Source organism: Paenibacillus sp. TAF43_2 (assembly GCF_052113545.1).
GTDB lineage: Bacteria > Bacillota > Bacilli > Paenibacillales > Paenibacillaceae > Pristimantibacillus.
On record NZ_JBFRDK010000002.1, the window covers coordinates 57,672 to 115,342 of the forward strand.

51 protein-coding genes (2 of these 51 cut by a window edge) are annotated in these 57,671 nt (G+C 47.3%); 33 read left to right on the forward strand and 18 right to left on the reverse strand.

Annotated elements, in window-relative coordinates:
• From AB4Z17_RS00940 to AB4Z17_RS00955, 4 genes are all read left to right on the forward strand, one after another.
• A protein-coding gene (locus AB4Z17_RS00940; RefSeq protein ID WP_441957637.1) for a response regulator crosses the window boundary here: on the forward strand, positions 1-3,437 show its 3' portion. It extends 412 nt beyond the left edge of the window; the window shows 3,437 of its 3,849 coding nt (coding positions 413-3,849); its start codon lies off the left edge, out of view; its stop codon occupies positions 3,435-3,437.
• Positions 3,438-3,539: 102 nt separating this feature from the next.
• On the forward strand, positions 3,540-4,268 hold the full coding sequence (locus tag AB4Z17_RS00945; protein ID WP_076268413.1) for a response regulator transcription factor: 729 nt from the start codon (positions 3,540-3,542) through the stop codon (positions 4,266-4,268).
• A 230-nt stretch (positions 4,269-4,498) separates the two neighbouring features.
• Positions 4,499-5,812, forward strand: coding sequence for a putative bifunctional diguanylate cyclase/phosphodiesterase (locus AB4Z17_RS00950; protein ID WP_441957566.1), 1,314 nt, complete (start codon positions 4,499-4,501; stop codon positions 5,810-5,812).
• A gap of 1 nt (position 5,813) precedes the next feature.
• The gene (locus AB4Z17_RS00955) at positions 5,814-7,613 is read left to right on the forward strand and encodes a methyl-accepting chemotaxis protein (RefSeq protein WP_441957568.1); all 1,800 of its coding nucleotides are present in this window, start codon (positions 5,814-5,816) and stop codon (positions 7,611-7,613) included.
• Between the two features lie 128 nt (positions 7,614-7,741).
• Here the strand turns inward: AB4Z17_RS00955 and AB4Z17_RS00960 are convergent, their stop codons facing one another.
• The 4 genes from AB4Z17_RS00960 to AB4Z17_RS00975 form a co-directional block, all read right to left on the reverse strand.
• A complete protein-coding gene (locus AB4Z17_RS00960; protein ID WP_076268411.1) occupies positions 7,742-7,960 on the reverse strand; it encodes a hypothetical protein in 219 nt (72 codons plus the stop codon).
• Positions 7,961-8,149: 189 nt separating this feature from the next.
• On the reverse strand, positions 8,150-8,830 hold the full coding sequence (locus tag AB4Z17_RS00965; protein WP_441957570.1) for a TraX family protein: 681 nt from the start codon (positions 8,828-8,830) through the stop codon (positions 8,150-8,152).
• A 114-nt stretch (positions 8,831-8,944) separates the two neighbouring features.
• Entirely contained in the window at positions 8,945-9,841 is an 897-nt protein-coding gene (locus AB4Z17_RS00970) for a manganese catalase family protein (protein WP_076268410.1), read from the reverse strand.
• A gap of 126 nt (positions 9,842-9,967) precedes the next feature.
• Positions 9,968-10,624, reverse strand: a complete 657-nt coding sequence (locus AB4Z17_RS00975; RefSeq protein ID WP_441957572.1) for a hypothetical protein — start codon at positions 10,622-10,624, stop codon at positions 9,968-9,970.
• 164 nt (positions 10,625-10,788) lie between these two features.
• Between AB4Z17_RS00975 and AB4Z17_RS00980 the strand changes: the two genes are divergently transcribed.
• Positions 10,789-11,202, forward strand: a complete 414-nt coding sequence (locus AB4Z17_RS00980; protein ID WP_441910514.1) for a hypothetical protein — start codon at positions 10,789-10,791, stop codon at positions 11,200-11,202.
• Positions 11,203-11,388: 186 nt separating this feature from the next.
• Positions 11,389-11,727, forward strand: a complete 339-nt coding sequence (locus tag AB4Z17_RS00985; protein WP_441957574.1) for a hypothetical protein — start codon at positions 11,389-11,391, stop codon at positions 11,725-11,727.
• A gap of 126 nt (positions 11,728-11,853) precedes the next feature.
• Here the strand turns inward: AB4Z17_RS00985 and AB4Z17_RS00990 are convergent, their stop codons facing one another.
• Positions 11,854-12,489 (reverse strand): NUDIX hydrolase, encoded by a 636-nt coding sequence (locus AB4Z17_RS00990; RefSeq protein WP_441957576.1) that lies wholly within the window; start codon positions 12,487-12,489, stop codon positions 11,854-11,856.
• Positions 12,482-12,964 (reverse strand): large-conductance mechanosensitive channel protein MscL, encoded by a 483-nt coding sequence (gene mscL, locus AB4Z17_RS00995; RefSeq protein ID WP_339206503.1) that lies wholly within the window; start codon positions 12,962-12,964, stop codon positions 12,482-12,484. The genes AB4Z17_RS00990 and mscL overlap by 8 nt, the downstream gene beginning before the upstream one ends.
• Positions 12,965-13,330: 366 nt before the next feature.
• On the opposite strand from mscL, the gene AB4Z17_RS01000 reads away from it, so the two are divergent.
• The 4 genes from AB4Z17_RS01000 (at position 13,331) to AB4Z17_RS01015 (ending at position 18,293) form a co-directional block, all read left to right on the forward strand.
• Complete coding sequence (locus tag AB4Z17_RS01000; RefSeq protein ID WP_441957578.1) at positions 13,331-15,046, forward strand: ATP-binding protein; 1,716 nt, start codon at positions 13,331-13,333, stop codon at positions 15,044-15,046.
• 139 nt (positions 15,047-15,185) lie between these two features.
• A complete protein-coding gene (locus tag AB4Z17_RS01005; protein ID WP_441957580.1) occupies positions 15,186-15,953 on the forward strand; it encodes a sporulation protein in 768 nt (255 codons plus the stop codon).
• A 148-nt stretch (positions 15,954-16,101) separates the two neighbouring features.
• Entirely contained in the window at positions 16,102-17,229 is a 1,128-nt protein-coding gene (locus tag AB4Z17_RS01010) for a DNA alkylation repair protein (RefSeq protein ID WP_441957582.1), read from the forward strand.
• Positions 17,226-18,293 (forward strand): FUSC family protein, encoded by a 1,068-nt coding sequence (locus tag AB4Z17_RS01015; protein WP_441908227.1) that lies wholly within the window; start codon positions 17,226-17,228, stop codon positions 18,291-18,293. Before AB4Z17_RS01010 ends, AB4Z17_RS01015 begins: the two co-directional genes overlap by 4 nt.
• Before the next feature lie 111 nt (positions 18,294-18,404).
• Here the strand turns inward: AB4Z17_RS01015 and AB4Z17_RS01020 are convergent, their stop codons facing one another.
• From AB4Z17_RS01020 to AB4Z17_RS01045, 6 genes are all read right to left on the reverse strand, one after another.
• Positions 18,405-18,704 carry a transposase gene (locus AB4Z17_RS01020; protein ID WP_339206509.1) on the reverse strand — a complete coding sequence of 100 codons (300 nt, stop codon included), beginning with the start codon at positions 18,702-18,704 and terminating at the stop codon, positions 18,405-18,407.
• Positions 18,705-18,729: 25 nt separating this feature from the next.
• On the reverse strand, positions 18,730-18,873 hold the full coding sequence (locus AB4Z17_RS01025; RefSeq protein WP_179089810.1) for a hypothetical protein: 144 nt from the start codon (positions 18,871-18,873) through the stop codon (positions 18,730-18,732).
• A gap of 122 nt (positions 18,874-18,995) precedes the next feature.
• Positions 18,996-19,376 carry a zinc ribbon domain-containing protein gene (locus AB4Z17_RS01030; RefSeq protein ID WP_441908226.1) on the reverse strand — a complete coding sequence of 127 codons (381 nt, stop codon included), beginning with the start codon at positions 19,374-19,376 and terminating at the stop codon, positions 18,996-18,998.
• A gap of 11 nt (positions 19,377-19,387) precedes the next feature.
• On the reverse strand, positions 19,388-19,996 hold the full coding sequence (locus tag AB4Z17_RS01035; protein ID WP_441957584.1) for a TVP38/TMEM64 family protein: 609 nt from the start codon (positions 19,994-19,996) through the stop codon (positions 19,388-19,390).
• A gap of 15 nt (positions 19,997-20,011) precedes the next feature.
• Entirely contained in the window at positions 20,012-21,205 is a 1,194-nt protein-coding gene (locus AB4Z17_RS01040) for an MFS transporter (protein ID WP_441908225.1), read from the reverse strand.
• 18 nt (positions 21,206-21,223) lie between these two features.
• Complete coding sequence (locus AB4Z17_RS01045; protein ID WP_441908224.1) at positions 21,224-22,384, reverse strand: MGDG synthase family glycosyltransferase; 1,161 nt, start codon at positions 22,382-22,384, stop codon at positions 21,224-21,226.
• Between the two features lie 133 nt (positions 22,385-22,517).
• Here AB4Z17_RS01045 and AB4Z17_RS01050 point away from each other — a divergent pair, with 133 nt between their 5' ends.
• Entirely contained in the window at positions 22,518-23,495 is a 978-nt protein-coding gene (locus tag AB4Z17_RS01050; RefSeq protein WP_441908223.1) for an aldo/keto reductase, read from the forward strand.
• A 59-nt stretch (positions 23,496-23,554) separates the two neighbouring features.
• On the opposite strand, the gene ilvA is transcribed toward AB4Z17_RS01050, so the two are convergent.
• Entirely contained in the window at positions 23,555-24,823 is a 1,269-nt protein-coding gene (gene ilvA / locus AB4Z17_RS01055; RefSeq protein ID WP_441908222.1) for a threonine ammonia-lyase IlvA, read from the reverse strand.
• Positions 24,824-24,945: 122 nt separating this feature from the next.
• On the opposite strand from ilvA, the gene AB4Z17_RS01060 reads away from it, so the two are divergent.
• Positions 24,946-25,536: a hypothetical protein gene (locus AB4Z17_RS01060; RefSeq protein ID WP_441957586.1), complete on the forward strand. Its 591-nt coding sequence runs from the start codon at positions 24,946-24,948 to the stop codon at positions 25,534-25,536.
• A 77-nt stretch (positions 25,537-25,613) separates the two neighbouring features.
• Here the strand turns inward: AB4Z17_RS01060 and AB4Z17_RS01065 are convergent, their stop codons facing one another.
• On the reverse strand, positions 25,614-26,867 hold the full coding sequence (locus tag AB4Z17_RS01065; protein WP_441957588.1) for an exosporium glycoprotein BclB-related protein: 1,254 nt from the start codon (positions 26,865-26,867) through the stop codon (positions 25,614-25,616).
• A gap of 374 nt (positions 26,868-27,241) precedes the next feature.
• Here AB4Z17_RS01065 and AB4Z17_RS01070 point away from each other — a divergent pair, with 374 nt between their 5' ends.
• From AB4Z17_RS01070 to AB4Z17_RS01090, 5 genes are all read left to right on the forward strand, one after another.
• On the forward strand, positions 27,242-28,042 hold the full coding sequence (locus tag AB4Z17_RS01070) for a hypothetical protein (protein ID WP_441957590.1): 801 nt from the start codon (positions 27,242-27,244) through the stop codon (positions 28,040-28,042).
• A gap of 30 nt (positions 28,043-28,072) precedes the next feature.
• Positions 28,073-28,525 (forward strand): flavodoxin, encoded by a 453-nt coding sequence (locus tag AB4Z17_RS01075; protein ID WP_441877895.1) that lies wholly within the window; start codon positions 28,073-28,075, stop codon positions 28,523-28,525.
• Between the two features lie 25 nt (positions 28,526-28,550).
• A complete protein-coding gene (locus AB4Z17_RS01080; RefSeq protein ID WP_441957591.1) occupies positions 28,551-29,264 on the forward strand; it encodes a hypothetical protein in 714 nt (237 codons plus the stop codon).
• Between the two features lie 515 nt (positions 29,265-29,779).
• Positions 29,780-30,592 carry a helix-turn-helix domain-containing protein gene (locus AB4Z17_RS01085; protein ID WP_441957592.1) on the forward strand — a complete coding sequence of 271 codons (813 nt, stop codon included), beginning with the start codon at positions 29,780-29,782 and terminating at the stop codon, positions 30,590-30,592.
• 140 nt (positions 30,593-30,732) lie between these two features.
• The gene (locus AB4Z17_RS01090; RefSeq protein WP_441908217.1) at positions 30,733-31,404 is read left to right on the forward strand and encodes an SOS response-associated peptidase; all 672 of its coding nucleotides are present in this window, start codon (positions 30,733-30,735) and stop codon (positions 31,402-31,404) included.
• 264 nt (positions 31,405-31,668) lie between these two features.
• Here AB4Z17_RS01090 and AB4Z17_RS01095 read toward each other — a convergent pair whose 3' ends face one another.
• The 3 genes from AB4Z17_RS01095 to AB4Z17_RS01105 all read right to left on the reverse strand — a co-directional run bounded on the left by AB4Z17_RS01095 (position 31,669) and on the right by AB4Z17_RS01105 (position 34,835).
• Positions 31,669-32,661: an electron transfer flavoprotein subunit alpha/FixB family protein gene (locus tag AB4Z17_RS01095; protein WP_441908216.1), complete on the reverse strand. Its 993-nt coding sequence runs from the start codon at positions 32,659-32,661 to the stop codon at positions 31,669-31,671.
• An 809-nt stretch (positions 32,662-33,470) separates the two neighbouring features.
• On the reverse strand, positions 33,471-33,668 hold the full coding sequence (locus AB4Z17_RS01100) for a hypothetical protein (RefSeq protein WP_441957593.1): 198 nt from the start codon (positions 33,666-33,668) through the stop codon (positions 33,471-33,473).
• Between the two features lie 102 nt (positions 33,669-33,770).
• Positions 33,771-34,835, reverse strand: coding sequence for an electron transfer flavoprotein subunit beta/FixA family protein (locus tag AB4Z17_RS01105; RefSeq protein WP_441957594.1), 1,065 nt, complete (start codon positions 34,833-34,835; stop codon positions 33,771-33,773).
• Between the two features lie 18 nt (positions 34,836-34,853).
• Here AB4Z17_RS01105 and AB4Z17_RS01110 point away from each other — a divergent pair, with 18 nt between their 5' ends.
• The 8 genes from AB4Z17_RS01110 (at position 34,854) to AB4Z17_RS01145 (ending at position 45,638) form a co-directional block, all read left to right on the forward strand.
• Positions 34,854-37,094 carry a heterodisulfide reductase-related iron-sulfur binding cluster gene (locus AB4Z17_RS01110; RefSeq protein ID WP_441957595.1) on the forward strand — a complete coding sequence of 747 codons (2,241 nt, stop codon included), beginning with the start codon at positions 34,854-34,856 and terminating at the stop codon, positions 37,092-37,094.
• 31 nt (positions 37,095-37,125) lie between these two features.
• Positions 37,126-39,567, forward strand: a complete 2,442-nt coding sequence (locus AB4Z17_RS01115) for a 3-hydroxyacyl-CoA dehydrogenase NAD-binding domain-containing protein (RefSeq protein ID WP_441957596.1) — start codon at positions 37,126-37,128, stop codon at positions 39,565-39,567.
• A 24-nt stretch (positions 39,568-39,591) separates the two neighbouring features.
• Positions 39,592-40,812, forward strand: coding sequence for an acetyl-CoA C-acyltransferase (locus AB4Z17_RS01120; protein WP_441957598.1), 1,221 nt, complete (start codon positions 39,592-39,594; stop codon positions 40,810-40,812).
• Between the two features lie 74 nt (positions 40,813-40,886).
• On the forward strand, positions 40,887-42,674 hold the full coding sequence (locus AB4Z17_RS01125; protein ID WP_441957600.1) for an acyl-CoA dehydrogenase family protein: 1,788 nt from the start codon (positions 40,887-40,889) through the stop codon (positions 42,672-42,674).
• A 15-nt stretch (positions 42,675-42,689) separates the two neighbouring features.
• Positions 42,690-44,474: a long-chain-fatty-acid--CoA ligase gene (locus tag AB4Z17_RS01130; RefSeq protein ID WP_441908210.1), complete on the forward strand. Its 1,785-nt coding sequence runs from the start codon at positions 42,690-42,692 to the stop codon at positions 44,472-44,474.
• Positions 44,475-44,479: 5 nt separating this feature from the next.
• The gene (locus tag AB4Z17_RS01135; protein WP_076268382.1) at positions 44,480-44,908 is read left to right on the forward strand and encodes a PaaI family thioesterase; all 429 of its coding nucleotides are present in this window, start codon (positions 44,480-44,482) and stop codon (positions 44,906-44,908) included.
• Positions 44,909-45,046: 138 nt separating this feature from the next.
• Positions 45,047-45,268 (forward strand): hypothetical protein, encoded by a 222-nt coding sequence (locus AB4Z17_RS01140; protein WP_076268381.1) that lies wholly within the window; start codon positions 45,047-45,049, stop codon positions 45,266-45,268.
• A gap of 181 nt (positions 45,269-45,449) precedes the next feature.
• Positions 45,450-45,638, forward strand: coding sequence for a hypothetical protein (locus AB4Z17_RS01145; protein WP_076268380.1), 189 nt, complete (start codon positions 45,450-45,452; stop codon positions 45,636-45,638).
• Positions 45,639-45,836: 198 nt separating this feature from the next.
• On the opposite strand, the gene AB4Z17_RS01150 is transcribed toward AB4Z17_RS01145, so the two are convergent.
• Entirely contained in the window at positions 45,837-46,841 is a 1,005-nt protein-coding gene (locus AB4Z17_RS01150) for a substrate-binding domain-containing protein (RefSeq protein WP_441908250.1), read from the reverse strand.
• Between the two features lie 298 nt (positions 46,842-47,139).
• Here AB4Z17_RS01150 and AB4Z17_RS01155 point away from each other — a divergent pair, with 298 nt between their 5' ends.
• The 8 genes from AB4Z17_RS01155 to AB4Z17_RS01190 form a co-directional block, all read left to right on the forward strand.
• Positions 47,140-48,105 carry an MTP-1 family protein gene (locus AB4Z17_RS01155; protein ID WP_441957602.1) on the forward strand — a complete coding sequence of 322 codons (966 nt, stop codon included), beginning with the start codon at positions 47,140-47,142 and terminating at the stop codon, positions 48,103-48,105.
• Positions 48,102-49,163 (forward strand): BtaManbiosPhlase, encoded by a 1,062-nt coding sequence (locus tag AB4Z17_RS01160; protein ID WP_441957604.1) that lies wholly within the window; start codon positions 48,102-48,104, stop codon positions 49,161-49,163. Before AB4Z17_RS01155 ends, AB4Z17_RS01160 begins: the two co-directional genes overlap by 4 nt.
• A gap of 295 nt (positions 49,164-49,458) precedes the next feature.
• The gene (locus AB4Z17_RS01165; RefSeq protein ID WP_441908207.1) at positions 49,459-50,349 is read left to right on the forward strand and encodes a carbohydrate ABC transporter permease; all 891 of its coding nucleotides are present in this window, start codon (positions 49,459-49,461) and stop codon (positions 50,347-50,349) included.
• A 68-nt stretch (positions 50,350-50,417) separates the two neighbouring features.
• The gene (locus AB4Z17_RS01170; protein WP_441957606.1) at positions 50,418-51,209 is read left to right on the forward strand and encodes a carbohydrate ABC transporter permease; all 792 of its coding nucleotides are present in this window, start codon (positions 50,418-50,420) and stop codon (positions 51,207-51,209) included.
• Positions 51,210-51,290: 81 nt separating this feature from the next.
• Complete coding sequence (locus tag AB4Z17_RS01175; protein WP_441908205.1) at positions 51,291-52,550, forward strand: ABC transporter substrate-binding protein; 1,260 nt, start codon at positions 51,291-51,293, stop codon at positions 52,548-52,550.
• Between the two features lie 111 nt (positions 52,551-52,661).
• The gene (locus AB4Z17_RS01180) at positions 52,662-55,661 is read left to right on the forward strand and encodes a hypothetical protein (RefSeq protein WP_441957608.1); all 3,000 of its coding nucleotides are present in this window, start codon (positions 52,662-52,664) and stop codon (positions 55,659-55,661) included.
• Entirely contained in the window at positions 55,648-56,502 is an 855-nt protein-coding gene (locus AB4Z17_RS01185; protein WP_441957610.1) for a PP2C family serine/threonine-protein phosphatase, read from the forward strand. The genes AB4Z17_RS01180 and AB4Z17_RS01185 overlap by 14 nt, the downstream gene beginning before the upstream one ends.
• 15 nt (positions 56,503-56,517) lie before the next feature.
• Positions 56,518-57,671: the 5' portion of a hypothetical protein gene (locus AB4Z17_RS01190; RefSeq protein WP_441957612.1), read on the forward strand. Its footprint extends 484 nt past the window's final position; the window shows 1,154 of its 1,638 coding nt (coding positions 1-1,154); its start codon is at positions 56,518-56,520; the stop codon falls past the right edge of the window.

Genomic DNA, 57,671 nt, shown 5'->3' on the forward strand with positions numbered 1-57,671 from the left:
TTAAGCCTTCTTTTTCTGATGCTACGCAATCATTTATTGTTGTACCTGTATATGGAGCTACGAATGAACTCAAAGGAGTTGTGTATGCCTCTATTGTCATGGCGACACTCCGGCCATTCATTGAATTTACAGGAGATCAAACAATTTTACGCTTATTCAATGATGAAGGCGGCATCATCTATAGCTCTGATGACCAAGAAATCATTAGCAAGGGCTTATTTCATGAGCAGTCTTCCTTGTCTCCGATTGCGGAGAAGATGCTTGGCTCCTATGAGGGTGTTTCGGAAATTAACATAGCGGGAAGAGCGTACGCGGTTTTTCATACGAAGGTGAGTGAAACGCCATGGCGTTTTGCATTGCAAGAGCCAATGTCCAAGCTGGAAGAAGAGGTAAAGCCGATCTTTTGGCGTATTTTCACGACGATTGCCGTCTCAGAAGTGATTATTGTAATCTTTTTCTTTCTCTACTTCGAACGTATTGTGAAGCGGTTAGAACGTATTTTGGGCGTTACGGAGCAGGCTGCAGCGGGGAGCTTCGAGGCTGAGCATCTTGAAGCTGAGCCGTATGACGAAATCGGTCAGCTTGGTCATTCTGTGAACGGCATGATGGAGCATTTGCAAGAAATGTTCGATCGCCTTGAGGCAATCATTAATCAGAATCAATATGCATTTATCGTGCTTGACGATCAGTATAAGGTCACTTATTTGAATAAAACAGCAGAAGAGATGCTGGGCTATAAGACTTCGGAGCTGGCTGGTAGCGCTACACCGCTGTTGTTCATGGATCTAGATGAGGTTCGCTTGGAAGCTGAGAAGCTTACCGAACAGCTTGGCAGAACGATTCAGCCTGGTCTTGAGGTATTCAAGGAGCTCCGCAGCGCCAGCTTCTCCTATGAGAGGGAATGGACCTTTATTCATAAAAACGGAACAAGAATTCCAACGCTGCACAGCTCGAATGGTTTGCGTGACCGCAATGGACGATTCTCTGGAGTTGTAGGCATGGTGCTCGATATTTCCGACCGCAAGCATGTAGAGAAGGCACGCAACCGTTTGCTTGACATCGTAGAATCAGCCAAGGATTTAATAGCCTCAGTCAGCTCACGCGGCAAACTCGTTTATATGAATGGGGCAGGCAGAGAAATGCTGGGCTTGCAAAGCAAAGCGGATGAGGTGCATATGGTAGAGGAATATTCTCAACCAGAAATGTATTCGGAGCTTGTGAGGGGAGCAGCGCTCGCCAGAGAGTTTGGTTACTGGGAAAGCGACGCGCAGCTGATGAAGCGAAATGGCGAGCCGCTGTACGTATCCATGGTCATCGTTCCGCATAAGGATGAAGACACAGGCGAGCTGTTTTTCTCCTGCATAGCAAGAGATATTTCGGAGCAGAAGATGGTGCAGGAGAAGCTTGTTCGGGCCACACTCGAAGCGGAGGAAGCGAATCAAGCGAAAAGCCGATTCCTGGCACTCATGAGCCATGAGATACGCACGCCGCTTAATGGCATTATCGGCTTGACGCAATTAATGCGCAAGACAGGACTGTCTTCGTCACAGAAGGATTATATGGACAAGATGAATACATCCTCGGAGACGCTGCTGCGAATTATTAATGATATTTTGGATTTCTCCAAAATTGAAGCAGGCAAGGTCGACATCGAACGTCAGCCGTTCCAGCCTGAGGAGCTGATGCACCGGATCACCGATCAATTAAGCGTATTTATGGGCGGTAAAGAGCAGTTTGAATTTATTATTGATACGCCAGAGGAATTGCCGCAAACGATAATTGGCGATGCGCTGCGTCTTGAGCAGGTGCTGCTCAATTTGTGCATGAATGCGATCAAATTTACGAATAGAGGAAAAGTAAGGCTGAAGCTGGAGATAGTGGAGCAGACCGATAAAGGGGTAAACGTGAAGTTTATCATCTCGGATACAGGGATTGGGATGAGCGAGGCGCAGGTCCAGAAGCTCTTTAAACCGTTTACGCAAGCGGATGGATCAACAACACGGAAGTTTGGTGGAACGGGGCTTGGACTTGTCATATCCAAATCATTTGTTGAATTAATGGGAGGCAATCTGAAGGTTACCAGCAAAGCGCTTGTTGGAAGCGAGTTTTACTTTACGCTGCCATTCACTATTATTCATAAGTATACAGAACCGCGTTTGCAGGTTCATCAGGATTTATTGGAGCAGCCCGTGTGGATCGTAGAGGATGATGACGAGATGCGGGAGCACTGGAGCGATATTGTCGAATCGTTTGGCTTGACACCTATTCCATTTCATTCTTGGAAAATGGCTAGAGATCGCCTGCGCCGCATTGGAGCTGGCGCACTGCCGAAGCTTATCGTACTGGATATGGAGATGCCGGATATGTACGGTGCAGAAACCTGGCTTGAATTCCATCGTGATGCGGAACTAGCCGGTGTGAAAACCATTGCTATGACGACCTCTTATGGACGCGACGAAATGATGCAGCTTCCTGCTGAGCAAAGACCGGTCACATTGTTAATTAAGCCTATCATGAGGACGGCTATGCTTCGTGCAATTGAAAGTGTTCTCGATCATAAAGGTACGGATGGGAAGGAGCAAGAAATCGAGTCAGTAGCCACGATTCAACAAAATGTGACAAATACGCGGATTTTGTTAGCAGAGGACAATAAAATTAATCAGCTGGTTGCAATCGAAATTTTGAAGGAGCGGGGCTACGAGGTCGGCTTAGCTGAGAATGGCGAAGAAGTGCTGATTAAGCTGGGTGAAGAGCGCTGGGATCTTATATTAATGGATATTCATATGCCGGTAATGGATGGATCGGAAGTGGTTCGCATCATTCGCAAACAAGCCAAATATGATCATATTCCGATTATTGCCGTGACGGCAAACGTGCTTCGCAATGATCACGAGCGTTATTTGAAGCTGGGGATGAACGATGTGGTAACGAAGCCTATTTCCTCCGAGCGAATTCATAATGTCATTTCCTATTGGTTGAAGGAAATCAGCGGTTCGACTATTCAGCCGGTCGTCAAATCTGGGCTAAATGATCGTACACGTACATTAGAACCAGCAAATATAGATAGTTTGCCGTCTATTGACGGCATGGACGTTGAAAGCGCACTGGCAAGAGTGAATGGAAAACTGCCGATCTTGCTGCATATGATGGAGCAATTTATGCTTGATTACGATTCATTTGCAGACCAGCTGCGAATGATGATTAAGCAATCGGAGCTAACAATTGTCAAACGAATGGCTCACACACTTAAGGGGGCTGCCGGTTATTTATCCGCCTACGAATTGTTAGAGGCGGCTTGTGAGGTTGAGCGAATCGTGAAGCTGCCGGAGCTAGAATCAGACAATTTGCAAAAAGCTATTATTCAGTTAGAGGTGACGTTAAAGCGGCTTTTGGATGGGCTTCGGAAAGCGAAAGATGTATTCGACAATAAAACCTAACAAATTTCTAACAACTTGTTGTTCCTTTAATAACGTTAAGGTATAGTAGAGATACAAAAAATATTCGACAGAAATCTTCAATCCTCAAAAAGGGTGACGACAATGTATAAGGTTTTAGTTATTGAAGATGACGTCATGATGAGTGATATGCTGTCTATGTATTTATCCGAGGAAGGCTATTCTGTCATGCAAGCTTATAGAGCGGATGATGGATTAAGACTCGCATCAGAGTTTAATCCGGACTTGGTGCTGCTTGATTTAATCTTGCCCGATCTGGACGGAATGGAAGTGTGTGCGCTAATTAGAAAGCGCTCTAACGTACCGATTATGATTCTATCCATGAAGAGTGAAGTGTCAGAAAGAGTTCAGGCTTTAAAAGCTGGAGCGGATGATTACATGTGCAAACCATTCAGCATGCACGAAATGACAGCTAGGGTAGAGGCGTTAATTCGTCGATCGAATACGATGCAGACAGAGACAGCGCAGCAGGTTTCAGCAGCAGTGGAAGCGACCGAAGAGGGGGAGCTCATTCAGCTTGATTTTGAGAGACGCCTATTGCTGGTTCGCGGGAAGTTAGTTGAAACAACCTTCTCGGAATATGAGCTGATGAAATTATTTCTTGCACATCCGGGCAAGGTGTTTAGCAGGGAAGAACTTATAAATACGATCCGCGGCTTTGATTCCTTCGTAACAGACCGTGCCATAGACGTACATATCGTCAACCTTCGCAAGAAGATTGAACAGAACCCGAAGGAACCGCGGCTCATTCGAACGGTTTGGGGATTCGGCTATAAGTATACCGCTCAGCATACGAGCAAGAATCAAAGCTGAATAAGCTATTATGTAAGAAGAATCACTCTATAACATGGAGTGATTCTTTTTTTTGCCCATTTGCCAGCAATACTATCAATATTCGCCGCCATTCTCCTAATTGTAAGGTTGTTAGAACGGGTATTAAATTATCTAACAATGTTCTAAATATTGCTCATTAATTTTTCTAATAGTTGTATGACAAAATGAGTGTATATAACTGAAATGGAAAAGGATGGTGGTCGAACAACATGGATGCGTTGACCGGTTTGCCTTGTAGCAAGGAGGCTTTTGCACAGCTGGAATTGGCCGTAAATGTCGTACGTGCAGCAGGCAAGCGGATGGTGGTGGCGTTGGTGGATTTGGATAAATTTTATCGCTTAAATGAAACCAAAGGAACAGAGTTTGGCAACCATGTACTCCTCATGATGGGGCAGCGTCTGGCTGAAGCTAGAAAGGCTGCTACAACGGTGAGTAGAGTTGGTGGAAACAGATTTATGGTAGCTATGCCTGTAGAACATGATGAATGTCAAAGCATGCAAGCTGTGGAGGCTATCAAAAACGCGATTGAACGTCCCATCGAGATTGACGGAGCTGAGCTATATTTGACCTCGAGTATTGGGGCAACGTTGTACCCGAAGGATGGACGAACAAGCGAACAGCTTATATGCCGAGCGGAGTCGGCCCTATACCAATCAAAAGAGYAGGGCGGCAATCGAGCAAGATTTTATAATTTGGAAGATACGAATAAGCTTAACCGACGCATCGCTATCGAAGCGGCATTAAGACCGGCATTATATTTACAGCAATTTCACCTCAGCTATCAACCAATCTATCGCATGGAGGACGGCAAGCTTAAAGGATTTGAAGCGCTGCTGCGCTGGCAGCATCCTGAGCTTGGCGATATTTCACCTACAGAATTTATACCTATAGCTGAGCATAGCGGTCTCATTGTACCTATTGGAGAATGGGTGCTTAGAGAATCGTGCAAAACGCTCGCGAACATGAGCAAATATGGTTTAAATAGTCTTAACATGTCCATTAATATATCTTCTCTTCAGTTGCAAGATTCGACCTTTTCACAAACGGTGCTGCATGTGTTAAAGGAGTATGAGCTTGCGCCCTCCTCATTTGAGCTTGAAATAACGGAAAGCGGTATGCTTCATACTTCAACTACAGCCATATCTACACTTAGCCGGCTTCGGGCAGCTGGCGTTCGAATCATATTAGACGATTTTGGAACAGGCTTCTCTTCCCTCACCAACTTGAATCAATTGCCGATTCATTGCCTTAAGATCGATAAGTCATTCATTAGAAACATTGATCTGCAAAGCGCGGATCGCATTATCGTTGAAGGCATCATTAATCTCGTTCATAAGCTTGGTCTTGAAGTGATTGCCAAGGGTGTAGAGTACAAGGAACAATACGAATTATTAGGAGAATGGGGTTGCAATTATGTACAGGGATTCCTTCTGGGCAAACCACAGGAACCTGACGTGCTTGATATATCCATGATACGACGTTCGGAATACACAGCAAAGAAGATGACTAAAGGAGAACTGTAAAGTGAGTCTATTGAGCAAGCTAAAAAATCTTCGATCGATCAAGCCTACGATTCGTATAAAGCTAATGGCGTTATGCTTGTCGCTTCTTTTAATTCCTAGCATTCTAGTTAGTACTTTAAGTTACAATACTGCTGTTAGCGAACTGGACAAGGGCGGCGAAAAGCTGCTTCAAAATAGCGTTAAAAGCACCATTGGTTTAATTGCATTGCTCGACACACAGGTGAAAGCAGGAGCGATTGACCGCGCCAAAGCAGAGGAGTTCGTCAAAGTCACTATGCTTGGGCCAAAGAATGAGGCAGGCAAACGGCCTATCAATAAAAGCATTGATCTCGGTGAAAATGGTTATGTTTTTGCATTAGACAAAGACTCACTCACGATTGCCCATCCCACGATGGAGGGCAGCAGTCTTGCTGGACTTAAGTACAGCGATGGAGAACCAGTGCTCGATTCTGAATGGGGTCTCCCTGTTTCGGATGCCTTCATGAAGAAAGCGGAGTCGGGTGGCGGTTTTGTTTATTATACTTGGGCGCTTCCGGGTACAGAGAATGAACTGGCGTCGAAAATTACTTACCTAGAGAAGGACCCTCACTGGGGCTGGATTATTGCCGCGGGTACATATATGCAGGATTTTAATAAGGGTGCAGAACAGATTGTGACGGTGACAATCGTTACCTTATTAATTACGATAGCGGTCGGTATGGCAGCAACAATACTGTTTACGATCCGCATGACACGGCCAATCAAGCAGGTTTCTGCGCTTTCGATGGAGGTTGCAAAAGGTAATCTTCAAATAGATCCAATTATTTGCCATTACCGAGATGAGACAGGTGTACTTGCTGTAAGTTTTAATGAAATGGTAATGCAGCTTAAAACGCTTGTGCACGAGGTGGGGAGCAGCGTGGATCAGGTAGCTGCTTCCTCGGAGGAGCTTATGGCTAGCGGAGAACAAACCAGCCATGCAAGCGAGCATATCGCATATACGATTCAGAAGGTAGCAGATGGGGCAGAGAAGCAATCGGCTAGTGCTGAGCAGAGCTTTCAGGTTATACATGAAATGTCGGCAAGCGTTCAGCAAATTGCGGTCAGCACGGAGCAAGCGTCACATGCAGCCAAAAAAACTTCCCGCCAGGCAACAGAAGGAAACGAGACGCTGCAGCAGGCAGTTGTTCAAATGGAATCGATACAGCTATCCTTTAATAGTTTGGCTGCAGCCGTACAAGGACTTGGGAATCGATCCACTGAAATCGTTAGAATGGTGCAGGTTATATCAGACATTTCTGCTCAGACGAATCTGCTTGCACTGAACGCTTCTATAGAAGCGGCCAGAGCGGGCGAGCATGGCAAAGGCTTCGCGGTTGTAGCTGGCGAGGTTCGCAAGCTGGCAGAGCAAACGAAGGAATCAAGCGATCATATTACGAAGATTGTTATGGCTGTTGGCACGGAGACGGAACGTGTGGTGCTGGCGATGAATGATGCGGGCACTGTCGTATCCGGCGGCATCCAAGCAGTTGAAGGAGCAGGCCGCATGTTTGGCTTTATACGGGACGAGGTTATGCAGGTTGCTGAGCAAATTGATGAGGTTTCACAAGCAGCAAATGGCTTTGCAGCAGGTACGGAGCAAGTGATGCTGACCATTAAAGAGGTCGTTGATATCGCGGTTGAAGGAGCTTCTGGTACGCAATCTGTAGCTGCAGCGGCGCAGCAGCAGACGGCCTCGATGGAAGAAATTGCAGCGGCATCAGCTATGCTTGCCAATATGGCAGAGCATTTGCAGAAGGAAATTATGAAATTTAAGGTTTAGCTTAAAGGAGAATGAGTAATGCCCTAGCAGCGATATGCTGTTGGGGCTTTTTTTAGGCGAATGGGATTGATAAAAACACAAAAAGACCTGACGGGCACTTTGCCTGCAGGTCTTTCTTTACGAGTTATCTAACATACTTCAAGGTAGAGCTTTGTGCCGTCGTTATACTGAAAAATAGCGACATCACGCACCATTTCAACAGATTTGATTCTTCTCCACTTTTTGCGGAAGTCAAAATCGAGTTCTAGTTCGTACAATTTATGATGAAGCAGATCTATGGATGCGGATTGTTCATTAGGGTAATAGACTGGGACAGAACGACTTTTAAAGGTAACGATTTTCATCATTTCCTATAACACCTCCGATCAATTTCCTCCATTCTAACGTAAATATTTTAGCCCCTTATGAATATGTGGTCAGAATTTTGTTTACTTTATTTACACTTTTCTAACATGTTCAACAATTACTGCACATGCTTAAGAGGTGTCGCAGCTGCAATCTCATGTATGAAAGCCATAGAAAAACTGGCGGAATGATCAACTGAATGATAGCTTGCGAAATATTTCCTTAAAGCTCTCGCTGCTGGTTGCATAATAAATGATTGCGATGAGCGTCAAATGAAGCGGATAAAAGCTGCGCCAAACGAAGCGCGGTACTTTGATGGTTTCGAGGCTGCGCATGAAATCAGGAACATAGACCATAAGAATAGTAGCAAATATGCTAAAGGGCTGTATGAACCATTCCTTTATAAAGATGCTTACCACTTCCAAGGAGAAGTGAAACACAACAAAGGATTGATTTTGAGCATAACGATAAATGAGTACGAGCAGTGCAGCATATGCGCCATAGCTGAAGGGCATAAACTCGAGAAGTCCAGCGAGTGAAAGGCAAAGCAGAACTTGAAGAAGCGGCTTGCCATTCCATTTGTCTAGAAGGCGCAGAAGCAGCAGGCAGACGAATAAAGTGCCTACCGTATTGACTTCAAGCCGGTAAAAGGCAAATTGATAAGGCAGCTGCGATAAAAGCGCGATCCATGCTACCCGTTTCAGATAACGATCCAAATTGCTCGTTCGGTAATAACCGAGGACAATCGCGAGCGCATAGAAGGGGAGTGCCAGCCGTCCAATGATTCTCCAAACGACGTTCTCAGGGAACCATAACAGACCAATATGATCAATAAGCATAGTAAGCATAGCCAAAACTTGAATCGCAATCACCTTCGTTCCCTCGCCTTTTGTTTAGTATAGCATAGGAAAACGAGGGAATAGGAGCAGGAAGACCTCCAAGCCGCTTTGCGCGCATGAGGAGGTCTTCCTTGAATCATGACATGGTTATAGTCCGGCGTTTTTCTGCAGCCGACGGGCAATTTCAATAAAATCCTCTTGCGAGATGCCTGGAGCAAACTCTTCTGGAAGCTCGCTCAAATCAGGCATAGGTGCGCCTTGCGGTGCGCCCTGAATGACCTCAAGCTCAGCGCCGGTAAGCGGATTTTGTCCATTCCAAATGAGGACAATATCCTTGTAGTCGTTCTGGCTGAATGTATACAGCTTGTTGCCAAGCCCCATTGCTTCGTATTTCCGAGCCGTTTCGAAGCTGTTGTTGCTAAGGTCGGGAATAGGGATAAGCTTCTTCACATCAACACCCGTTGCGATTTCGAGCGCTTTGGCATAGGCAAGCACATGGACGCCGCCGCGAACGAGCAAATATCCGATCATCGCCCTTGCTGTAGGATGATCCGTCATCTCAAATACTCGCATTTTATGCGTTCGTGCTCCGCACTCCAAGAAGAAATTATGCAGCAAATCAAGCACGAGATTGCCGCTGCTAAATACATTATCGCCAGTCCATGCGCGTCCCATCGAATCACCTGGCAGCGAGGTTTGACCGGTTTGTATAAAAAAATAGCTGTTGCGCTTATTTATGCCTTCCTTTAGTGGGGCAGAATTAGGATCACCGGGACTTGTTGTCCCTGTTAACACCATATTAATAGCTGTCGAAACAAGCTCCACATGGCCAAATTCCTCTGCTGTTATGCTGGATACGAGGTCGTAGAACGGTTTAAGCTTCTTTTTCTCACGGAAATTAAAGGACTGATACATATAGTTGTTTAAGGTGGACATTTCACCAAATTTTCCTCCAAGCAGCTCCTGCACCGCTGCCGCGGCGTTCGCATCCGCGTAAGGTGATGGCGGGAGTTCTATCTGAAGCCGATTTATCCGTTCAATCATGAGTCTACTCCCCTCATTTCATCGACGTTTCATTCTATGCATATGTATGACAGCTTTCGCAGTCATAGACCGTCGATGTCAAAAGGGACATGCTTTTGTCGAATGAATCCAAGCCAAACTTGATACTTAGAGCAGTGTGATGACAAGAAGCTCATACAGAACGAGTGGCAGCACCGCATTGTACGGGTTCATGAAAGCACGCGGGTCTCGCATCGTACATTGCAAATAAAGAATGCAGTGATCGATATGCATAAGCTTGCCTTCAAATACATGTCCATCGATGGTCTGGACGCAAACGTATTTATGCATATGACCGCCGCACATGTTCATAATCCTATCGCGTACCTCCATCACCATTGCAGTGTGCTGCGCTTCGGCTTCATAGATCACTGGAGCGGGTTTCTCCATGCCTGCCATGTTGCTCATATTAGGCATGCCGCCCATACTGCCGACGTTCGGCATACTGCCCATGTTGCTCATATTGGACATGCTGCCCATATTGCCTGCTTTCGGCATACTGCCCATGTTGCTCATATTGGGCATGCCGCTCATACTGCCGACGTTTGGCATATTGCCCATGTTGCTCATATTGGGCATGCCGCTCATACTGCCGACGTTTGGCATATTGCCCATGTTGCTCATATTGGAGGACATGCTTCCCATATTCCCCGTATTCGGCATACTGCTCATGGTGTTCATGTTAGGCATGCTGCCCATGTTGCCGGGGGTTGGCACATTGCCCATATTGCCAATATTGCCCATGCTCATCATATTTTCTGCCAAGCCAAAGACCTCCATTCGTATGGTATGTCATATAGGTATGCAGGAAGCGAGCGGGTCATACAAAAATGGAAGGTTAAATTCAACATATGGAGGGCGATACCCGTCCATGCAAATCTCTTAAATTTACATAGAATAGAGTATGTTCGATAGGGAGGTGGAATAATATGTCTGCTAAATCAATACTGAAAGTTAGCAATGTGAAAGCTGCTCGCAAAACAAAAAGCCGAGCTCGTATTTCTTCTGAAAGCATAAGCCCAGTGGAGCAAAAAAGCTGCGGCCGCAGAGAAGACCCGGCAGTTGAAGCGATGCAAGAAGCAGGAGCTGAGCTAAGTGATATTTTTAAACAGCTGAAAGATGAGCGCACTGCTGCCAAACTTGTGAGAGCGATACGATGTCGTGATGCAAGAGCCGTTCAAAGCTTGATTGATTGCCATTGCCGTGTAGTTAGCTTCTTCTGCACGCGTGACAAGGACTGTGTAAGAATTTTCTGTGCGTTCGGAAGAAATCAAGATGTAACCGTCTCATTTGATATTTGCGTCAAAAGAGAAGTAGATGAATGCCGTCGTCAATTCTGGTAATTTCAATTTAATAGGAAGGGCTGTCAATAATTTTATGTTGGCAGTCCTTTTTGTTATTTAAAAAGGAGGCATATCACAGGAGTTRTATGGGCTGCATACGTTATAGGAGTGAGAGACGAGAATCATGTATAAGTTTGGAGGGAAAGAGGATGCCGCGAATACCTAATTTTCCGCAAGCGTTGTTAGATGAGCACCGCGTATGGCATCATACGAATCATTTGGTTCCAGGAACGATACCGCCGCCGGGTTATGGCGATCGGTTTCTGCGATTTCATCGAGATTTTATTAATAGGGTATACAGCTGGCATGATTCAATGGGCTATGACCGCAGCTGGATTGCTGGCTGGAACCAAGTGCCTGAGGAGATCAGGCGTTCCTCCTGCTTTAATCCAGGCGCAGAGCAGCGAGTACAGAACAATCCGCGTTCATTCGCTACAGCCGATCAGCTGGGCAGCTTTATTGAGTACAATCTTCACGGGTGTTTTCATGAAATGGCGGCGAGGCTGTACAATCAGCCCGAGCTGAATGATTTTGACCTAGCGCCGCGCCATACTGAATTTTATAATATCCATGGCTTAATTGACCAGTGGTATAGCAATTGGGAGCGAACAATGGGCGTTCGCGATCCAGCTAGCAAAAGCAAGGCATCCCTTAAGTACAACCGTGCAGAGCCTGAAGTACGCTCGTATAATAAGAAAACTCGCGAGGAACGAATTGCTTCGCCGAAACAGAGCACTGGACAATCGTCAGCTGCTCATTCTGATCGACGAGCTCAACACCTGACGCAGAAACCGCAGATAAAGAGCCTTCAAACAATGCAATCAGCTCATCTAGATCAGCCTCATAAACGCCGGCCACTTCTTCAGGCTGCAGCAGAAGTTCTGTCAAAGGCAGCTCGCACACAAGGCCAAAAACGTCACTGACCTCACGGTCGATAAAGGGGATTCCGTTTACTTCACCGCTAATATTTTCTCTGATTTGCCCAAGTGGTATGAGCTGTTCAAATGAGGCGGAAACCCCTAGTTCTTCCTCAAGCTCACGAATGGCCTCGCGAATCGTTTCGCCCGCACTCAAATGACCGGCCGCCGTGATATCATAGCAGCCCGGATTTGTATCCTTGCTTGCCTGACGCAGCTGAAACCGCACGAACCTGCGGTTTCCTTCGCGGCGCGTCAGCCAGCAATGGAAGCTGCGGTGCCAATAACCTTTCGCATGCGTCTCTGCGCGTGTTGCTGTGCCCAGCGGCCGAAGCTGCTCGTCATAAATGTCAAAGAGCTCATCAGCCATGTGCAGCAGCCTCTAGCTGGGATGTGCAGTGCTTGCAGCGCGTAGCCTTCACAGGGATTTTGGACAAGCAGTAAGGGCAATCCTTCTCGGTCACTTCAACAGGTGGAGCTTCCTTCTTCTCATTGCGGCGAAGCACATTGATTACTTTTACAAGCAGAAAGATACAGAATGCAACGATGATAAAGTCCAGCATAACGTTTATGAATTGGCCATAATTGATAGTAGGCAGCAAGGTTTCATCTATTTTGCCTCCATTGCTTGCGGTGACACTGGCGGCGTGTTCTTTGCTATAAAGAGGAATTTTTAAATCCTTAAAATCGACGCCTCCCAAAACCACACCGATCGGCGGCATAATCACATCGTTAACCAAAGAAGTTACGATTTTACCAAAAGCTCCTCCGATAATGACCCCGACCGCTAAATCGATGACATTGCCTCTCATTGCAAACTCTTTAAACTCTTTAATGATTTTCATTGCTTTTCCTCCTACACATTTTAAGAAGCGGTAATAATGTCTGACGCAAGCCTCGTGCTATTACGAAGCGAAATGATCAAATCTAGCAATCCTATTAGACTATTATCGCCTGTTTCTACTAAGGTCATTCTAACATAATAGCCGAAGATGAGCAGAAGAGAAACTCACTCTCGATTTCTTACAAAAAATTGAAATATTGCTGGGACAAAGAGAGGTTTTTAAAGGATTTTGTCGAATTTTACTATTTGAAAGCAAATTAATGGTTATTTAAGGAGTTCTATGAGCGGCCTCGATATAAACGGAAATGGATTCTATTTGATTTTATCACTCTTCATCATGTGTTTTGCCTCCTATACGATGCTGAAAATGATTGAAAAGCCTCTGCAAAATGAACATACACACGGCTTCAATTGGATTATTGGCGGCGCTGCCGTATTTGGACTAGGCCTATGGACGATGCATGTTGTTTTGTTGCTTGCATCCCACTATAGATTGGTCATGAATTGGAGCATGCTTCCTATAGTATTCGCATGTGTCATTATCATTTATGTCTCATTAGTTGTTATGCAAAAGAAAAATCTCTCATCGGTACGCTTCTTAGTTGGAGCTCTATTAATGGCTCTGGGAGCTACGATGCTTCATTACTTGTCGATGCTTTCTGAATCGGTCGTTATACTAAAAATGGATTGGCCGCTTTATTGGATCTCCTTTGGAGTCAACTTTATTGGCGCATATTTGGCTTTTTATTGGCTGGAAACAAAGGGGTCAGGGTATAAGATAAAAAGCTGCTTTTCACTCGGATTGTCTAATATAGTCGTTCATCAAGTTGGCATGCACGCGCTGCAGGTTGATTATAGCGATGTTTTATCTACAGATCTTCTAAACCAACATTTGCTGATTCTTGCATCTTTACTTGGTTTATCTACTTTATTTATCCTCAGCTTCAGTCTTACCACCTGGTTTGCATCCAACAAATATACTCAAATGAATGAGCGTTATAAACTTCTAGTGGAGAATTCCATAGATACGATAGCATTAATAAGCGATGGCAAATGGGAATTTATGAACCGTGCTGGCTTGTGTTTATTCGAAGTGCATTCAGCGGATAAAATAATCGGTTCGAATGTTTATAATTTATTGGCAGAGCCCTATCATAATGAACTGGAAGCATGGCTCACGGCAGGCCAAGCAGGAGATGATGGGCCCAATAAGCCAATCGAGCTGCAATGGATGTCCATGCAAGGGACGCTGCTTCATACAGAAATGGTACGGGTGAGCTCTACCTTCTCGGGTAAACAAATTGAACAAGTCATTATTCGGGATATTTCTGAGAGGAAGAAGAATGAGGAGCTGCTCATTAATTCTGAGAAGCTTTATGTCGCAGGTCAATTAGCGGCGGGCATTGCACATGAAATTCGAAATCCGCTTACCTCGTTAAAAGGGTTTATGCAGCTGCTTTCATCGGGCCGGGGCAATATCAACCATTTTTACGACATTATGAAAACAGAGCTCATCCGTATCGAGTCAATCGTCAGCGAACTACTTATGCTCTCCAAGCCTCAGGTTTATGAATTTGTGCATAAAGATTGCCGTCAATTAATGGCGGACACGGTTAATTTACTGGAGACACAAGCTATTTTGCACAATGTGATCCTTGAATTCCGTTCTGACTATCGTCCATTGTGGGTATACGGTGTTGAGAATCAATTAAAGCAAGCGTTTATTAACGTGCTTAAAAATGCGATAGAAGCGATGCATAATGGTGGCATTGTCATGATTAATATGTCGCTTGATCCTGATCGCGGAGTAATGATACGCATTAAAGATGAAGGATCAGGCATGCCTGCGGAGCAGCTGTCGAAGATCGGTCAACCCTTTTATACAACAAAGGATAAAGGGACCGGACTTGGATTAATGGTCACTTTCAAAATTATTAATAATCATCAGGGACAAATTACGGCCGAAAGCAAGCTAGGAGTCGGGACGACCTTCATCATCCAATTGCCGTATATGGAGCAGCCGAATTTGCCGATGGATCAGAAAAAGAGCGAGCTAGGCCAATCAGATGATTCAGACCATTAGAGACGGGTTCACACTATTCATAATCAACAATTTTTCACGCGCCGAAGGATGACTTTTTGAAATTGAAACTTAATTTTCAAGACATCGTAATACGGTTATGCAGTTCGGAATGAAGATAATTTGAGTGGAGGTCGGTTTGATGTTTAATCGTTTTTTGGCAAGCATCGGTATTGGCTCAGCAAAGATTGATACACTATTAGAAAAAGCACGTTATGCACCAGGTGAAGAGGTTCTAGGTATCGTAAAAATACAAGGCGGCAACGTAGAGCAGCGAATTGAAACGATACAGCTATCGGTCATGACAGAATATATACGTGAGAGCAATGACAGTAAAATAACGCAACAGGGAGTGGTGGGACGATATCACGTGAGCGCTCCCTTCACACTGCAGGCAAATGAAAATCGCGAGGTGCCTTTCTCCTTTCAGTTGCCCCATCAAACACCGCTTACAATTGGCCGCGCGCCGGTATGGGTGAAGACGGAATTAGACGTTCGCGGAGGCGTTGATCCTGGTGATAATGACCGAATCGAAGTGGTTCCGACACACGCCATGAACACGGTGCTGGAGGCGCTGAATGTGCTCGGCTTCCGTTTGCGCAAGGCAGAATGCGAGTACTCTTCCCGTCTTGGCGGCAAAATGCCATTTATTCAAGAGCTGGAATTTGTGCCGACCTCGCAGTTCCGAGGCCAGCTCGACGAGCTGGAAGTGATGTTCTATCCATCGGATCGCGAGCTTGAGCTGGTGCTCCAAATCGACCGGCGCGCACGCGGGTTGTCATCCTTTTTTGCAGAGGCTATGGATATGGATGAGACATTTGTTCGGGCTCGCTTCACGAATGAGCAGCTCTCAGCAGGGCCGAACGCAATTGCGCAGCAGTTGTCTGGAATCATAGCGCGCTATATTTAATTTTTATAAATAAAACAAGCTCGGGAGCGCTCCTGCAGGGGCGTTTCGGAGCTTTTTTGCTGCTTGCAGCGCCGTTATAAATGAATAACGGATGCAGGTAGTGATCGAATCGGTTTTTTCGGTATAATAACTGGAGGAGGGGATTAATTTGGCAGAACCGCTTAAGGCTATGTACGATGGATTATTTTTGGAGAAATTTGCGGGTTTGCTGAAGTCAGCATGGAGTCCTTTTGACGCCGTTCTTTTCGCAGAGCGTGTAAGGGATGGTGACTGGGAGCAATTAGAGTTAAAGGCTCGAACTCGAAAAATAACAGAAGCGCTGGGTGCTACATTACCGCAGGCATATGATGAAGCGCTGTCTGTTTTATATCAAATAGATGAAAAATGCACAGGGCTGCCTTTTATCATATTTCCGGACTTCGTCGAGGTGTTTGGACTGGAGCCGCAAAACTGGGAGCTGTCTTTGGACGCGCTGGAGCGCTTTACGAAATATTCGACCTCAGAATTTGCAATAAGAGCATTCATTCTTGCCGATCCACAGCGTATGGCTAAGCAAATGCTTATATGGGCAGATCATCCGAATGAGCACGTAAGGCGGCTCGCGAGCGAAGGCATAAGACCACGCCTGCCGTGGGCGCAGGCGCTGCCGCTCTTTAAGCGAGACCCATCGCCGATTGTTCCAATTTTGGAGAAGCTCAAATGTGATGATTCACTTTATGTGCGCAAGAGCGTAGCTAACAACTTGAATGATATTGCGAAAGATCATCCCGAGCTTGTCATATCGCTTGCGCAGGCTTGGATCGGCAATGATGCGAAGACGGATTGGATCATTCGTCATGGCTGCCGTACGCTGATTAAGCAATCAAGCCCGCAGATCATGGAATTGTTTGGGTACGCGAAGCACGCATCTGCAGAAGAGGAGGAACACCCGCTTGTTGCTTTTGCTGCAATCGAGGCAGATCCAGAGACGGTTGCTATTGGCGGTGAGGTATCTTTACGCTATCGCGTACAGCTGCGTGAGGGTGAGCCGGCCAAGCTGCGTATCGAATATGGAATTGCATTCGTGAAGTCTGGAGGGAAAACTTCATTGAAACGTTTCCTGCTATCGGATCGCGAGTATGCCGGAGGAGCGTCAGCTTCAAGTGTTCGCACTCATCGTTTTGCTGATTTAACGACGCGCAAGCATTATAGCGGGCTTCATCTTGTAACGCTTTGGGTAAATGGAAGAGAGGTGGCTTCAGCCGAACTTCTGGTGACGGAGGCAGAATCAACATGACGATTGGTGCAAGAGTTTTAAAAACGGGGATGGCTGTTGCCTTAGCGATTTATTTGAGCAGCTTGTTCGGCTTCGCTTCCCCGCTTATTGCTGCCGTGGCAGCTATATTTACGATTCAGCCTTCTATTTACCGCTCATGGCAGCGTGTAGCGGATCAAGTGCAAACGAATCTGCTGGGTGCTGTAATGGCGATTGTAGCCGTTCGGTTATTCGGTCATACGCCGATTGCGGCAGGTCTTGTATGTATCCTAGTCATTCTCATTAGTATTCGCTTGAAGATGGAGAGCACGATTAGTCTGACGCTGGTTACGGTCGTTGCCATTATGGAGGCGAATGGACAAGGCTGGGACGTGGCAATAGGAAGATTTTTAATGGTGCTAACGGGGATTGGAGCATCATTTGCGGTTAACGTCCTCGTATTCCCTCCACGGCCAAGGAAGCAATTTACCGAACAGGTTCATCATGCCTATTCACAGCTTTCTCTGCTGCTTCGCACAGCCATTTCAAATGAGATGAAGGAGCAGGTTTTCCGCCAAGAGAAGAACAAGCTTCACGATACGCTGCACAAGCTGGAGGAACGCCACACCGTATTCGAAGAGGAGCGCAAAGTGCTTGCAAAGACGAAGACGAGCCATGCCCGTCAACTGCTTGTATCGAAACAAATGATTAAGTCTCTGCAAAAAGGGGCTGATCTGCTCGATGTGGTGGAGGAGCATTATTTTTCCTCCCAAAGTGCAAGTGAGTGGGCGCTGCGCTTCGATCGGCAAATTGAGGATTTATCGAAGTATCACGAGCACATCTTGTTGAAAGCTGAAGGGAAAATGAAGCCTAATGCGCTGATTGAGCCTGAGGAAGAACGAGAAGCACGATTTGTGAAGGAATTGACGGCGTACATTTTGGAAGATCCGGACGAGCATAAGCGTCTCGTCTTTGTCGCTTCGGCATTGTTCGAATATGCCTACCATTTGCGGCGACTGGAGAAGCTGCTCGATCAAGTGACGCAGCGCGAGGAAAACGCGAAGCGCTGTGCTGAAGAGGCCGAGAATGGACCAAAGTCATCATGAACGGATTTAGCTCATTAGTTTAGCAAATAAAACAAAAACAGCAGGTTAGAACGCCGCTTAAGAGCGTTCTTGCCTGCTGTTTTTCTGCTTATATTACAGCATGCTCAATGTTTACTGATCATCGTCAGTTTTGTTGCTGCCTTCATGACGCCTTGGATGCTGCATATGAGCCTCTGGGTTATTGTCATCGTCATGCGGCACCAGCCTCGGATCAGTATGCCCCTCATGATGATTATTGAAGAAGAGCTCAACGAGCTGCCACTCGGTTGTTCCGAGCATTGGATCTGCTGGGAATACATCTCCGCGTTCGAGCTGCTCTTCACGTCCCCATTCGTTGCGGTAGGTGCCTTTTACTTCAACAGGCTCACCAGATAGGGGATTCATCTCATTATGGTTATTATCATTGCTCATATGGTGTCAACCAACCTTCCTGTCCTTATAATCCGTGCTTCGGCACAGCTGAACGATCGGCATCTGACTGCAGTTCGCTCGCTGACGACTTGCTGGCTAGATTGCGGTCTGCTCGGGATTGCGCCTTGCTTGCTGCCTTCTGTTGATCGGATGGCTGTTTGCCTGACATGTGGTTACCCTCCTCGAGAATCTCATCGTTTTTTTATTTTCTTTATCTTCAGAAGAAGATCCTCAACAGTGTGCCACAAAAGGATGAATTGTATGAGTACAAGGTGGAAGAACAGGAGCAATCTATAATAACTGGAGTCCGCATGAGGGGCAAACCGAATCACGTTCAGTGACAATCTCATCGCAAGCGGGACATGGTTCGGAAAATGGTGCTTTAGCAGCAGCGGCATCATGTATGAGCTCGCCTTTGCCTTCTTTTATGGAGGAGGATTGTTCGGGATTCGGACGGAGATGGGCAGGCGTTCCGAAGATCGTCTCCACCATCTCTTTCATGTCCTTAAATTTATCTGAGTCATCTGTAACAATTCGAATGAACATAAACATGCCAGCGAGCAAAGCAAATGCAATGACCAGCACGACCGTCGTTGCCAAAGCATCAAACCATGTGAGGAGAGGGAGAGGCGTATGTACAGGCAAGCTAGCCAAGATGGTCCATGAAAACATACTCCATCACCTCACCCATTAAGCTGATAGCGGGATTCGAGACGTTTGCCCCCGAACCACATAACCATAACAGCAGTTATCGAGACGAATATACGCCAAGGCTCATTGACTAAATTGCCAATATCGAAGCTAATCAAGGAAATGCAAAATATCATAACTGCCTTCCCAAGCAGTGTAGCAAGCATAAAAGTAGGAAATGGCACCTTGCTAAGTCCGGATACGACAGTTATGACGACTGAAGGTGTAAAAGGGAAGCAAGCCAGCAGGAATAGCGGCGTGAAGCCGCGGCGTTCAACCCAATTGAAGAACCGCTGCGACTTTGGAAATCTTCGCTCTAGTTTCCCTTTTACATTGCGTCCGAGCTTTCGACTGATCCAAAATACGCAGAAGGCACCAGCGCTTACACCGATCCATGAAAAAAGAAATCCAAAGCCGAGGCCGTAAATGTTGGCATTAGCCGCAATGATAAGAATTAATGGGAGGAAAGGGAGAAACGATTCAAGCATGGGAAGCAAAATGCCGGGAAAAGGCCCCCATTGCGAATAGCTTTCCAATGTCCATTGGATTGAATCGAGATCCAAGTGTTTTAAGTATTCAAGCCAGTTGCGCCAATCATCCATAGATCTAACCCCGTTCTACTTGTTTGTAGCTTTTACATTTGTAGCGAATGCCGGAAATGGGAACCATAAATAAAATAAGCCGATCAATCCAAAGAGGATTGCGCTTGTCCAAAAAACGGATGCTTCTCCGTTCCAAGCAGCGATTAGGCCGCCAGCAGCTGGACCGATCATAACGCCAATGCCTTCAAAGGTGGATAATACGCCCCAGCCAAGCCCCTCTTGATTAGGTGGAACATAGGCAGCCAGCAGCGCATTCCAAACAGGCAAAATAGCAGAATAGGATAATCCAAGAGCAGCCGCTATTAGTAAACAATACCAGAACGAAAGTCCTGATGCCAGCATATATAAACCAAATGCAAACGCTCCAAATCCAGTCACGAGAAACCATTTTTTATTAACCAGCTTATCGGCAAGTTTCCCCATGGGAATGAGTCCACCTGCAGCAAAAAGCCCTCCCGCCGTTAAAAGTATGGAGTATTGCGTGCCTGAGATACCTAGCTCATGATTCGCGAAGCTTGGTAAAATGGGAACGAGCATGCTTGCGCCTGTCGTCTGCAAAATCATCCCCGGCAGCAGCATCTTCATATGGCCGAGTCGTTCCTTTAGAATGACGAGCTGCGTTCGAAATGGCATACGGTTTGATGCAGCAGCCCTTTCTTTGCTCATGAAAAGCGTTAATACGCATGCAGCCACAGACATGCTGACAAGCAGCTTGTACGTAAAAGATACGCTGAAATCGAGCAGAATATTACATACGATCGGACCGCTTCCTAGTCCCACCATCCAAATGGTGTAGAGCGTTCCCATTTGGGTTGCACGCTGCTGCTCGGTTACTTTCGTTAAGCATACGATCCAGATCGGTGACATTCCGATGCCATATAGCGCGGCTGCACCAATGAACATCCATGGCAGCTCGGAGAATTGCAGCAAATATATGCCGATCAGCGAAATAATTAAACCTGCTTGAACGACGATACGAGTTGAGAAACGATCGAGCAAGTAGCCAATAGCCATTTTGAGCAGCGTATCGGTTAAATAGTGAGCTGATATCGCAGCGCCAATTACATCAGGTGATAAACCTAAAGTCTTTGCCCCAAAAATAGGCAGCAAACTAACAAGAACAGCACCTCTTACAAACTCCACAATAAACAAAATAACGGAGATAAGTCGCATCTCCGCTCCAAACCAACTTTTCTGATTTGTAATCACGGGCAAGCCCCTTATCCATTATAAAGTGATTGCTTTCTCCATTATACGCAAGTTGGATAAAATATCCAAAACGATGCTGTCTGCTGCGGTTTGTGAGGCTTGAAGCTGTTTAGTGGTTTGTCTGCTATTAGTAAGACGTAATGGATCATGAACGAGTTTCAAAATTTGTTCCGTTAGCTCATTCACCTCATAGGCAACGACAGCAGCGCCTTTGGACTTAAGATACAATGCATTTTGTTTTTCTTGTCCAGGAACTGGCTTGTAAATGAATATGGGCAGCTCGGCAGCGATCGCTTCTGATAATGTAACGCCACCTGGCTTAGTGATGAGGCAATTAGAAATAGCCATAAGCTCGTGAATAGACTCAATAAACCCGTACACCTGCAGGCGAGAAGCTCCTTCATGTGCTTGAAATTGTTGCTCAATAATATTTTTCATAAACAGATTATGTCCACATACGAGCGCAACCTGAACCTCAGCGTTTTGCAGCAAGCTGCTGCAAATTTGCGATACATCAGGCAAAACGCCCTGAGCTCCCGCCATGATAAGGACGATAGGTTGATTAGGATTTAGTTTATATCTCTCATAGAGCTCGCTTGTGGCGGCTGTTGCACGGAAGCCGCGTTTGAGTGGAATGCCGCTCACTTGAATTGCCTTCTCCGGTATTCCCAGCGATGAAAGCTCTAATCGGAGGTCCTCTGTAGCGACATAATAGCGGTCGACGCTTGGATGAACCCAGCGCCTGTGAAGATCAAAATCGGTAATGACAGCATAGGAGGGGGGATAGCTTTTACGTTTCTTAAGCTTTGGCAGAGCAAAGCTAGGGAAAGTATGCACGACGATATCGGGCTGCTCAGCTGCAAGAATGCGCCTAATTTTTTCTGTACCAAAGGAGTGAAGCAGTCCGCCAAATAATGAATCATGCTTCATTAGCCTTGTGAAATCATACACCCAGCCATATAGCGAGGGCATATGCGTATAGCTCTTTAAGTAAAAGCGCTTAGCAAACTCATTTATCCAAGGGTGAGATTCTGCCATGAGATCGACCATTACCGTACGATAATTGCCATGCTCCTCCCAAGCGCCCTTAATCGCGCGAGCAACCTGAAGATGGCCTTCTCCATATGAAGCGTACAAAATTAACAATTTCGGCTGCGGTTTTTCCTCGAAACGTATCATAGACACACCTCCTGCCGTTAGTGTAACGAACATTTGTTATGCGATTGTGAACGCCGTTTGGTTACTTTGTGTATTTTTAGTATAATGAATACGCAATCCATCCTATTTCAAAATTGAAGGAGCGATGATTAGAGTGCAATACACGAAACTAGGAAGATCTGGACTTCGAGTAAGCCGTTTATGTTTGGGCACAATGAATTTTGGCGTGGACACAGACGAGAAGGAATCATTTCGTATATTAGACGCAGCTCTAGATGCAGGCATTAATTTTATCGATACCGCTAACATTTATGGTTGGGGCGAGAACGCCGGCCGTACAGAAGAAATTATCGGAAAATGGTTCAAGCAGGGCGACGGACGCCGTGAACGTACGGTGCTGGCTACAAAAGTATACGGCGACATGCATGATAATCATGACGGTCCGAACCGTGAAGCGGGACTATCCGCATATAAAATTCGCAGACATTTGGAAGGCTCGCTTAAGCGTCTTCAAACGGATCATATCGAACTGTACCAAATGCATCATGTGGATCGTAGTGCAAATTGGAATGAGCTTTGGGGAGCATTCGAAACAGCCGTATACCAAGGCAAGGTTGGCTACATAGGCTCAAGTAATTTTGCCGGCTGGGATATTGCAGTTGCGCAAGGCGAAGCGAAGGCAAGAGGATCGATCGGTCTTGTATCTGAGCAGCACAAATACAATTTGTTATGCCGTTTGCCGGAACTGGAAGTATTGCCAGCTTCGAAGGAATTAGGACTTGGCGTTATTCCGTGGAGTCCGCTTGACGGCGGCTTGCTTGCAGGCAATCAACGTCGTAAAGACGGTGGCCGCCGCAGCGGAGATTCGAAACGATTGGAGCAGCATCGTGATCAATTAGATGCCTATGCTGCATTTTGTGACGAGCTTGGCGAGCCTGAAGATTTGGTTTCACTCGCATGGCTGCTTGCGAACCCGGCAGTAACGGCTCCGATTATCGGTGTCCGCACGCTGGATCAATTCGAGCGCTCGCTTCGCGCAGTTGAAATCTCTTTAGATGAATCTGCACTGAAACGTATTGATGAAATATTCCCTGGTCCTGGCGGAGATGCACCGCGCGCCTACGCCTGGTAATGACAAACGCCCCGTATCCAATCATGGATACGGGGCGTATCTTATTCTCAACATGCCGATCAAATCAATAAGTTAAATAAAACAGGGTCCTTGTTCAGCTCAAGAAATTGGAAGCCCTTCTTGCTCATGCGAGCAACGAGCGGATCGTAATCCTCACGGTGCGTAAGCTCGATGCCGACGAGTGCCGGACCGTTGTCTTTGTTTGATTTTTTGGTGTACTCGAATCGTGTAATATCATCATTAGGACCAAGCACGCTGTCGAGAAATTCACGAAGCGCTCCTGCACGCTGCGGGAAGCTGACCATAAAGTAATGCTTGTAGCCCTCATAGATGAGAGAACGTTCTTTGATTTCCTGCATCCGATCAACATCATTATTGCCGCCGCTGACGACACAGACGACCGTCTTGCCTTGAATTTGATCGCGATAAGCTTCTAGCGCAGCAATGGGCAGTGCGCCTGCCGGCTCGGCTACGATGGCATTCTCATTATACAAATCGAGCATCGTCGTACACACTTTTCCTTCAGGCACGGAAATAACATCGTCAAGCAGGTCTCTGCATAGCTCAAATGATAAATCACCGATACGTTTTACAGCTGCGCCATCGACGAATTTCTCAATTTGATCAAGGGTAACGACTTCACCTGCATCAAGCGATGCTCTTAGTGATTGCGCGCCTTCCGGCTCCACGCCAATTACCTTTGTTGTCGGTGAGACGATTTTTACATAAGATGAGACGCCGGCTGCAAGCCCGCCACCGCCGACAGTCACGAATACGAAGTCAGGTACGGTATCCGCAGCTTCCATTAATTCTTGTCCTACCGTTCCGTTTCCTGCGATGATTTTGGGATCGTCAAAGGGATGTACGAAGGCAAGGCCATTGCGGTTGCTCTCTGCGACTGCTTCGGCATAAGCATCGTCAAAGGTGTCTCCTGTAAGGATGACCTCAACTTGCGAGCCGCCAAAAAAGTTAACCTGCGTCACCTTCTGGCGAGGAGTTGTGCTGGGCATGTATATTTTGCCGGGGATGCCAAGTGTTTGGCACGAGTAGGCCACGCCTTGCGCGTGGTTGCCGGCGCTGGCGCAAACCACCCCTTTAGCGAGCGTTTCTGGTGACAGAGAACGCATCATATGGTAAGCTCCGCGTATTTTGAACGAACGAACGATTTGCAGGTCCTCTCGTTTTAAAAGAACATTACAGCCAAACCGCTCGGACAGCACACGGTTATGTTGAAGTGGTGTTCGTGTAATGATATCCTTTAAGTGCATTTGAGCTTGAACGATTTCTTCAAGCCCAATACGATGCAGCGGTATAGGATTTGTGTTCATAGGTGACCATCCTCTCGGCATTTTTTTGATCAACAGTAAAAATGATTGGATTCATTATAGCACTATCATTATGAGTTGGCGTAATAGAAATCGTTTATCTGTATAGCAAGGAGAGGATTCACATGGGAAAAACCTTAAAAAGACTTCTAATGAGCTTCATTGTTATTCTTTTGCTGCTTGGCGGCGCACTATGGTGGTTCCTGTCTTACATTGCACCGGACGAGCCGCTGGACATGAGCTACGCCCCGATTGATGTGAAAGAGAAAGCGCTGGATATGGTCAGAAAAATGAAGCTGGAGCTCGTCCTGACGGAATCCGATATTAATCATTTGATCAAAATGAATATGAAAGACGAGCTTGCCATCAGCAGACTAGAATCCGCTGATCAAGAATTTGCGAAGGCTATTCATCTGGATGGGGCAAACTTTGACCTCGAAGAGAACAAGCTGATTGCACAAATGAATATTACCTATAAGAACAAAATTCCTGCGAGATTGGATGCGGTATATTCACTGGACTGGGAGTCTCCAAACATTATTCTTAAACCCCAATCGCTTTCTGTCAAAGCTATTCAGCTGCCGCTAAGTATGCTAGAAACGATCGTCATTCCGCTAGATTTGCCGGCGCAGGATGTTGTAACGGTGAGAGATGTACAGTTCGAGAATAATCAGATAAAAATTCGTTTCAAGCTCCAAATTCAATTAAAGCTGTAATGAACGATGAATCTTGGAAAAGAAAACGACAGATTAAGGACGAATCCTTAATCTGTCGTTTTTCATAATTTCGTTTTTTAAGAGATGCCTAATCCAGCGCTAGCATAGCCAGCTACAAGATTGACAAGTGATACACCAGTAGCTGTAGCAGAGAAGACAAGAAGAAGGCGTGTTCCAGCAGTAACAGGAATAGATAAACCTGTAGTAATGCCGCTGCTAATCGTGCCTAGAGCCAGAATGCCGGTAAGTGGAGGAGCTAATGTTACAACAGCGCCTGGAACTGCGGTAAACGAATTGTCTGGCGTCGTTGACTGATAAAGCTGAGCAGTAATAGTAACTGTTGATCCAACAAGCGAAAGCGCTAAAGTTGTACTGAAGTAAGCGGCAAGAGAAGTGATCGTACCATCGCGAGGCACAGAGAAAGCAAAGTTAAGAAGTGTTCCTGCAGCGCCTGTGAGATCGATTACACCACCAAGAATGCTAACGCCTACAGCGGAGGAGCCAAAACCTACCAGACTCGAAGTACCTATTAAACCGCCTACTATTGTCGTTAATTCGGTAGGAATGCCTGAAGCGAAAGGAATAATAGCGCCTGCACCATCAATACCAGTAGCACCAGTAGCTCCAGTACCTCCAGTAGCCCCAGTAGCCCCAGTAGCGCCGGTAACGCCAGCAGTACCAGTAGCCCCAGTAGCACCGGTAACACCAGCAGTACCGGTAGCGCCAGTAGCTCCGGTAACGCCAGCAGTACCGGTAGCGCCAGTAACACCTGGGTCTCCCGTAGCCCCAGTAGCACCGGTAACACCAGTAGCRCCAGTCGCTCCTGCAACACCTGGATCTCCAGTAGCACCAGTCGCTCCAGTAACGCCAGCCCCAGTAGCCCCCGTTGCCCCTGTAGCACCAGCAACCCCTGGATCTCCAGTAGCCCCAGTTGCGCCAGTCGCTCCTACTCCGGGTCCTGTAGGACCTGCTGGACCAGTAGCACCGGTTACGCCGTTAATACCATTTGCACCAGTAGCGCCAGTCGCTCCCGTAACTCCAACTCCAGTAGCGCCGGTAGAACCCGCTGCCCCTGCAGATCCTGTTGCACCTGTAGGACCAGCTATTCCTTGAGGCCCTTGAGGTCCTTGTGGACCTTGTGGACCTTGTGGTCCTCTTCTGCCTTTGTGACCGTCTTCTCCTCGCTCAGCTACGACTTTAACTCTTTGAGATATAATTTTTTTCTTTACAACAATTATTTTATCATCGTGTTTCTTCCTTCTTGGACTGCAGCCTGCAGTAGGTTTTCTGACACAACGCTTTCTATAATAATAATGACTCAGCGAAAACACCTCCTTGTTAGATGCCTTATTATACGGCTGTACTCTATCTATTGATTGGGTATCTATCTGCTATGGTCATAGACCTTCAACTATATTTGCGGAAATGTATGTTTGAATGGGATGGATGATCAACTACTAAATGATAGAGAAGTAGAAGAGCATGAATGAAGAATAAATGAAGAACAGGATTGACATTATTAGTGAGAATGTTTATCATGTATACGAAAGTGATAATCATTATCACTTGGTAATATTGTTCTTTTACTACTGCCATGAAAGAGTTTGCACAGACATCCCCAATAACACCTTATAAGAAACGAAACATATTGCATTAACAGTGAATCGATAACGATATAACGATTATTTTGATAGGAGTGAGAGACATGCAGACTGAAACGAGCAAGCCTTGGAATTGGCTGCTCTTTCCCTTCTCATCCGTTAAAGCAGGAGCTGATAGCTTGTTCGCGGCTTCAGTCGGTCACGGGATATACCAAATCGATGCTGAAGGAGAATGGAAGAAGCTTGATCAAGGCATGGAAGACCAGACTAATGTAAATCGGCTGCAGTTGCAGCATGATTTGCTGCATGCCTGCTCAAGCAGCGGCTTATATGAATGGAACGGAGAAGCATGGGTCAATGATGGCATATTGATTCCTAGTTATCAGTATCGCAAGATCGGTGGATGCAGCTACGTTGCAACGGAATATGGGCTTTGGTCCAAAGCCAGCTCCAAATGGGAGCAAATAGCATGCAAAGATAAACGTGTATATGATTTTATGAATTTGCCTCAATATTTGATCATTTCGCATGAGAGCGGCATTTCTTTATATGATCGTTTTATGGATGATTGGGCTCATTTTGAGCTGGGTGCAAGTGTAACAAGCTTAGCAGTGTTCAGAGGCCACTTAATTGGAGCGAGCGATCAAGGCGAGCTGTTTATTGGCGATAAAAAAGGAAGATTTGACCGGATAAGATTCGGCAAACGTTTTATTTTTTCTGTGCAGGCGAAGGGCAATGAAGTTTATGTATGTACGGACCGCGGATTATTCCAGCTTACTTATTTATGTAATCAAGTAACTCTTCTATCCGTTAAACTTGGTTATCCTGTAACAGATATTGATATGCAAGATGGAAATCTGTATCTCGCTACGCTTTTCCAAGGCATTCAAACGATAAATGTCTAACGACAAAAAATAGAAAGCGGAGGAAAAAAGATGCCCAAAATACTTGTGGTGTATGCTAGCATGACCGGAAATACAGAAGAAATGGCCGAGGCGATAGTAGAAGGCGCTAAGGAAGCGGGTGCGGAGGTTGTCTCTAAAGAGGCCTTCGATGCCACCGCGGATGAGCTGAATCATTATGACGCCATTATTATAGGCGCGTACACATGGGGAGACGGTGAGCTGCCGGATGAATTTCTCGATTTCTTCGAAGAAATGGATGGACTTGATCTTAGCGGCAAGAAAGCAGCCGTATTTGGCTCAGGTGATACTTCATACCCAATTTATTGCGGCGCTGTAGATACCATTGAAGCGAAGCTGAAGGAGCTCGGCGCAGAAATTGCGGGCGAGTGCATTAAATTTGAATATAACGCGTCTGAAGAAGAGAAAGAGCAAGGAAGAAGATTAGGACGCCAAATTGCGGGTCTTGTAGCGGTAGCCGGATAGTGGAACGAGAAAGGCGGACTTTGTAATGGAGCAGTTGCCAGCGATTTTGAGAGTTGAAGACTATAAGCTAGAAGAGCTGCTGCGTTGCCCCGAACGGTTCGCTCGAAGAAAGTCCGGTCGCAAGCAGGAAAGTGACGTGAATTGGCGGCAGCTTGTTCAATATGCAGCCAGCCATACGGTAAACGACTTTTATCATCAGTCCAAAGAGACACGCGGAGTAGAAACGATACATACTTCCGTTGAGAATTGGTGGACAAATCGCAATTATAAGTTCTATTCCGATGAGCATTTCTTGCAAATGAAGCAAACCATTAAGGAGCAATTGGCAGCCTTCTTGCTTGGCGGGGGAGCACCGAGTATGCCGATTATATTTTATGAGCAAATGACGACTTATGTAGAGGAGCTCGATTTGGAGATTTCACAAATCTTTCATTTGGTTTCTGCCGAGCAAGAGGCTTCGCTTGATCATTATATTGTTCAAAAGCTAGCAGTAGACACAGATGAAGATGCTCTTAATCTTTATTTTCATATGACATCGGTGTTTTGTATGAGCGCATTCGCGAAGCTCCCTGACCGAATCGAAGTGTTCTCCCTTTTAAGCGGGAAGCAGGTCGTGTTCGTGCCTGACGAGCAATCGCTTGAGCTTTCTTATGATTATATGTTTTTGGTCAAAAGCTTGCTGCCGGATGTAGATTTCTTTAAGGTTAATCCGGGTTCAGATGTACAGCTGGTTATGTGAAATTGCTGCTGAAAATAATACAAAATTTGCAAATCCCCCAAGTCATTTCCGGAAGCGAAATGATGGGGGATTTCTTTTGTTGTAGACAAATGAAATGGTTTTCAAGTAACATGAGCAGTAGTCATTTTTTGCACATTTACACATGATTATTAATTGTGAAGTTTATTTTACTGTAAAAAAGTAAGCGCATGCTTTTTGACGCAAGTTTTGCTAGGTAAATTGAGCATAAGCTAGGATGGCAGGCTTTGCTATGCAAAAACTAGATTAATGTTTATGGAGAGAGTTTTGCTGAGCAAAACAAAGGTTATGAGTATGAAGAAGATTTTGCTATGCAAAACCAAGCTCATGCTTACGAAGAAAGTTATGCTGCGCAAAACTAAGCTAGTGCTTACGAAGTAAGTTTTGCTATGCAAAACAAAGCTAATGCTTACGAAGTGAGTTTTGCTATGCAAAACTCTAGAAGGAGAGAGATTAGGTTGTCAGAGGAGCTATTACTAACTTTTCGTTCACCACCATTGCCATTTTTCATAGAATCCAACCGTTTGGTTTATCGTGCGGGCGAGGAGCATCCGAATCGGACGAACCTCGGCGTATTTGATTTGTTGTATGTAAACAAGGGAGCGCTGCATGTAGCAGAGGATAATCGCAGATGGACGCTCGGGCCTGGGGATGTGCTTATTTTAAGGCCGGACCGCTGGCATTATTCTACACGTCCATGCGAGGAAGAGACTGTGTTTGATTGGATTCATTTTCAAACAGTAGGCGCTTGGGAGGAGACGGTAGGCAATCAAAGCGGATCGCTTAGAGGGGACTACTACACTTATGCCATACGTCTGCCTAAACAAATGAAGCTTACCTACACAGATGAAGCGAGTCTTATTTTCTCGCAATTGCATGAGGCTTCCAAAGGCTCGTCACATGGCGCGTTCTGGGATCGGCAGCAGCGGTTTCTGCATTTGCTTCAAATGCTGGACGAAGGCTGGCGCTCGGATGCGGCTAAAGCTGCCGTATCGGTAGCAGAGCGTGCGGCTGCCTACTTAAAGCTGAATTATCGTACACCAATCAGCAACACGATGCTGAGCGATGTGCTGGAGTTACATACGAATTATATTACTCGCTGCATGAGTGAGGTTTTTGATTGTACGCCGCAGCAATATTTGCTTTATTATAGACTCGATCAAGCAAAGCTGCTGCTTATTAAGACAGATTGGACCATTGCAAAAGTAGCAGAGGAAACAGGCTTCCGGCAGACGCCGCATTTCTCAAGGCTGTTTGCATCCCATACGGGAATGCCTCCTCTTAAATTCCGAAAACGATTTACGATGTAGACGGGCGGACTTTGAAGAGTAGAGGAACTATTTTTGGCAAACTGCTGTTTAGGTCTTTCTAATATTCTGACTAGAAACGTTGCATAAATATCGCGACTTTAACAAAAACTGGATTCAACAACGTGAAAAGGGTGGTCGCGATGATTGAACGGTTTTCGTTAACAGCAGATATTGGCGATATAGTGGATATGTTTCAGGTAGGAAAAGTAATTCGGGGGCATACAAACCGATTTAATGCAGCTCCGACTCAGATGGTTTCGATTGTCATGAATGATCGATTTGATCAGCGGACGATGGAGGAATCGAGATGGGGGCTGTTTCCTTTTTGGGCAAAGGATGCGGTTAATGCAGATCATATGACTTTGTCCGAGAAGCCTTTCTTAGAAAGAATGCTTCGCAGACAAAGATGTGTGCTGCCATGCAGCGGCTTTTTTGGTCAAAAGCAATTCGGCAAAGAGCGTGATCCGAGGGCGATGCATATCGTTGTTCCAAGCCAGCAGCTTTTTGGCATAGCGGGCATATACGACTGCTGGAAAAACGTGAGTGGCAAGGAAGTGCGCGCCTTCACTATGATAACCGCAGCTTCGACAGGAGCGATGTCGGTGTGGCAGCCTCGAGTTCCGGTTATTTTGGACGAAGAGGGTATGGAAGATTGGCTCAATCCGCGTATTACGGAATTCAGCGGATTGCGGAAACATTTAGAGGCAATGGACACTTATCTCATGCGCGCCTACCCGGTAACGAATGCGGTGCGTGATGATTTGTACGAATCGCCGGATTGCATCCGTGAAATTCGTCCTGATTTTGCTTAAGTAAAATGAAGTGTAGTTAACCAAAAAGGCGTCCTATCTCTGATTCGGCTCTGTATGCGGCCGAAACAGGGTAGACGCCTTTTTTGGTTTTTTAGTGGGCAGGGTTAGGTGCTTGAATCAGAAACATAATGATTTAGTTGGTTGTAGATGGAATCAACTTTGGTAAAAAAATTTAAGCAAGATACGGGTTAGAGGTAATTAGATGAAAACTAGAACAATTAAGAGCGATACGGGTGAGAGGCAGTTAGATGAGAACTAGGACATTTAAGCGCGAGAGCGTTGGAGCTCTGTTGTTAATAGCGGAACGACCTCGAATAAATCGCCTACGATGCCATAATCAGCAACGCTGAAAATAGGGGCATCGGGGTCTTTATTGATAGCGACGATGACGCGAGATTGGCTCATGCCCGCCAGATGTTGAATAGCGCCGCTGATTCCGCAGGCAATATAGAGCTGAGGTGTAACAACTTTGCCGGTTTGCCCGATTTGGAGGGCATAATCACAGTAGCCGGCATCGCATGCTCCGCGTGAGGCGCCGACCGCGCCGCCGAGTGCTGCTGCCATCGCTTGCAGCGGCTCAAAGCCTGCTGCGCTGCGAACGCCTCGGCCGCCGGACACGACGACGTCGGCTTCGGCAAGATCAAGCTGCCCGCCGGCGCGTCGCACAAGGCTGCGCACAGTGGTATAAAGCGGCGGCACCGTGAACGGCAGCTCCGCTGCGGTGCCCTTTATTTCTGCGGCGTCCAGCGGTTCCGCCGCCGGCAGGTTGTTCGGGCGCACCGTGATGACCCACGTCGCGCCCGAAACAAAGCTGCGCCGCTCGAACGCCTTGCCGGCGTAGAGCGGGCGGGTAAATAAGACGTCATTGCCATCGTCAGATGTTTCGATGGCAATGACGTCAGCAATGTGGCCGGCGCCATGGGCAGCGGCCACTCGGGGCGCGAGCTCGCGCCCCAAAGCGGTGTGGCCGAGCAATAGCGCGTCCGGCTGCACCGCAGTTATGGCTGCGCCGAGGGCGGCGATGTACGCCTCGGGCGCAAAGGCGCGAAGGGCCGGATCGTCGGCGATATGCACGACGTCCGCGCCCCGCGCGATCAGTGCGGCGGCTTCATCCGCCGCACCGCCGAAGCAGGCAAGGACGGCGTGGACATGGCCGTCCTTGCCTGCGAGCCGCCGTGCTGCGCCGAGTGCCTCAAGCGCCACTCGGCGCAGCGCGCCATTCCGGCTTTCTGCAAATACGAGTATGGTTTTGGACATAGGATACAGCTCCTCTTCCACAGCTTTTACGAATAAGATTAGCTCATACACGTTTACGTTTAACTCTATATTCAGTGCTTGATGTGTTTAAGTATCGTCTTAACGGACATGAAAGCCGCTATTTCTGGGTTTTAAGGCTAAATTACTTTTCTAACGGACATGAAAGCCGCTACTTCTGAATTTAGGGGCATAAATTACTATCTAGCGAACAGGAGAGCCGTTGTTTCTGAATTTAGGGGCATAAATTACATTCTAACGGACATGAGATCCGTTATTTCTGTATTTAAGGGCTAAATTATAATTTAACGGACATGAGATCCGTTATTTGCCCTAAATGGCACCCAAACGCTCGATATTTTATGAAATAAGGGAACCTATGTCCGTTAGATCGAGAAATAGAAGGTTTTACAGCAAATAAGGCATCTGATGTCCGTTAATTGGGAAGGCTTGATTAATTACCAAAGTCCAATGTTGGTCAAACACTGCTTTTGATTTGAGCCACTCTATCAACAAGAGAACTAACTAAATTGTCTAGTAACCAGTAACTATTCAGTTCTTGTCAAATGTCTCTGTATCATTCCTGCTCTAATACCAACATGCCTCAGCACAAATCCACTACCTGCCCAATACCAACATGCCTCAACACAAATTTACTACCTGCCCAATACCAACATGCCTCAGCACAAATCCACTACCTGCCCAATACCAACATGCCTCAGCACAAATCCACTACCTGCTCCAATCCCAACTTCCCCCCGCCAAACTCGACTACCCCTGAACAGTCCCAACTATAATAAAAAGTTGCGTTCCTATAGAAKCTTCCCTTCCTCCCGCTGTGGCGAGACAATTGCTGCTGCTTGCTCTGCTTGCTCTGCTTGCTCTGCTTGCTCTGCTTGCTCTGCTTGCTCTGCTTGCTCGACCGGCTCGCTCTGGGAGCCATTTGTCCTCAGCGCAAAGAGGCGGCGGGAGCATCTACGTGCGCACGGTTCGCGGCGCAACGCTTTCAAGTGAAAGCTCGCCACTGGCGATCATCTCAGCCCCACTACCTAAATCCCCCAGCCCAACTCCACTACCTCTAAACCGCGCCCAACTATAAAATAGTCACGAACTCAAAGAAGCTTCGCTTCCTCCCGCAGCAGAGACACAAGAGCTGCGGCTTGCTCGGCCGGGTCGCCGGGGAGCCGTTTGCCCGCTGCGCGCGGAGGCGGCGGGAGCAGCTGCGTACGCGCTGTGCGAGGCGATACGCACTCAAGTGAAAGCTCGCCACTGGCGATCAGCTCAGCAGCGGTTATTGTGCGAAGCGGCTTGCGCTTCGCTTTCATAATGCCTGGCAGCGACGGATAACGCGGCTCGTTTAGTCCTTGCTGAGCGGTAATGAGCGCAGGGAGTGGTATCGATACTGTTTCGGTATCTCCTTCTACATCGCGCTCAACTAATGCGTAACGCTCAGCGCTCCGAGCAGTAGGTGAGCTGAGAAGCCCATCGGCAGGCAGGGAGCCAAGCTCCTCCGCAGTCAAGATGGTGACCTTCACAGCGGAAGCTGTATGAGGCAAGTGCAGCAGCTCGGCAATTTGCAGAGCTACGCTTCCAGCGCCGCTGTCTACTGCAAACAAGCCGGCTAGCAGCAAATTAGGAGCGAGCGGCCTAATTACGGCAGCAAGAGCAGCAGCAACGGCTGAGCTGTCATCGGACAAATCTGCGCTATCAAGCCGAATAGCTTCATCTGCTCCGATAGCCAAAGCGGTTCGGAGCGCCTCTTGCGAGCGCTCGGCACCGCAGGTGATCACGATCACTTCGCCGCCGAGCTGCTCCCGCTGGCGAATGGCTTCCTCGAGTGCGTATTCATCGTAGGGATTGATTACAAATTTGGCGTCTCTTTCGTCAACGCCAGCGGGTGTTACAATGATTTTTTCCTCGGTATCGAACGTTTGCTTGAGAAGCACAACTATTTTCAGCATAGAAGCTCCCTCACTTGTACCGCTAATTTGTTGACACTGTCCATCAGTGCTAGGATATGCTGTCTTGGAATTGAATAGACCGCCCTGCAATTGCCCGCTGTGCGGCATGTTCAAGGCCGAAAGCTCATATACATGGAGCACCGCGGCTATTTTTGTAAGCGCTTCAATACTTGTCCGACTACTGCGCGCGTAGGTGCTCGGTTTTATAGCCGGCATATAAGGGAGGCGGGGCGTATGCCATCTTTTTTGGCACTTAGGAATGTCGATCAATGGTTGATAGGGGGAAGATGGGCATTATTCGCGGCGGTTGTGGTGTTTGCTATTACCATGTTCGCAATGGTTGTACAGCGGCGCATCCTGTATATGAGGCTTGGAGTGCCGGCGGTTTTTTCGCGGTATCGACGCAAGTCAAGCAGTAAATCCGGCTTTGCCTCACAAGTGCTAGGCCATCGTAAGCTGCTGAACGATGTGAGAAGCGGCGTGATGCATTTGGTTTATTTTTATGGCTTTATTGTGCTTCAGTTTGGTGCGGCGGACTTGGTTTGGAAAGGGCTGAACCAAGGTGTACCGCTGCCGCTGCCCTATTATAATTGGTTCTCTCTGACGCAGGAGATGACCGTTACGCTCGTTTTTGCAGCTGTGCTGTACGGTGCTTTCCGGCGTTATGGGGAACGGCTACCGCGGCTTAAGCGGGGATGGAAACCTTCGCTCGTCATGTGGTTTATTGGCTCGTTGATGCTGACTGTTTTATTCTCATTAGCATTCGAGAGATTGGCTTCGGCGCCTGGGTCCACTGCAGCCATGGTTGAGGCGAAGTTCGCACCAGTGAGCGCTCCCCTAGCCACTATGCTTGAGAGTGCAGGTTTACAGCCGCAGAGCACAGCAGCCCATGCAGGCTTTGAATTGTTTTGGTGGCTGCATCTTCTGGTTCTGCTTAGCTTCCTTGTGTACGTGCCGCAATCAAAGCATTTTCATTTATTGACAGCGCCTGTGAATCTTTGGTTCAGACGCAGCACGCCTCCTGGCCGACTTGTGCCGCTTAACCTAGAGGACGAGGAAGCGGAGTCCTTTGGCGCAGGGAAGGTGGAGCATTTCTCGCAAAAACAGATGCTAGATTTGTATGCATGCGTGGAATGCGGTCGCTGTACGAATGTTTGTCCGGCATCGAGCACAGGCAAGCTGCTCTCGCCGATGCATCTTATTGTGAAGCTGAGGGACCATTTGACCGAAAAAGGCGCTGCCATAACGTCCAAGTCACCATGGCTTCCAGCCAGCCTGYTGCATTCGAAATTTCGTGAGCCTCATGCCCATGTGATGGGAGCGGTGCTTCCTGCTTGGGAAGCTGAATCCGAATGGGGCACAAACATAGCGCCAACCATGGCTGCGCAGGCTGGGGCATGGAATATAAAAGAGAGTGCTAAACCAGAGGAGGTCGAGCTGATCGGCGAGGTGTTGACCGAGGAGGAGCTGTGGGCATGTACGACCTGCCGGAATTGCGAGGAGCAATGCCCGGTAGGCAATGAGCATGTCGACAAAATTATCGATATGCGCCGTTACTTGGTGCTGATGGAAGGGAGGCTGCCGTCTGACGGGCAGCGCGCGCTGCAGAACATCGAGCGGCAAAGCAATCCTTGGGGCTTGCCGCGTGCCGAGCGGGCGGCTTGGATTAACGATTGCGAGAGCAGAACCGGCATTCAAGTGCCGACGATGCAGGAGCTGAAGAAGCAGGGCAAAAAAGCAGATGTGCTGCTCTGGGCGGGATCGATGGGCGCGTATGACATGCGAAGCCGCCGTGTTTTGTACGATGTGGTTAGGCTGCTGGATCATGCGGGTATCAGCTTCGCTACGCTGGGATTGGAGGAAAAAAGCTCTGGCGATACAGCTAGACGAATCGGCAATGAACTGCTTTTCCAAGAGCTATGCCGCGAGAATATAGAAACGATTAACAAATATGGCATTACACAAATCGTGACCGCTTGCCCGCATACGTATAACACGTTCAAAAATGAATATCCTGACTTCGGTCTTAGCCCTAGCATCATCGTGGAGCATCATACCGAAATGCTCTCTCGCCTGCTTGAGGAAGGTTTATTGAAGCCGGAGCATAAGATTGAGGAGCGAGTAACCGTACATGATTCTTGTTACCTCGGCCGTTACAACGATACGTATGAAGCGCCGCGCAGCCTGCTTCGCTCCATTCCAGGCGTATCGATTGAAGAGATGGAGCGCTCGGGCTCAAACGGCATGTGCTGCGGGGCGGGGGGCGGTCTCATGTGGATGGAGGAGCATTCTGGAACTCGCATCAACCATGCTCGAACCGCTCAAGCGCTTGAAGTGAAACCATCGGTCATCAGCTCTGCCTGCCCCTATTGCCTAACGATGATGGAGGATGGTTTAAAGGCGCTGGGTGCGGATGAGAAGGTAATCGCTCGTGATGTGGCTGAGCTGCTTGCGGAAAGTGTTTTTGGCGAATAAGCCGCTGTTTGTCAAAAAGGAGGAGGAGGCTATGACGACACAAGCATCGCAAAATAACTCAAGTACGATTCGCAGAGCCGCTGTGATCGGCTCCGGCGTTATGGGGGCAGGCATCGCTGCACATTTAGCCAATGCGGGGATGCGTGTGATGCTGCTGGACATTGTTCCGCATTCGCTGACGGCAGAGGAAGAACGACAGGGGCTTACGCTCTCTGATGCCAAGGTGCGCAATCGCCTCGCAAATGCGGCGATAGCAAAAATGGGCAAGTCACAACCCGCCCAGCTCTACGATCCCGCTTGGTCATCACGCATTACGCCGGGTAATATGACCGATCATCTAGAGCTGCTGGGCGAGGCAGACTGGATTGTAGAAGCGGTTGTGGAGCGGCTCGACATTAAACGTGATGTGCTTGCAAAGGTTGAAGCCGCACGCCGCCCGGGCAGCATCGTTTCTACGAATACGTCGGGATTATCAGCGGCGTCCATGGCAGAGGGGAGGAGCAAGGAGTTTCGGCAGCATTTTGCGGTAACCCATTTTTTTAACCCGCCGCGGTATATGAAGCTAGTTGAGATCGTGCCTACAGAAGACACCACTATCGAGGTTATTCAGCTGTTGACGGAGGTGTGCGAGAAGCGGCTTGGCAAGGGGGTCGTACTGGCGAAGGATACGCCTAACTTCATTGCGAACCGAATTGGCACTTACGGCATGCTCGTTACGCTTGAGGATACGCTGGCATTTGGGTTGACGGTAGAGGAAGCGGACGCCTTGACCGGTCCGGCAATGGGAAGGCCGAAGACGGCGACACTGCGCATGCTCGATTTGGTTGGGTTGGATACGCTGCTGCATGTCGTGGATAATGTGCGGGAGCGGAGCAGCGATCCAGCGGAGCAAAAGGTTTTTGCAAGGCCGCCCCTGCTTGAGAAGCTTGCAACATCGGGACGGCTAGGTGAGAAAACGGGTGCGGGCTTTTACCGAAAGGTGAAGGGGAAGGGAGGCAGCGAGATTGAATCGCTTAAGCTGGATACGCTCGAGTATGGGCCTAAGCGGTCAGTCAACTCCCCTGTTATTGATGCGTCTAAGGCTGCGAAGGGTGCGGCGGCAAAAGTGAAGGCGCTGCTTCGCACAGACCCGCAGGACCGCTACGCTAAATTTGCATGGTCCACTATCAAAAAAACGCTGCTGTATGCAGCGGCACAAGTCGGTGTCATTGCGGATTCAATCTCGGATATCGACCGCGCAATGCGCTGGGGCTTTAACTGGGAGCTTGGACCGTTCGAGCTGTGGGATGCGATAGGGCTTCGCAAATCGGTGCAGCAAATGCAAAAGGAGGGCGATGCGATCCCAGAGTGGGTGGCAGCTTGGCTGGAAGCCGGACATGAAAGCTTCTATAAGGTGGAGGGAACAGAGCGGGTTTATGCTRCAAGCGGAGCATACAAGAGAGAGGTAGAGGAAGCAGATTCGGTTTCCTTAACGGCATTAAAAGCTGCCGGAAAAACGGTATTATCCACCTCAGGCGCTAGTCTAATCGATATTGGCGATGACGTTGTACTGCTGGAATTCCATTCGCCTAACAATGCCATTGGGGGTGATATTTTATCGGCGATTCGGCAAAGCACAGAGGAGGTGTCACAAAATTGGCGCGGGCTTGTGATAGCGAATGAAGGGCGCAATTTCTGTGTAGGAGCAAATCTGATGCTGCTATTAATGGAGGCGCAAAGCGGCGAATGGGATGAAGTGGAGGATATTATTCGTTTCTTCCAGAGCAGTATGCTTGGCCTCAAGCGGCTTGACCGTCCTGTCGTAGCTGCTCCGCACCGAATGACGCTGGGCGGCGGAGTAGAAGCATGCTTGCCTGCTGATCGTATTATTTATTCGCCAGAGACATACTTTGGATTGGTGGAAACGGGAGTTGGCCTTATTCCTGCGGGCGGGGGCTGCAAGGAAGCGGCTGCGATGGCAGCTGAACGGGCCTTTATTGCGAATGGCGGCAAGCCAGGCGGAGACCTGCAGCCGCATTTGAATGCGCTGTTTGAGACGATTGCGCTGGCCAAATCATCAACCAGCGGCTACGAGGTGCGCCGTTTGGGACTGATGCGGCCGCAGGATAAGGTCATTATGCGGCAGGAGGCAAGGATAGCCGAGGCGAAGCGGGCGGTGCTGGAGCTGGACCGGGCGGGCTACTCGCCGCCAGCGGAGGAGCGTATTCGCGTTGCTGGACGAGAAGGCAGAGCGGTGCTTAAGGTAGCGGTGCAAGCAATGCAGCTTAGCGGCCATATTAGTGAGCATGACGCRCTTATCGCCGGCAAGCTTGGTTCTGTACTCGCGGGCGGAGACATTCAGCCGGGCGCTGAAGTGAGCGAGCAATATTTGCTCGATTTGGAATGCGAAGCATTCCTCAGCCTATGCGGCGAGCGCAAGACACAGGAGCGTATGAGCCATATGCTCGCGACAGGCAAGCCGCTGCGCAACTAGCCTAAACCGAAGGGGGAGAGTGAAATGTCAGCTTCATCACCGTTTGAAGATCACGCTCGTGATGCCGTTATCGTTGCTGCGGTGAGGACGGCGGTCGGCAAAGCATCGAAGGGGAGCCTTGCGGAGACGAGGGCAGAGGATTTAGGGCGAGCTGTTCTGCAAGGCGCGCTTGATCGTCTGCCCGGCTTGTCGCCCGAGCTTATAGAGGATGTCATCATTGGCTGCGCAATGCCCGAAGGCGAGCAAGGCTTGAATATGGCGCGCACGATCTCGCTTTATTCGGGATTGCCGGTGACGACGCCAGCAGTAACGATTAACCGCTTTTGCGCATCGGGCCTGCAAGCTATCGCCTATGCAGCGGAGCGAATTAGGCTTGGCGATGCGGACGTTATTGCTGCTGGCGGAGTGGAGAGCATGAGCCATGTGCCGATGACCGGCTTCAGGCTGTCGCCGCATCCTGCGATTGTCGATGCGATGCCAGAGGTTTATATGGGGATGGGACATACGGCTGAAGAGGTTGCCCGCCGGTATGGGGTGACGCGTGAGGAGCAGGATGCGTTTGCTGCATCCAGCCATCGCAAGGCAGCAGCAGCAATTGAAGCAGGTCGCTTCCAAGCCGAGATCGTACCGATAACGACCAGCCGCTCTGGCGTGAACGATGCTGGCCGTCCATGGTCGAAAGTGATTACTTTCGATACAGATGAAGGCGTCCGGCCGGAGACGACGGTTCAGGCGTTGGCGCCGCTCAAGCCCTCTTTTGCAAGAGAAGGTACGGTTACAGCGGGCAATACGTCCCAAATGAGCGATGGTGCAGCTGCGGTAATCGTGATGAGCAGGGCGCGTGCGGAGGAGCTGGGCTATCGTCCGCTCGCCGTATTCCGCGGTTTTAGTGCAGCTGGCGTCGCTCCTGAGGTTATGGGCATCGGTCCCATCGAAGCTGTGCCTAAAGCGCTTAAGAAAGCGGGAATAACGCTTGAGCAGGTCGATCTGTTTGAGCTTAATGAGGCGTTTGCGGCGCAGTGCGTCCCTATCATTAAGGAGCTTGGCATTAATCCTGAAATCGTCAATGTGAACGGCGGGGCTATCGCACTCGGACATCCGCTTGGCTGTACAGGAACAAAGCTGTCGGTGTCGCTTATTCATGAGCTTGGACGCAGAGGCGGCGGTATTGGCGTTGTCACGATGTGTATAGGCGGAGGGATGGGAGCAGCAGGCGTAATTGAAGTGTATAACTCAGACCAATAAGGTCGGCAGGCGGATAAGGGAGTTTGGCAGCATCCTGAAATAAAATAATCGGTTGGCTGAAAGGAGAACTGCGCATGACGGAGACGATACGTTTTGGCGGTCGGTTTGTCGTGGAAGACAGTGTGCCGGAATCGGTCGTGACGCCCGAGGATTTTACAGAAGAGCAACGAATGATGGCGGATGCGGCGCAGCAGTTCATGGATGCGGAAATAACGCCGCGCGATGCGGAGCTGGAAGCTTTAAATTATGATCTGACCGTAGAGCTGATGCGCAAAGCAGGCGAGCTTGGCCTGCTGGGCGCAGATGTGCCGGAGGCTTACGGCGGGCTGGGGCTCGACAAGGTAAGCACGACGCTGCTGGCAGAAACGTTGGCAAGATCCTCCTCGTTTGCGCTTTCGGTAGGCGCTCATACGGGAATCGGCACGCTGCCGATCGTTTTTTTCGGAACACCAAAGCAAAAAGAAACGTATCTCCCGGCACTTGCAACGGGGGAGCGCATCGCTGCTTATTGCTTAACGGAACCAGCATCGGGCTCAGATGCTCTAGGGGCGAAAACGACGGCAAGATTATCGCCAAATGGGAAGCACTACGTGCTCAATGGATCAAAGCTCTATATTACAAACGCAGGTTTTGCTGACTTATTTATCGTTTATGCGAAGGTAGACGGCGAATATTTTACAGCATTTATTGTAGAGAAAGGCATGCCGGGGTTCAGTATTGGACCGGAGGAGCATAAGATGGGCATCAAGGGTTCTTCAACACGCCCTTTATTTTTTGAAGATGTAGCGGTCCCGGTTGAAAACGTGCTTGGGGAGGTTGGAAAAGGGCATCAAATCGCATTTAACATTTTGAACATAGGACGCTTTAAGCTTGGAGCAGCTTGCCTCGGTTCGTCGAAGGAGACCATTGAGCTTGCATCGGCCTATGCCAATACGCGGAAGCAATTTGGGAAGGCGATTTCCTCCTATCCGTTAATAGGCGCCAAGCTGGCTGATATGAACATTCGTACTTATGTGCTGGAGAGCATGGTTTACCGAACTGCGGGCTGGATCGATTCGATGCTGCGGACGACGGAAGAAGGCGGGGCGGCAGTTGAAGGCATGACGGTCGCTAAGGCAATCGGAGAGTATGCCATTGAATGCTCGATTATAAAGGTTTTTGCATCTGAGGCGCTTGATTTTGTAGCGGATGAAGGGGTGCAGATTCATGGCGGCTACGGCTATATTCGCGAGTATAAGGTGGAAAGAATTTATCGGGATTCGCGAATTAACCGGATTTTTGAAGGCACGAATGAAATTAATCGGATGCTCATTCCTGGCACACTGATGAAAAAAGCGTTAAAGGGCGAGCTTCCGCTGCTGCGCAAAGCTCGTTCATTGCAAGCAGAGCTGCTGCAGCCGATGCCGATTCCGCCCCTTGAAAAGCCGCTTAGCAAAGAAGCGTTCCGCGTAGGTCAAGCGAAAAAAATCTTCCTCGCCATCGGCGGGCTTACTGTTCAGAAGCTGGGATTGCGGCTGGAGCAGGAACAAGAGGTGCTGTGTTCTCTTGCTGATCTTATGATCAACATCTTTGCTATGGAAAGCGCACTGCTGCGCTCACAAAAAATATGGAAGGCTAGCCGCGGAGCCGCTTCGGAAAAGACGGAAAATGTTTTAGCGATGACGACAGTTTTTGTGCAGGAGGCCATGGAGCGGGTCGAGTCACTAGCTAAGCTGGCACTCGCTGCGCTAGAGACGGGAGACGGGCTGCAGATGCAGCTGTCCGTCCTCAAAAAGCTGATGCGCGCGCCTATCTCAGATACGGTTGCTTTGAAGCGAACAATTGCCGCTCGTGTCATTAACAGTGAGCATTATGTCGTGTGAAGGGGGAGAGCATGAATGGATTCGCTCAGACCGGAAGATCCGTCTTTGCCCGAGCAACCGTCCACTCAATCTGAAGAGCAAGCGCGCCCATGGCTTCAACATTACCCGAAAGAGGTCTCTCCTTCACTGCACTATCCCGATCAGAGTATCGTCCAGTTTTTAATAAATGCGGCTAATCATCATCCAAATCATCCTGCCGTGCATTTCCTTGGCAAAATATTAACATACCGCGAGCTTCACGAGAATGCGGTTAATCTCGCTTATGGTCTCCTTTCCCTTGGCATAGCCAAAGGAGACCGGGTGGCAATCATGCTGCCGAATTGCCCGCAAGCAGTGGCTGCTTTTTATGGCGTGCTGCTTGCAGGCGGCGTCGTCGTTCAGACGAATCCGCTTTATGTGGAGCGGGAGCTTGAGCATCAGCTGGCAGATAGCGGGGCTGTTGCTGTCATTACGGTTGATCTGCTTTATGCACGCTTGTCTCGGGTTCGAGGCAAGCAGCCGGAGTCGGGTCCGCTGCCGCAGCTGAAGCATGCGATCATCACATCAATTAAGGATGGGCTGCCGTTTCCGAAAAACTTGCTTTATCCTCTTAAGCAGCGAAAAGAGGGTTTTCGCGCAGATATTCCATATGGCAGCTTTGGTGTCGTTTCTTATAAGAAGCTGCTTGCAGCAAAGCATACGGATATGAGCCTGCCTGATTCGGCAAAAGGGTCTGATCTCGCGGCGCTGCAATATACAGGCGGCACGACAGGAACGCCAAAAGGTGTGATGCTGACTCATCGCAATCTCGTTGCCAATACGATACAAATATCTACTTGGTGCTATAAAGCGGAGGATGCCAAAGAGAGATTTTTAGCGGCGCTGCCACTGTTTCATGTGTTTGGATTAACGGTATTAATGAATATGTCGGTACTGCGTGCGGGAACGCTTATATTACTTCCGCGCTTCGAAGTGGAGACGGTGCTGCAAACGATTAATCAGCAGAAACCTACCATTTTTCCAGGCGCGCCAACGATGTATGTCGCACTCATCCATCATAAGTCCGCTGCAAAAATCGATTTTTCTTCTATTAATGTGTGTGTTAGCGGATCAGCGGCTTTGCCGCTAGAGGTGCAGGAGAAGTTCGAAGCTTTAACTGGCGGAAGGCTCGTTGAAGGTTATGGCTTGTCGGAATCTTCTCCCGTCACACATGCCAATCCGGTATGGGAGAAACGCAAAATCGGTACGATCGGCATACCTTTTCCGGATACGGATGCGGCAGTGATCGATCCTGAGAGTGGTGAGACACTGCCTAGCGGCCAGCTTGGGGAATTAATTGTTCGCGGTCCACAGGTCATGCGAGGATATTGGAATAAGCCCGCTGAAACGGATCAGGTATTGCGGAATGGTTGGCTTCATACTGGCGACCTCGCTACGATGGATGAAGATGGATATTTTACAATTATGGATCGAATTAAGGATGTTATTATCGCAGGCGGCTTTAATATTTATCCGCGTGAAGTGGAGGAGGTACTGTTCGAGCATCCGGCCGTAAGGGAAGCGGCAGTGATTGGTGTGAAGGATGAGTACAGAGGCGAAACGGTAAAAGCTTTTATTGTGTTTAAGGAGGGCTGGCAAGTATCAAGCAGTCAGCTTGACCGTTGGTGCAGAGAGCGGCTCGCTTCCTATAAGGTGCCACACCACTATTCCTTTAGGGAAACGCTTCCAAAAACGATGGTCGGCAAAGTGCTTCGTCGAAAACTGCAGGAGGAGGAGGCGGAAGCTGAAAAGGCGAGAAAGGCGGAAAAGAAGGGAGAGTGAGCGGTATGGATGAGGATTGGTTTGTTCAACAGGCAGATCAAGCCGGTCATCTGACTAGGCTCGCAGAACGTGCGCAAGCCACCTTTTGGGGATTGCTTGGCTGTGAAATCGTTCAGGCAAACGCAAGCAAAGCAGCCATTTGCCTAGATGCAACTGAGCGGCACCTTAATCTGCTAAACATCGTTCACGGCGGAGTACTGATGTCGCTTATGGATAATGCGATGGGACTTGTGGTTATGCTAGCAGCACCTGAGAAAAGCGCGGTAACAGCAAATTTGAACACACAATTTCTCGCCAGCGCCAAGGGCGGCGTGCTGCTTTGCGAAGCAGAACTGGTTCACCGAACAGAACGTACACTGACGCTGCAAGCGCAGGTCAAGGATGACGCAGGCAAGCTGCTCGTTTGCGGAATTGGTGCGTATCGGATCATTTAGTTCACATTTTCGCAAGTTGATTGCTTGCTTCTGGTACGATATAATAATACCTAATTATGGAAAAATAAATCGAGTGGAACAGAACTAATAATTAAGCGTAATATACCGATAAAAGTAATAGGGGAAGGAGGCGAGGACATGGTTCAGGGCTGGGTAACGACATTGGTTTTAGCATTCGGAATTTTGGTCGCCATTATTGGCGTGATCGCATATTTAAGAATGTTTCGTAAAGATCGGCTTTCATCTACGTCTCACCAGTCAGCTGATGTCTCGCCTCCAAACGTAATTAGCATAACAACCGCAAGGGATTCTGAGCATAAGAAGCCGCCCAAATCCAAAAAAGCCGCGCCAAGAGATTAATAATTGTTAACTTTCATATTCTGAACCTAAATGTTATAATAGTAAGAAAAATGCGAACATTGTGACTCATTGGCCATGGAGTTGCCTGCACCGAGTGGGGGTTCTTGCGGTGTAACCGCCGCATGCGGTCTCGTATAATGCTGTTTAGGACGACCATCCAACGTAAAGGGGAGGAGATTTCATGGCGAAGCATAGCCAGAATGAAGTCAAGGAAAGCCTGAAAGAACTCACGAGAATTTTTCAACCCAAGGACCCGCGTAAATTTGTTAAAGAGTATATTCGCAAGTACCGGATTACCGGGGGCTACGAAGATGAATTAACGACATTGGTGGAAAATGAATTGTGCAGAATCAACTCCTCGGTCAGCTAGACTCATCATGAATAATTGCTTTGCAGCCTGTCATATAAGACAGCTTGCAAAGCTTTTTTATTGAAATATAAGAATGTAGGACGCCGAAGGCGTTTTTGCTTGCCAATAACAACTAATGGATTAATGAATATATAACCAAAGCAGCTCTTTTACGCGATCCTTCCCGTAAAAGAGCTGTTTTAGTATTTAGAATGCGATTTAGCGATCATGGTCCAAAAGCCGGCTTGTCGATTCTCGTTCGATCAAGGTAGTTGGAAGATGAATCTCAATGAAGGGTTCTGCGGGATTGCTCATTCTCCAAAGGAGCTGTTGAAACGCTTTTCGGCCATATTTACTTAAATCTACAGCGATTGTAGTAGTCGTAGGCGTATTGATCCGAGATAGTTGCCCGTTGTCAAAGCTGCAAACGGAGAAATCATCGGGAATCTTGAATCCCATTTGCTGCAGGGAGGAAATCAATAAAAATCCTAACCCATCATTGACGCAAAACCAAGCTGTTGGCATTGAAGACAGTTTTGATAGCTTGTCGGTTACATCAATTGCCTCCTCGACAATATCCTTTATCAACCATTCCGGATTAATATCCAGATTAGCCTCGTTCATAGCTAGGTTGTAGCCCTCCAGTCGCTCGTGATAGCTAGGTGAGAAAGAGGTGTTTCCTAAGAACCCAATTTTTTTGTGGCCAAGATTGATTAAGTGGTGTACCGCTTCATACCCTCCAAAGCGATTATTGGTCAAGATACAGTCCGCATGGATTTTCGGATGATGATGGTCAATTAGTACGGTCGGAATGCCTGTAGCTAAGATCGCATTCGTATAATCCGTACTAATGTGTGAGAGAACAAGCACGCCGTCAACGGTCTGGTTTTGCAGAAAGGACGGCAAAATAAGATGATCTCGGGTATGAGGATTTATGGGCTGGATCTGTAATGTCATTCCGTTTTTTGAGCATTCTTGCTCTATTGTTAAATAAATTTCTCCAAAAAAGCTTCTTTGTGAGAAAGCGAAGTCCGATGCAATCAAAGCGATGCTTCCGCTCCGCTCGGATTGTCTTTTTTTTCGGGTTTCGGAGTATGAATATCCCAGTTGTTCTGCTGTTTGTATTACCAGCTGCCTGGTTTCCTCGCTGACCCCATCTTTCCCCGTTAGAGCCTGCGATACGGAGTTTTTAGAGATTTTTAAAGTTTCAGCAATCATTTGCATCGTCACTTTTTGCTGCTTCAAAAGCACCGTTCCTTTCCCATTGCATAATACTCTATTATGCAAATAATTTGTAACGTTACAAATTATATCTCACTCCACACGAAAAAGGAACTGTTTTTATAAGGATCTCTCACTTTTTCAGTTTTAATTGACTTTTTATTTCTTGTCGTTAATAATGGGTGTAAATTAATTAAACGATGTTAAGTAATTGTATTTATAACGTTACAAAACAAATAAGTAATGTTAATTGTATTTTTAGGGCAGGGAAAAATTAAATTCATGCAAAGGGGAAAATAGTGTGACCAAGCTGATTAAAAATGGTGTTAAAGTCTGTGCAACGCTCTTAAATGAATATTTAAACAAAAATGAGCAGGTTAAGGACGCGGTAAAGCTTCGTTTTTCGGGCGTTGGAGAACGTGATGTTTATAACATTACAGCTCCTTTTGAAAACCAAGGGGAGCTGGTGATTGCTGGACGTGTAGAGTCCAGAGACAGTGAGCATTCTCAGGTTATGTTTTTCATAGAGCAGGATGGGGCATGGGTGCCTAAAGAAGGAATGCCGAAGCTGACGCTTCAAGACCCCTTCTATACGAGAATCGATGGTGAAATTGTTCTAGGCGGTGTACAGGTGTATCCTCATCCTGTCAATGTGGGCGCGCTTGCATGGAGAACGGTAATGTACAAAGGCAATGATCTTCAAAATTTAGCTTTGTTTTTTACTGGTCCTAATGGAATGAAGGATCTTCGCATAGCACAGCTGTCAGATGGAAGCGTCGCCATATTTACAAGACCTCAGGGTGAAAAGGGTGGACGCGGCAAAATTGGATTCGTTCGGGCTGCTTCTTTAGAGGAGCTAACTATTAAGCGAGTGGAAGAAGCCCCGCTTCTGCAAGGGCAATTTACCGAAACAGAGTGGGGAGGCGCAAATGAAATCCATGTACTTTCAAATGGACTAATCGGAATTTTGGGTCATATCGCTAGCTTTGATGAAGCAGAGGATCGTCATTATTACCCCATGGTATTTGCTATAAATCCAATGACGGGTGAATTGTCTGATATTGAACTAATTGCGATTCGCGATAATTTTTTACCAGGCGATGCCAAAAGAACGGATTTGATTGACGTCGTTTTCAGTGGGGGCCTTGTAAGACGGAACGATGGAATGGCTGACTTATATGCCGGAATCAGCGATGCAGAGGCTCATAGAATTACAATTCCAGATCCTTTTCTAAAATTTGAAGAGCTTGAGGTGGACGAGGGATGAATATTTACCGCTATGAAGAAAATCCGATTATAACGCCAGCCGATATACAGCCATATCATAAGGGCTTTCAAGTCATTGGAGCCTTTAATGCGGGTGTTGCTGAATATAACGGCGAAACATTGCTGCTTCTGAGAGTTGCTGAACAACCAATAAGCGATGATCCGAATAAAGTATTGGCACCCGTTTATAATACGGGCACTGGGAAAATTGATCTTGTCGAGCTGGATCGGAAAGATGAGCGATACGACTTTTCAGATCCTCGTGTCGTTAGAGACGTTACACAAAATGCTACATTTGCTTATTTAACTTCTATATCATATGTGCGCATTGCACGAAGCAAGGACGGACACCGATTTACGATAGACAATGAGCCATTTATCTACCCATCCAATGCCCAAGAAATTTTTGGAGTGGAAGATCCTCGCGTAACGCAAATGGGAGAAGATTATTATATTTATTTCTCAGTCGTTTCGCCAAAAGGGATTGGTGAATCGATGGTTTCAACCAGAGATTTTAGTAACGTTACTCATCACGGGATGATCTTTAGTCCAGACAACAAGGATGTGCTTATTTTTCCCGAAAAAATTGGCGGCAAATATTACGCTCTTCATCGTCCAACGATGAAGAGCATCGGCACGCCGGAAATCTGGATTGCAGAGTCGGACAACTTGCTTTATTGGGGAAATCACAAGCATTTGCTTGGCTTGAGGCAAGGCATGTGGGATAGCGGCCGGATCGGCGGAGGGGCGGTACCGATAAAAACAGATAAAGGCTGGCTAGAATTATATCATGGAGCGACGATGGAACATCGTTATTGCATGGGAGCTGTGCTGCTTGATTTGGAGCATCCAGAGAAGGTGATCGCGCGTTCGGCAGCGCCTGTTCTGGAGCCAGAGGCTGATTATGAAAAGAAAGGCTTTTTTGGAGATGTCGTTTTTTCCTGCGGGGTTGTTGTGGACGGGGATATCGTGAGAATGTATTATGGCGTAGCTGATACTTCAATGGCTTGCGCTGAGCTCAGTCTACAGGAAATATTGGACAGCCTCGTATATGAGTAAATGAAGAATGAAGGAAGAGGACAGTCGAACAGACTGTTTTCTTTATTATTTTCTCTTTGTATTTTACTCAGAATAAGATAAAGCTACTTAATAAAGTCATATGTACATGACTAAACATTACAAAAATACATTACAAATGCTTGTATTGAGTAATTATTTTCAATAAAATAATGTTGACAAAACGAGAAAGTAATCTAAAATATAGATATAAAACGTTTACATTTCACATTACAATTCATCTTGTTTGGTTAGCTGTCATGCTGACCCGAATAAATGATTTATAGGGGGAGAGAATGTGCGGTCAAAAAAATTTACGGGTTATATCTATATATCTCCGTGGATCATTGGATTTCTTATATTTACAGTCGCACCGCTCATCTTTGCTTTTTATGTTGGCTTAACCGAGTGGGATACGTTCAATAAACCAAAATACATCGGTTTTGGAAACTACGTAGATTTGTTCAAGGATGAAGATTTCCGCAAAGCTTTGTGGGTGACGATAAGATTTGCTATCATTTCCGTCCCATTAGGCATTGCGACTTCAATGCTTATCGCAATTTTGGTCAATACAAAAGTGAAAGGGGTTTATTTCTTTCGAACGGCACTCTATTTGCCGGCTATCGTTTCTGGGGTATCTATCTCCTTGCTGTGGAAATGGATACTGGATACGGACTTTGGGCTTATTAATCTCCTGCTCTCCAAGGTCGGTATAGCTCCGCTTGGCTGGTTAACAGAAGGATCGCTCGTTATGCCATCTTATTTAATGATGGTGGTATGGGGCGCGGGAGGCGGCATGCTTACATATTTAGCCGGTCTGCAAGATATCCCCGGACATTTGTATGAGGCTGCTGATATTGATGGGGCTAATGCCTTCCAGAAATTCAAGCATATTACGTTAACGATGCTGACCCCGGTCATTTTCTACAACCTCATTATGGGTATAGTTGGTGCGATGCGTAAGTTCGGTGATGCTTATATTATCGGCGGGGCAGACAATGAGGGACGTTTTTATATGATCTACCTTTATGAGAATGCGTTCAAGTTTTTCAAAATGGGTTATGCAACGGCAATGGCATGGATATTGTTCGTCATTATCATGATTCTTACGCTGATCGCATTTAAGTCATCCTCAGCTTGGGTTTACTATGAGAGTGAAGCCAAAACAAAAAAGCGGAAAGGAAGGTGAAATGAATGGTCTCTTACGGGATAGGAAGAAAGAAGAAGAGGATTTTGCGAAGTGTGGTGTTATACCTCTTGCTCGGGCTCTTCGCCATTAGCACCTTGTTTCCGCTCATTTGGATGATTTCTACATCATTAAAATCAGGAGATGTCATTTTTCAAATCCCCCCTCAGTTTTTACCGAATGGGCTTCACTGGGAAAACTATTCGAGGGCAATAACAGAAATCAACTTTTTTGTTCTTTTTAAGAACACGCTCGTCATCACAATTTTCCAACTGCTGTCTAATGTATTTGTTTCTGCCTTCGTAGCTTATGGGTTTGCAAGGTTCAACTTTCCAGGTAAGAACATATGGTTTATGCTCGTGCTCTCCACAATCATGCTTCCAGGCGAAGTAACGATGATTCCGGTGTTTATCGGTTTTAGCGAAATCGGTTGGAGCAATTCAATTCTGCCGCTTGTTGTGCCTGGTTTTTTTGGCGGGGCACCGGTATTTATCTTTCTGCTCCGTCAGTTCTTCCTATCGGTTCCGAAGGACCTGGAGGAATCAGCTGTTATCGATGGGGCAAGCAGCTTTACAATTTTTCTGAAAATTTTCCTTCCCTTATCTATTCCAGCATTAGTTACGATCGGTATTTTCTCTTTCCAAGGAAGTTGGAACGATTTGCTTGGTCCGTTGATTTATTTGAACGATGTAGATAAATTCACTTTGACACTTGGTCTATCTATGTTCAAAGGGGTTATGAAGGTTGAATGGGGGCCGCTTATGGCAGGATCGATACTGGCTCTTCTTCCGGTGCTTATCGTCTTCTTCCTCGCTCAAAAGCATTTTGTAGAAGGCGTGAAATTAAGCGGCATTAAGGGGTAAACATTGGTGATTAGAATGAAGCTTGGTTCTAGACGAAGCTGTCGGAATCAATTTCAAATATAAATTAAGGGGAACTTACACATGAAAAAGAATGTAACTGCAAGGTTTGGACTTCTTCTCGCGATGGTGCTGGCATTATCGGTTGTATTGGCTGCATGCGGCGGTTCAAATAACAGCAACGCTCCTGACAAAGAACCAGCAAGCACCGATCAGCCTGCTGGAAAAGTAAAGCTGAAAGTAGCGACTTGGGCAGGAGCGGAAGAGCTCAGAGAATTTGAAGACTTGGTAGCGAAGGTGAATACAAGCGCGACAGATTATGAAATCGTAGTACAAAGCATTCCGGCAGACTACTATCAGAAGCTGCAAACGATGATTGCAGGTAAACAGGCTCCTGATTTCATGTGGTTGTCCCAAGAATATATTGCTCAATATGCGAGCTTAGGCGCTATCGCTCCGCTGGATGAGCATTTGTCTGGATTAAGCAATTATAAAGCTGACGATTATTTCCAAGGTACAATTGATGTAGGCCAATACAAAGATCAATTGTATGCACTGCCGTGGATTTCTCAACCGTATATGCTTTATTACAATCAAGATATGTTTGAAAAAGCAGGCGTTGCGCTTCCGACAAATGACTGGACGTGGGATGACTTTATTGCAGCCGGCAAACAATTGACAAAAGACGGTGAATGGGGCGCTTTGCTGAACAATATCCCAACTGCGATGTACACGTGGTCTTATGGCGGCGATGTCTTTGATAAAACAGGGAAGATCACTTTGGATTCTCCAGAATCGATTAAAGGTTTGGAAATGTATCAATCCATTATCAAATCAGGTATAGCTCCAGCGCGTGCCCAAGCTGATTCTATGGGTAACGGCGATATGTTCAAAACAGGAAAAGTAGCTATGTTTGTAGGAGGTGCAGGCGATGATTTCGAAAAAACGTCAACCTTCAAAGTCGGTATGGTTGTCCCTCCGCAAGGAACAGAGAGAGTAACCTTCAGCTGGATCGGAGTTACGGCAATGGCAAGCTCCACGAAAAACCCGGAGATTGCGACAAAAGCATTAGTAGATATGACAAATGCCATTCATCAATGGAAAGTAGTAGCGCCTACAAAAAGCGGTTTTGATCTTATTAAAACAAGCCGCCCAGAAAAAGAATATGCAGTTGAAACTATTCGACAAGCATCTGAAGTAGCTCGGGGCTTCAACAATCAACCGAAGCAGGGTGAAATTGATGGGGCGATTTGGGAGAAGTTGACCCAAGCGATCGAAAAAGGTGAAGACGTGAATACAGCCGTGAAGAGTACTATCGATAAAATTAACACGATTGTAAAATAATTTTATTCAATTATAGGATTAACTTGAAGAAACACCTGCCGCCAATGGAGTGGAAACACTCCTGTAACGGCGGGTGTTTTTTATAAGAAGGGTGAAGGGAGAGAGTTGTTCATGTTGAGAAAAGGCTTAGTTGTGGCATTAGCCATACTGATAGGAAGCATAGGTTTGGGAGAAATAGGGGGGGAGAGCGCACGCGCAGCAGGTGAGCAAAAGCAGGAGCAGAAGCAGGAGCAGAAGTCTCCTCGCATGGTAGAAAAGCGGATAAATAAGATTGATCAAATGCCTAATATTCCAGAGCCTTACTTAATGAAGGATTGGAGGAAGACAGCACTCGCATATGATGAGTTCGTATTTGATTTTACGAAAAAAGGGCCGTATTTGCCGGTAGGCTGGTGGGATCGAACACATCATAATTTGGATGGAAATACGTTTGGACTTATGTCGTATGTAGGCAAATTCTCGCAGGGAGCGGACGGTTCACAGGAAGCGATAAACATGATGGCTGCGGTGCTGAGCGCAACGCTGGTCGGCATCGACAAGAGTGACCAAAACGGACATGATTACGTTAAAATGCTGCAAACCTTTTATAATAAGGACAATGGCGAAAACGTTATTTTGAACAATCCGAAAACAGTAAGCGGTCAGACGTTTTGGTATGAATTGCTGCCTCATGTATTATTTTATGCTTTGACCTCTTATTATCCTGAAGTCGAGAATGCAGAGGAAATCATGCGCGACACTGCGGATAAGTGGGAGGCGGCCATTCAAGAGCTGGGCGGAAAGTACGGAAGAGCGGATTTTAATTACACGGCCTTTGATTTTCACAAAATGGAGCCATTCCGAAATGAGAAATGGACGGAGCCGGATGCTGCTGCAGGAGCAGCCTTACTGATGTATATGGCTTATTCGAAATTCGGCGATTCTCGTTATTTGAAGGCGGCAGAGCTAAGTATGGATTTTTTGGAGCGGCAGCAGGAGAATCCGCTTTATGAGGTTTTGCTTTATTCAGCTCCATACATAGCCGCAAAGATGAATGCGGAGCAAGGCAAACAATATGATGTCAGCAAAATGATTAACTGGGTATTCGACGGCGGCAGCAAGGCGAGGAATGGCTGGGGGACAGTTACAGAGAAATGGGGAGATTATGACGCCCATGGCTTGTTAGGCAGTCTTAACGATAATGGCGGTTATGCCTTTGCTATGAACACATTTGCAGCGTTCGGGGCACTTGCTCCGGTTGTTCGATATGATCCGCGTTATGCTCGCGATATAGGAAAGTGGATGCTTAATGCAGCTAATCAATCGAGATTGTTTTATGCAGATGAGCTTCCATTAGAGCTTCAATCCGGATCAGATTGGAAGGGAGATCCGCAGCATGTCATTCCTTATGAGGGATTGCGAAAAGAGCTTAAAGGAAAATCACCCTACGCAAGCGGCGACCCGACGGTTTATGCATGGGGGAATACCGATTTCTCACTCTATAGCGGATCATTTGCCGGATATCTAGGAGGCTTAATCGAGACAACGAATGTGGAAGGCATTTTGAAAATCGATGTATTGAAAACAGATTATTTCCATCAAGAGGCATACCCGACTTTTCTGTATTATAATCCTTATGAGACGGAACAGAAGGTCGAAATCGCCGGCTTGGGCAGCAAGCCTGTTGATCTATATGACTCGGTTACAGGAAGTATTGTGGCGAGTGATGTGAAGGAGAAGACGACGCTTAGCATGAGCGGCGACTCGGCAGCAGTCATCGTTATCGTTCCAGCAGGTGGAGTAATTTCATCGAAGGAGCAGCAGACACGCATTAATGACGTTTTCGTAGCGCCTGCAGCCAAACCAGCGGTTAATATTCTTACGTTGCAAAAGCAGCAGCTTGTCAGCGGCAAGCTAAAGCTTGATGTGGAAACCGCCGTGCCAATGGAGCAAACTCAAAAAAAACTGACGCTCACATTCGCAGGCAAGGAGATCTTCAGCGGAGCTGCGCTGCCAGTCCCTTTTGAGCTGGATACTGCCGCTTTTGCGAACGGCTTCCACAGACTTGAAGCAGTGGTTGAGAGTTCTGCTAACAAGAGCGACAAAGCGGAGGTTGAGTTGTTTGTTCGCAACGAAGGCGGCGAATCCATTTTGACGGCTGGACCAGAGAGCTTGGCGGAATGGAAGCCTATTGAAGCCATGCCCGGAATTGCGTTTGCTGAGCAAGGCAAGGTTATGGTAACTGAGAATAATGAAGCTGGAGGGTACGGGGGAGTAACTAGTCCGACATTCCAGTTGGATTTTAGCAGAAAACCTTTTGCGATTGTGGATGTTGAAAATGTCAGTTCAAAATGGGCACTGCAAATTCATGTGAAAGATGAGCCGTGGGGTTTTTATGTGAAGCCGGACGGAACGGAAACCGGTCATTTTATATTGGATGTCATGAAGGAAATGCGCCGGATGCATCCGGATCTTGCATATTTGGGGATCCAGGATGTAGAAATGTGGTTAATTGTTGCGGGCGAGGAAGGCGCAAAAGCTGAATTCCAACGTGTAGATATGTTTTATCAAGACGATGCACCTCTTCATGAGGAGCAATGGGCGGGTCAGAAAGACGCAGCTTCAATGATAGACTGGCAAGCGGCGCCTTCTCTTCAAGGCAGCGTTGTTATTGATCAAGAAACGGCGATTATTCAGGAGGACAGTATCCTTAATCGAGGAGGTATCAGTTCACCGTTCATGACAGTCGATGTTTCCAAGAATCCAATCTTAACGGTTGACATAGCGAACGTTACGGATCAATGGTCACTTATGYTTTATTTACGCGGAAAACCCGAAGGGGTGAGTATCCAAGCTCCATCAAAAGAAACGGGCACGGTTTCCTACCAATTAAAAGATGAGATACTGGCTGCTTATCCTGATCTTAAGCAAGATGAAACGGTGGAGATGCAATTGTGGTTTCTTGCGGAAGGAGCTGAGAAGGCGAATATGGGCGTTCGTTCATTCGAGCTTTCTTATGAGGAGGACGACAGTCTGTCTATGTGGCTGTATGCAATCCTAGCTATTGTGGTAACAGGGGGTCTTGTACTCGGATTTATGATGAGGAGGAAAAAAAGTCGTGAAGCTAACTAAGATATCTGTAAAAGGCAGCAGCCCTTGGAACGAGGATGCGCTCGTTATAAATCCTTCTCTAAATATGTATGGAGTCATTGACGGTGCAACCTCGCTTGTGCCCTTTAAGGGTGAGAACGGCGAGACTGGCGGTTATTATTCTGCCCAAATCATATCTGATTATTTACAAGGCATGCAAAACCTCCCGAACAAAGAATGGAGTCCGGAGGAAGCGTTGCTGCAAGCAAATCGTAAGTTGCGCGAAGAGATGACGAGGCAAGGCATTGACGCGGATTGCAAGGAAGAATTGTGGGGAGCATGCGCCATTCTGATTCGTTTGGACGATCACTTCATAGAATACGCGCAAGCAGGCGATTGTATGCTGATAGCGGAGTATGAGGATGGCTCAGTTCGAACCGTCACGCATGATCAACTCGCACATGTGGACAATAAGACAAGAGCGCTTTGGGCGGAAGGAATTGAAGGTGGTCTACGATCTAGCGAAGACTTATGGGCTTACGTAAAACCTCAAATCGTTAGCGGTCGTCATACCGCTAACACGGAGGAAGGTTATGCTGTACTTAATGGTGATCCTGCTTTGTCTCGATTTTTGGAGAGTGGGAAAATAAATTATATTAAATTAAAAACGCTGCTGCTTATGTCAGACGGTTTATATGAGGCGAAGCCAAGCGGCCACGAGCCGGCAAATGCGGAGGAAACCGCACGTCTTGTATCGGCTATGGGACTTGAAGGCTACATTCAGCATCTTATTGGGCTTGAAGAAGGTGATCCACAGTGCCTTCGTTTTCCGCGTGTTAAAAAATCAGACGATAAAACCGCTATCTTGATTAATTTTACCTAGAAAGGTGTCAACACTATGATTCGAAAAGTGGAACATATGCCGAGCATGCCTACCCCCTTCCATATGAGAGACTGGAAACAGGTCGCAGTTGACTATGACGAGCTAATCTTTAATTTTGAAGCCGCTGGTGATTTTCTTCCACTCATTTGGTGGGATCAGACAGGTAAAAACACGGGAAGGGCAACTTTTGCACTCCCGTCCTATATTGGAGCTTCAAGGGAGGCTTCCAATCATGAGGCGATCAATTGCGTGACTGCTGTGCTGGGTGCAACGATAGCTGGGATTGATAAAAGTGACCAAAACGGACAAAATTGGGTGGAAATGTGTGAAAGCTATTACAATACAGATAACGGTGAGAATTTAGTCTTAAATCGTACCGATGCGAATTCGGGAAGCAGCTTCTGGTATGAGGTTTATCCTCATATTCTTATTTACTCGCTCGCACATTTTTACCCCAGTGTTGGCAGGCTAGAGTCCATAATGCAGCAAACAGCAGATAAATGGTATGAAGCTTGCTATATATTAGGCGGTAAAGATGGAGCGGCTGATTTTAATCATTTATCTTATGATTTCAAGCTTCAGCAGCCAGTCGATAATGGCAAGTGGAAGGAGCCGGAAGCGGCGGCAGGCATTGCATGGATACAGTATACAGCTTATGCCAAATGGGGAGACCCTCGTCATCTGCAAGCAGCAGAATGGTGCATGGATTTTTTACAGCGGTCAACCGATAATCCTTTTTATGAGATTTTATTGCCTTATGGAGCTTACACCGCAGCTCGGATGAATGCAGAGCTAGGTTATGAATACGACGTTGCAAAAATGCTGAACTGGTGCTTTGACGGCGATAGCGCATGCCGTTCTGGCTGGGGGGTTATTTCCGAACGCTGGGGAGAGTACGATGCTCACGGTCTTTGCGGAAGCTTGACGGACTTCGGTCAGCGCTGGGATCAGATGCAGGATAATGCATCTAATGAATATCATGAGGATTCAAGCGGTTACGCATTTGCAGCGAATACATTTTCTCTTGCGGCATCCTTGATTCCGCTTGTGAGATATGATGCAAGGTTTGCCCGTGATATTGGGAAGTGGATGCTGAATGCTGCCAATAATGCCAGGTTGTTTTATCCAGACGCCTTGCCGGCCATTCAACAATCCTGCCATTTCTTCCG

What these genes read in the sequence shown, in the direction of transcription:
- AB4Z17_RS00945 (WP_076268413.1), top strand. Translation starts at nt 3,540, where the DNA reads ATGTATAAGGTTTTAGTTATTGAAGATGACGTCATGATGAGTGATATG.
- AB4Z17_RS00960 (WP_076268411.1), bottom strand. Translation starts at nt 7,960, where the DNA reads ATGATGAAAATCGTTACCTTTAAAAGTCGTTCTGTCCCAGTCTATTAC.
- AB4Z17_RS00970 (WP_076268410.1), bottom strand. Translation starts at nt 9,841, where the DNA reads ATGATTGAACGGATAAATCGGCTTCAGATAGAACTCCCGCCATCACCT.
- AB4Z17_RS00980 (WP_441910514.1), top strand. Translation starts at nt 10,789, where the DNA reads ATGTCTGCTAAATCAATACTGAAAGTTAGCAATGTGAAAGCTGCTCGC.
- AB4Z17_RS00985 (WP_441957574.1), top strand. Translation starts at nt 11,389, where the DNA reads ATGAGCACCGCGTATGGCATCATACGAATCATTTGGTTCCAGGAACGA.
- AB4Z17_RS00990 (WP_441957576.1), bottom strand. Translation starts at nt 12,489, where the DNA reads ATGGCTGATGAGCTCTTTGACATTTATGACGAGCAGCTTCGGCCGCTG.
- mscL (WP_339206503.1), bottom strand. Translation starts at nt 12,964, where the DNA reads ATGAAAATCATTAAAGAGTTTAAAGAGTTTGCAATGAGAGGCAATGTC.
- AB4Z17_RS01000 (WP_441957578.1), top strand. Translation starts at nt 13,331, where the DNA reads ATGATTGAAAAGCCTCTGCAAAATGAACATACACACGGCTTCAATTGG.
- AB4Z17_RS01005 (WP_441957580.1), top strand. Translation starts at nt 15,186, where the DNA reads ATGTTTAATCGTTTTTTGGCAAGCATCGGTATTGGCTCAGCAAAGATT.
- AB4Z17_RS01015 (WP_441908227.1), top strand. Translation starts at nt 17,226, where the DNA reads ATGACGATTGGTGCAAGAGTTTTAAAAACGGGGATGGCTGTTGCCTTA.
- AB4Z17_RS01020 (WP_339206509.1), bottom strand. Translation starts at nt 18,704, where the DNA reads ATGAGCAATGATAATAACCATAATGAGATGAATCCCCTATCTGGTGAG.
- AB4Z17_RS01025 (WP_179089810.1), bottom strand. Translation starts at nt 18,873, where the DNA reads ATGTCAGGCAAACAGCCATCCGATCAACAGAAGGCAGCAAGCAAGGCG.
- AB4Z17_RS01030 (WP_441908226.1), bottom strand. Translation starts at nt 19,376, where the DNA reads ATGTTTTCATGGACCATCTTGGCTAGCTTGCCTGTACATACGCCTCTC.
- AB4Z17_RS01035 (WP_441957584.1), bottom strand. Translation starts at nt 19,996, where the DNA reads ATGGATGATTGGCGCAACTGGCTTGAATACTTAAAACACTTGGATCTC.
- AB4Z17_RS01045 (WP_441908224.1), bottom strand. Translation starts at nt 22,384, where the DNA reads ATGATACGTTTCGAGGAAAAACCGCAGCCGAAATTGTTAATTTTGTAC.
- ilvA (WP_441908222.1), bottom strand. Translation starts at nt 24,823, where the DNA reads ATGAACACAAATCCTATACCGCTGCATCGTATTGGGCTTGAAGAAATC.
- AB4Z17_RS01060 (WP_441957586.1), top strand. Translation starts at nt 24,946, where the DNA reads ATGGGAAAAACCTTAAAAAGACTTCTAATGAGCTTCATTGTTATTCTT.
- AB4Z17_RS01070 (WP_441957590.1), top strand. Translation starts at nt 27,242, where the DNA reads ATGCAGACTGAAACGAGCAAGCCTTGGAATTGGCTGCTCTTTCCCTTC.
- AB4Z17_RS01075 (WP_441877895.1), top strand. Translation starts at nt 28,073, where the DNA reads ATGCCCAAAATACTTGTGGTGTATGCTAGCATGACCGGAAATACAGAA.
- AB4Z17_RS01080 (WP_441957591.1), top strand. Translation starts at nt 28,551, where the DNA reads ATGGAGCAGTTGCCAGCGATTTTGAGAGTTGAAGACTATAAGCTAGAA.
- AB4Z17_RS01090 (WP_441908217.1), top strand. Translation starts at nt 30,733, where the DNA reads ATGATTGAACGGTTTTCGTTAACAGCAGATATTGGCGATATAGTGGAT.
- AB4Z17_RS01095 (WP_441908216.1), bottom strand. Translation starts at nt 32,661, where the DNA reads ATGTCCAAAACCATACTCGTATTTGCAGAAAGCCGGAATGGCGCGCTG.
- AB4Z17_RS01105 (WP_441957594.1), bottom strand. Translation starts at nt 34,835, where the DNA reads ATGCCGGCTATAAAACCGAGCACCTACGCGCGCAGTAGTCGGACAAGT.
- AB4Z17_RS01120 (WP_441957598.1), top strand. Translation starts at nt 39,592, where the DNA reads ATGTCAGCTTCATCACCGTTTGAAGATCACGCTCGTGATGCCGTTATC.
- AB4Z17_RS01125 (WP_441957600.1), top strand. Translation starts at nt 40,887, where the DNA reads ATGACGGAGACGATACGTTTTGGCGGTCGGTTTGTCGTGGAAGACAGT.
- AB4Z17_RS01130 (WP_441908210.1), top strand. Translation starts at nt 42,690, where the DNA reads ATGGATTCGCTCAGACCGGAAGATCCGTCTTTGCCCGAGCAACCGTCC.
- AB4Z17_RS01135 (WP_076268382.1), top strand. Translation starts at nt 44,480, where the DNA reads ATGGATGAGGATTGGTTTGTTCAACAGGCAGATCAAGCCGGTCATCTG.
- AB4Z17_RS01140 (WP_076268381.1), top strand. Translation starts at nt 45,047, where the DNA reads ATGGTTCAGGGCTGGGTAACGACATTGGTTTTAGCATTCGGAATTTTG.
- AB4Z17_RS01145 (WP_076268380.1), top strand. Translation starts at nt 45,450, where the DNA reads ATGGCGAAGCATAGCCAGAATGAAGTCAAGGAAAGCCTGAAAGAACTC.
- AB4Z17_RS01150 (WP_441908250.1), bottom strand. Translation starts at nt 46,841, where the DNA reads ATGCAAATGATTGCTGAAACTTTAAAAATCTCTAAAAACTCCGTATCG.
- AB4Z17_RS01160 (WP_441957604.1), top strand. Translation starts at nt 48,102, where the DNA reads ATGAATATTTACCGCTATGAAGAAAATCCGATTATAACGCCAGCCGAT.
- AB4Z17_RS01175 (WP_441908205.1), top strand. Translation starts at nt 51,291, where the DNA reads ATGAAAAAGAATGTAACTGCAAGGTTTGGACTTCTTCTCGCGATGGTG.